Raw genomic sequence first — 56,406 nt, 5'->3', positions numbered from 1 at the left:
GCCAGAAGCGACGAAGTTCTTCAAAGCACCTCTTCAAAGCACTCGACTAAATACAAGCCAGCGTGCGCGATACGGTCAACATCGGCGCAAGATCGGGTAAAATGGGCGCTCCACGCGTTTTCCGGATAAATCTGACCTATGCCCGATCACTCCAAGCCCTCGCATGGCACTGCGCACCGCAAGACCGTACCACATCGTCGTTTACTTCTGAAGGGATTAGCCGCTCTCCCGCTGGCCTTGCCCTTCCGCTCAGCCAGCGCTGCCAGCGCCGGCACCGCCAAATACCAACTGAAGTTTCGCCACACGCACACCGACGAATTGCTCGACGTCGTTTTTCGCGACAACCGCGGCTACATCGCCCCCGCCATTCAGCGCATGAACTGGCTGCTGCGCGACCACCGCTCCGGCGAGATGATCCACATGGATCCGCAGTTGTTCGACATTCTGCATGCACTGCGCGCACGTTGCGGCGGCGAAACCTTCGAAATCATTTCAGGCTACCGCTCACCGCTCACTAACGCATCGCTGCGTAGCCACAGGCGCGGCGTCGCCAAGAATAGCCTGCACATGGACGGACGTGCCATCGATGTGCGCCTGGTCGGTTTCGATACTGCGCGCCTGAGCCAGGCGGCAGTGGACCTGGGAATTGGCGGCGTCGGCTATTACCCCAGAGCCGACTTCCTGCACGTCGACACCGGCGACTTTCGTACCTGGGGCGCGGCGCGGAGCTGAGCGGCAGCCAGCCATTGCCAGCACCGCCGTGCAGGACAAGGATAGCCGCTGGCAGGCAGCAGCGCCGAGCCCGCGTCGGCAAGGCCCGACCTCCGCCACGACCTCCACGACCGCCGCTCGAAAGTGCAGAAAATGATCGACGACCTGTTTTCCCGCCTTGACAGCGAAGATCAGCGCCGGGAAATCCTCGCCGATGGCGCCATGTTGCTGCATGGCTGCGCGCACGCACAAGCGCCGGCCTTGCTCGCCGCGGTGGACGAGATCGCCGCGGCAGCACCTTTCCGCCGCATGCAGACGCCCGGCGCCTTGCGCATGTCGGTGGCCATGAGCAACTGCGGTGCGCTCGGCTGGATCAGTGGCCGCCAGGGCTACCGCTATTCGCCGCTCGATCCGGACAGCGGGCGGCAGTGGCCGGCGATGCCCGCCGTTTTCTGCGAGCTTGCCCAGAAGGCAGCCGCCGCAGCCGGTTTTCCTGGCTTCACGCCGGATGCCTGCCTGATCAACCGCTATGAACCGGGCAGCAAGCTCTCGCTTCACCAGGACAAGGACGAGCCCGATCTCGGCGCGCCGATTGTCTCGGTGTCGCTCGGCTTGCCGGCTGTTTTTCTCTTCGGCGGACTGCAGCGCAAGGAGCCGACGACGCGGCTCCTGCTGGCGCACGGCGATGTCGTCGTCTGGGGCGGCCCTGCCCGCCTGCGTTACCACGGCGTACAAACACTCAAGCAGGGGCTCTTCCCGGAAACCGGGAATTGCCGCATCAACCTCACTTTTCGCAAAGCGGGCCCGCCGGGCCGCCAATGAGCACCCGCTTCAGCTGCTCAATACCCCTGCCCGCATCCTTTCGAGCCGGCGACATTCTGGCTTTCCACCGCCGTGATGCGCAGGAAATTGCCGAACGCGTCACCGCCAGCTCCCTGCAAAAGGGCCTGTTCTGGGCGGCAGCGCCAGCCTGTCTCAGCATTCATTTCGCGGCAGACATGGCCACCGCCAAACTCGACATCGACGACATCGACGACAGCGACGACAGCGACGACAGCGATGGCATCAGCAGCATCGCCGGCAACGCGGCCACGCGCAGCGAAGCCGCCTTCCAGGCCATGCTGCGCCGCATGCTCGGCCTGACGCAGGACATCGAGCAGTTCGCCAGCCATTATCACCAGCATCCACAGCTCGGCCCGCTGATTGCCGGCCATCCCGGTTTGCGCGTACCACTCACGGCCACGCCCTTCGAAGCCTTGACCTGGGCGATTACCGGCCAGCAAATCAGCGTCAGGGCCGCCGTCTCGGTGCGGCGGAAACTGATTGTCGCGACCGGCCGGCGGCATTCGAGCGGTCTGTTTTGCTATCCGGAGGCCAGGCAGATCGCTGCACTGAGCGAGGATGACTTGCGGCGGGCCGGTTTCTCAATGAGCAAGACGCGTTGCCTGCGCTCCCTTGCGCAAGGGGTGCTCAGCGGCAAGCTGCCGCTGGCCGCATGGCTGATGACGCTGCCAATCGACGAGATCCGCGAGCAGCTTCTCGGCGTGCCCGGGATCGGCCCGTGGACCGTCAACTACGCCCTGCTGCGCGGATTCGGCAACCTGGACGGATCGCTGCATGGCGACGTCGCCGTGCGCCGCAAACTGCAAGCGCTGCTCGCATCCCCGGAGAAAATCAGCGAAGCGCAAGCGCGCGACTGGCTGGCACCGTTCACACCCTGGCGAGCCCTGGTCGCCGCCCACCTCTGGGCCATGCCCACGCGCACCTAGCCCCTCGTGGGAGAGGGGCAAATGGTCACCAGCACAAGCCAAGCACTCGCCCCGTCGCGCCTCAAACAGCCACCGCAACCAATTCCGGCTTGAGCACCTCGACCAGTACCCGTGGCGCGATACCCACCAGATAACCGCGGCGGCCGCCGTTGATGTAGATCTTGTCGAGTTCGAGAATGCTGCGCTCGACATACACCGGCATCGCCTTGCGCGTACCAAAAGGGCTGGTGCCGCCAAGCAGGTAACCGGAGTGTCGATTGGCCACCGCCGGACTGCACGGCGAAATCGTCTTGACGCCGATATGACGCGCAAGCTGCCGGGTCGACACCTCACGATCGCCGTGCATGAGCACGATCAGCGGCCGCTTCCCGTCGTCTTCCATGACCAGCGTCTTGATCACCGCATGCTCAGCGATGCCCAACTCGCGGCAGCTGACGGCCGTGCCGCCCTGCTCTTCGTAGGCGTAAGGGTGATCAGTGAAAGCGACACGCGCCGCGCGCAAGACGCGCATGGCCTGCGTAACCGGGAGTTTTTCCTGCGACATGGCCGAATTCTAAGCCGAGAGCATCGCAGCGCACCAGACCACCGTCGCCTGGAGCGCTCGCTGCCGCAGTGGTCTTACTCGCCGAGTTCATCCACAATGGCCCAATGCAAAGCCAAGCCAAGCCAAGCAAACCAATGAAAGCAAGCATCCTGCACATCGACGCCGCCTACCGGGGTTTTTTTGAACTTCGTCGCCTCACCGTCGAGCACGATCTTTTTGACGGTGGCAGCAGCGGCCCGTTACTGCGGGAAGTCCTGCATCGAAGTGACGTCGCTGCTGCCCTCCTCTACGACGCCAGCACCGACAAGGTCGTGCTCGTGGAACAGTATCGTGCGGGCGCGCACCTGGCGGGAGAAAACCCGTGGCTGATCGACATTGTCGCCGGCCGCATCGAGGCCGGGCAGACGCCCCTCGACACAATCCGGCGCGAAATCACGGAGGAATCAGGGCTGACGCCGACCGTCATCGTGCCCATCGGCATCTATCTCACGGCGCCACACCTGTCCAGCGAACACGTGCATCTCTATTGCGCGGCGGTGGATGCTGGCAATGTTGCCGGATGCCATGGCCTGGCGCACGAAGCTGAGGATACCCGTCCGCTCGTGCTGGCTCGCAGCGAAGCACTGGCGGCGATGGCAACGCAGCCCTTGTCCCTGTGGGCTGGACTGGCGCTCGCTTGGCTTGGTAACGAGCAGCGGATCCCCCCTCTCCCGCAGCCCCTCCCCCGCGAGGGGGGAGGGGAGCTTGACCGTGCGCGCGGTGGCGTTGATGGCTAGGCCCTCACCCACGAGGGTTGAGGGGAGCAGGTCGCTGGCAGAACCGAGGCTTGCGATTACACGCTTGCGATTACATTACAGGTGGCCGTCCGGGTCGTTTGCCCGCGAAGACTTTGCTGCACGGCATGGCTGGCAGGGGAGACAGATCAGGGAGTGGCCAGCCGGCAGACATCGACCCACTCGCCCTTGGTCACCGCCGCCAACTGTGCGGGACTGATCCGGATGGCCGTGTGGAGCGCACCGGCAGCGGGCAAGACCTCGTCGAAGTCCTGCAGCGATCGATCCAGATAGATCGCTAGTGGCTGCGCCAGAGCGAAGGGACAGACGCCGCCCACCGGGTGCCCGGTCAGCTCGACAACCTCATCCGGCGGCGACATTTTGCCTTTCCCGAAGGCCGCCCTGAACTTGCGGTTATCAATACGGGCATCACCGCGTGCCACGAGAATGATGACCCGGCCATCCGCCAGGCGAAAAGCGAGCGTCTTGGCGATGCGACCAGGCTCGACGCCGTGCGCTTCGGCAGCCAGGGCAACCGTGGCGGTGCTGACTGCCAATTCGATGATCGGCAGATCCAGATCGCGGGCAGAAAAGAAATCACGTACGGATTGCAAGCTCATTGCGGGTCTCGTAAAGCACGCGCCAAGCCAGATGGGCGCGCGCCGGATATTAGCGGCGCAAGCTCCGCCCGGCAAGCCCTCGCCTTGTCCGCCCTGGAAGGCACGCATGCGATGCTTCAGATGCAAATCTCGACGGTGATGACCCTTGGCAACGATTTCAGTGCTTGGCGCCGCCCTCACCCCGATGCGAAAACACCTTGTCACCTTCTTCCATCCGCAAGATTGCCTTGACAGCGCCGATATTTCGCTGCTGAGGAGCCGCGCACTGCGACACCGGCGAGATCTTCCAACTGGCGGCGTGACTTTGTTGATCATCTCGGCAAGAATGACGGACAACGCCAGCCCAACGCTTCACTACGGGGGCACGTGGAAATCTCGCTGCCGCTATCGCCGACAATCGAGGTGCTGAATCGGGCCTGAGCCTCTCGATACGTGCTCCGCCTGCCAGCGCTGGTGGAGCGAGGATAGCAACGGGAGTTTTGTCCCACGTTTTTTGTCCCGGCTTCGGGCTCCCGGCGCCGGGATCGGCGAGGGACGAGCGGCAAGCGGCAGAAATCACAGCAATGAACCGTAATGGCGTGCCGCGCACGCCGCCTATTAACAACAGGAGTAAATATTCGTGGCCAAACAGTTATTGATCTATGAAACGGCAGTGCCGGTTTCCGCGACGCGTCATGCCGGCGTGTCCCTGGAAGGGAGCGACAGCTATGCCTTCAGCGCGGCTATCAATGCCGTGCCGCTGACGGCAGTCGAGTTTCCGCGAGCCACGGCCGAGTACGCTGTCGTCTTTGCCGCCGACGGCGAGGAACTCATGCCGGTGGTGATACTCGGCATACGCAACGAACAAAACCTCTACCTGGCGCCGGACGGGCACTGGACGGCCGACTACATTCCGGCCTTTATCCGCCGCTATCCCTTCGTTTTTGCATCCACGGCCGACGGCAAATCGCTCACCCTGTGCATCGACGAGTCGCACCCCGGCGTGAACCGCGAAGGCCGCGGCAACGCCCTCTTCGGCGACGACGGCAAGCCGACGCCCTACGTCGACAAGGTGCTCGAATTTCTCAAGGATTATCAGGCGCAATTCGAACGCACCCGGGTTTTCGGTCGCCGCCTCAAGGATCTCGGGCTGCTCGAACCGATGCAGGCGACCGTCAGCACGCCGAAGGGAGAGAAACTGAGCCTCGGCGGTTTCATGGTCGTCGGCCGCGACAAACTGCGCGCACTTTCCGGCGAGACCCTGCAGCAGCTCGTGAAGAGCGACGAGCTCGAGTTGCTGTACCTGCATCTGGCGTCCCTGCGCAACTTCAACACCGTCAAGGACCGCCTGGTCGGGACCCTCGCCGACGAGCAGCCAGCGACCGATGGCGCCTGATTCCGCCCTTCCCATTCGACCTTCCATATTGCCCCGTTAGCACGTTGCCCATTCCAAATTCCCGCGCCTCCTCGCAATGACGGTAATGACGGTGGCTGCGGGAGAATGATGTCGGCAAGCGGGACGCCCGGCTGCCGCTCGCCTCACTTCGCCTCCTGAACGGCGGCCTTCGGTTAATCGTTCTTTGCCTTGGGAACAAGCCCGCATGTTGATCACTGCCGCATTCATTGTCCTGGTCTTCGGCTACAGCCTGGTGTCGCGCCGGCTGGAAAGCACGCCGCTTACCGCTCCCCTCCTGTTCACCGCGGCCGGTGTGCTGATGTTGCTCTTCCCGGCAGCGTCCAGGGAACTGTTCCTCGACCGCAAGGCGCTGCTGCTGATCGCCGAAGTTGGCCTGGTGATGACCTTGTTCACCGACGCCTCGCACATCAGCCGCCGCGCCTTGCAGGACAATCACAGGTTGCCGGTGCGTTTGCTCAGCGTCGGCATGCTGCTCACCATACTGCTCGGGGCGGCGGCGGCGATGGTGTGCTTCGCCGGACTGTCGTGGTGGGAGGCCGGCATTCTCGCCGCGATTCTTGCGCCCACCGACGCCGGCCTCGGACAGATCATCGTCAACAGCCCGCGCGTGCCGGCACGCATACGGCAGGCGCTCAACGTCGAGGCAGGGCTCAACGACGGACTGGCGGTTCCCTTCCTGATGCTGTTCATTGCCCTTGCTGCCGCCATCGAGGAAGGCGTCGGCGCACGCAGCGTCCTGGCGCATTTTCTCCTCGAACAGATTGGCTACGGAACCGCGCTCGGACTGGCGATCGGGCTCGGCGGGGGTCTGCTGATGGGGCTGGCGCAGCGCCGGCAGTGGATGTCGCCCGAGCTTGGCCAGCTTGGCGTCGTGGCGATGCCGCTCCTGTGCATACTGGCCGCGGAGGAGTCCGGGGCGAGCATGTTCATCGCCGCCTTCGTGGCCGGCCTGGCGGCACAGGTCGGCTTCCCGAAAGTGGGGCGCCACAGTGTCGAGTTCACCGAAGGCTGGGGGCAGCTGTTCAATTGGTTCGTCTTCTTCCTGTTCGGATTGCTCTTCGCGCTCGACTGGCAGGATTTCACTCCGCTCATCGTCCTCTACGCAGTCCTCAGCCTGACGGTCGTGCGCATGCTGCCTGTCGCGCTGGCCGTCGCCGGCATTGGACTCAGTCGCGCAACGGTGCTTTTCCTCGGCTGGTTCGGCCCGCGCGGCCTGGCGTCGATCGTCCTCGGGCTGGTTTATCTGGAGCAGCAGGCGAATCTGCCCGGCGAGAACACCATTCGTCTGGCGGTGATGGCTACCGTGCTGCTCAGCGTTGTCGCGCATGGTTTGAGCGCCAAGCCGGGCATCGAGCGCTACGCCCGCAGTTGCAACGAACTGCCAGCGGACGCCCCGGAACACGCAGCCATCAATACGCCGGTAGAGAAATGAAATAGCGAAATAAGGAAATAGCAATCCGTCGAAGCCAGGCGGGCAGACGCAGCATTTGGCGCTCGCAGCCGGATCGGGACCAGGATCGGGATTGAATTCGGGTCGGCGAGCAGCCTCCTGGCGTCGCCCAAGCAGCGGCCAGCGGCTATAATACCCTCCGCTTCTGGCCGCCCTGTTTTCTGCGACCCCCAAATCACCTAGCAAGGAACCCACGTGAACAAACCTGCCCGACTCAAGCAGAACCTCGCCGCACTCTTTCTCGTCGCTTCACTTGGCGTGCTTTCCGCTTGCTCGAGCGTCGAGACGCAGCCCGAGTCACGCAATCTCGACAGCGCACAAATCAAGCAGGAGCGCAAAGAGACGCTGGCCATGGCGAAGACCGCGCTCGACAAGCTTTACGCAACGCAGCCCGACGCTCGTGCCGTCGTCACGGGCGCCGTCGGCTATGGCGTCTTCGACATCACCGTGGTCAACGCGCTCGTCGTCGTCGGCTCACGCGGCCCGGGCGTGATTTTCGACAATGCGACGGGCAAGCCAACCTATATGCAGGCGATTCGCGCCGGTACCGGTCCCGGTCTGGGCTACCAGACCATGTATCAAATCTTCGTCTTCAAGTCCGCGGCAGCACTCGATCAGTTCAAGATCGGCGGCAAGGCAGGCGGCGATGTCGGCGCGTCCGCGAGCGCCGGCTCGGCGGGAGGAACCATCTCCTTCAATCCCTACATCGACGTCTACCAGTTGACCGAGAAGGGCTTCGCGCTGCAGGCCAACTGGGGTGCCGCAGCCTATTACGTCGATCCGGACCTGAACTGACTCGGCGACAAAGTCGATTCCTGTCCAGTGCTTCCGGAGATGACGGCAAGTGAGTTCCCCTTCGTTCAATGATACTGATGTCGTGCTGCGCGATGGACGTGCGGTGCACCTGCGTGCGATGCACTGTTCGGACGAGGGTGAACTCCTGCAATTCTTCGAGCGACTGGACCCGGAAACCCGCTATATGCGCTTCATGCACGTGGTCCGCAAACCCGACGTGAAGCGCTTGCGCAGGGTGCTCGCATTCATTCCCGAGCGCGGCACCGGCATCGTCGCCACCATCCCGGCTGACGATGGGATTGACATCGTGGGCGGCAGCTCCCTGATGATTGGCCAGGATCCCGCGAACTGCGAATTCGCGGTCACCGTCACCGCCGCATACGCTCGAACCGGCCTTGGGCATACCCTGATGAGCGCGCTGATCGCTGCGGCGAAAGCGCGCGGACTGGTGGAAATGGAAGGTTTCGTGCTGCGCGCCAACACGGCGATGCTTCGGCTCGCCAACCGCCTCGGCTTCACGACCTCCGCCGATCCCGAAGATTTCTCGGTAGTCATCTGCCGACTACGGCTCGACGCGCCCGTCGATCGCCTCGCCCAAGCGTAAAAAGCGTACAGCAATTAGAGCGAAGCACGCGCCTGTGGAAGCCCACGCGGCTGAAGCGGGCAGCGCGGCTCGCTTTGCTGCTGGCAGTCGAGTCGCTAGCCGCGATCTTGCAACCCTGATTACAGCCCGAGCACTTGGCAGGTGTGGCGGGCGATCATCAGCTCCTCGTTGGTCGGCACCACCCACGCGGAAACCTTGCTGTCGACGCTGCTGATGCGCGGACCGCCCTGCTCGTTGGCTGCCGGGTCGAGGTCGATGCCCAGCCATTTCGCCTTTTCGCAGACCAGGCGGCGGATATAGGCGCTGTTTTCGCCGATGCCGGCGGTGAATACGAAAGCGTCGATGCCGCCGAGTACCGCGGTCAGCCCGCCGAGTTCACGGCTGATGCGATAGACGAAATGATCGATCGCCAGCCGCGCGCGTGGTGAGTCACTCTCCTGCAGTACGCGCATGTCGTTGCCGATGCCGGACAGGCCGAGCAGGCCGGAGCGCTTGTAGAGCATACTCTCGACGTCTCTGGCGCTCATCCCTTCCTGCTGCAGCAGATAGAGGATGATGCCCGGGTCCAGGTTGCCCGGTCGCGTACCCATCAGCAGTCCGTCGAGGGCGGTGAAGCCCATCGAACTGCCGACGCTGCGACCGTTGTGGATCGCGCACATGCTGGCGCCGCTGCCGAGGTGTGCCACGATCACACGTCCGCTGGCGATTTCCGGCGCCAGCTCCGGCAGAGTGGCCGCGATGTACTCATAGGACAGGCCATGGAAGCCATAACGCCGGATACCGCGCTCGTAATACTCATAGGGCAGACCATAGAGCTGTGCGACCGTCTCCTGCGTGCGGTGGAAAGCGGTATCGAAGCAGGCGACTTGCGGCAATTCGGGCCTGGCCTCTGCCACCGCCCGGATGGCCGCAAGATTGTGCGGCTGGTGCAACGGTGCCAGCGGCACGAAGGTAGCGAGCATCTCCATGGCCTGCGGCGTGAGCAGTAGCGGCGCCGAGTAATCCGGCCCGCCATGCACGACGCGGTGACCGACGCCGACCAGCTCCTGGCCTGAAAAGCGCGCGCGCAGCAGGGTGGCGATCGCCTGTAAAGCCTGTCCGTGGTTGGCGACTTCGCTCGTCGTCCACTGCTCATCGGCAATGACACTGCCGTCGGCACCCTTGGCTTTGAGTCGCGGTGCCGTGCCCAGCCCTTCGATCTGGCCGACGGCCATGGCACTGAGAAGACTCGCAGCGCCGACGTTAAAGATCGAGAATTTCAGGCTCGAGGAACCGGCGTTGAGGACCAGAATTCCGTTTCCCATTTCAGCCTCCCACTTTGCTTGCGTCGTGCGCCAGCACGGCACTGGCCATCAGGCAGGCAACGGCGCACGAGGCGAGCTTGGCACGCCGGTTATCGGCACGGCTGGTGAGGATGATCGGCACGCGCGCGCCGAGCACGATGCCCGCACCATCGGCATTGCTCATGAAAGTCAGCTGCTTGGCGAGAATGTTGCCGGCGGCGAGGTCGGGAACGACAAGAATGTCGGGATCGCCGGCGACGACCGAATCGATCTTCTTGATCCGCGCGGCTTCCTTGCTGATCGCGTTGTCAAGGGCCAGCGGGCCGTCGAGAATGGCACCCGTGATCTGACCACGGTCGGCCATCTTGCACAGCGAAGCGGCATCCGTCGTGCACACCATCCGCGAGTTGATGCCTTCGACGGCGCAAATGATCGCCACCTTCGGCTGCACGATACCCAGCACATGCGCCAGGTCGATGGCGTTCTGGCAAATGTCGCGTTTGCAGTCGAGATCCGGCGCGATGTTGATTGCCGCATCGGTCACGATCAAGGGCTTGTGGTAAGTCGGCACATCCATCAGGAAAGCATGCGTGATGCGCCGCTCGGTGCGCAAACCGGTTTGCCGATTGACCACCTCGGCCATCAGTTCGTCGGTGTGCAAGCTTCCTTTCATCAGCGCCGCGGCTTCTCCGAGGCGCACCAGCTCGACGGCGCGAAAGGCGGCGGCGTGGCTATGCGGCACGTCTTCGACGCGTACCGCGCCAAGGTCGAAGCCGAACTCCTCGGCCACCGCGCGCAACCTGTCCAGCGGACCAACCAGGATCGGTTCGATGAGGTTTTCGCGGGCGGCCTCGAGGGCGGCGCCGAGCGAGGATTCGTCACAGGGATGCACCACCGCCACCGCCACCGGCGGCAGTTTCCCGCAGCGTTGGACAAAGCTGTCAAAGCGGTCGTGGCTCTGAATCGAGACCTTGGCAGCGTCCGGACGGTCCATGATGATCCGGGTATGCGGCGCAATGACCCGGGCAATACCGCTCATGATCGTCTCGCCGCGGGCGTTGACGCCAAGGCAGTCGAAAGTCACTTTGCGCGTCTCGGCAAATTTTTCTCGTGCCGTGATGCTGATCGTGATCTCCTCGCCAATGCCCAGCGGTGCGTGGAACTCGAGATCCTGACCGGCGTACACGGTGCCCGGCCCGGGCAGCTCGTTGCCGAGCAATCCGGAGATCTGGGCGCCCAGCCACATGCTGTGCGCGCTCAACTCCTTGGTGCCGAGTTGCTTGACCAGCTCGAGGTCGAGATGGGTAGGATTAACGTCACCTGAAACGGTCGCGAAAAGCTGCACATCCCGCACCGTCAGCGTGCGCTTGATGCTCGCCGTATCGCCAATGTTGATCTCGTCGAAACAACGGTTCTCAAGGGTATCTTTGGTCATCATGTACTCGTCGTGGATAAGGATTTTATTGTCTCGCCGGCAAGGCGCCTCTGCTCGTCCCGCTCTTGCGCTGAGAACTCCCGCCAGTGCCTGATGGCTGGATGGCGGCCCGGAACGTCCATTCTAGCGTATCGCGCGAAAAGGCGAATGGCACGACCCGTCGCGGCATGAACCGCGCTCAGCACGGCCCGCTGCCATCCGGTCGGAACAGGGTGCGGGGATGAAAACCACTTGCCGAAGCGGGCGGCGAGACCGACTTTGGCTTATGATGATGCCTGGGCAAGCCAGGCAGGCTGGCTCTTCTCAACTACGCTTTTCCGGGAGTGGTGACATGAACCAGACATCTTTTTCGCAGGTTTCTCAATTTTCCCGGTGGCTGCTGATGGCCACCTTGAGCGCTCTGCTGGCGCCTGCTGCGGCCATCGCCGCAGACCGCGCGGCGCTCGAAAGAGACGCACGCAGCGCCTATCAGAAATTGATCGACAAAATCCCTGCGGCGAAAGTTTTGTCCAGGGACGCTGTCGCCATCCTCGTTTTTCCGACGATCATCAAGGCAGGTCTCGTCGTCGGTGCGCAATACGGAGACGGCGTCCTCTTCAAGGCCGGCAAAGCAAGCGGCTACTACAACACCTCGGGTGCTTCGTACGGACTTCAGGCCGGCGCTCAACAATACGGTTATGCGATGTTCTTCATGAAAGAACAAGCGCTCCAGACCTTGAATCAGGCCGAAGGATTCGAAGTCGGCGTTGGCCCATCGATTGTCGTGGTGGATGAGGGAATGGGCAAATCGATGACCTCGACGACCGTGCAGGACGACATCTACGCCTTTGTCTTCGGGCAAACAGGTCTGATGGCCGGTGTTGGCCTGCAGGGCAACAAGATCACCCGACTCAAGGACTGATTGTCGGCGCCCAAGTCGGCCCGGGCCAGCGCAGCGCTCCAGCCGACCGGCATGGCCCAGGATACGGCTTCGCGGTACACCAGCCACTATTACTCCCCGTAACGCTGCCAGCCACGCTGTTAACCACACTCCCAGACAGCCATTGACAATCGACGTGCTCCACCGCTCGCCAGCGGGCGATGGCTTTAATCAAAAAAAGAGATCCGGATGAACTCAGCTCCCCGCCAAAGCGGCATTCTTCTGCACCCGACCTCCTTGCCCGGACCGCATGGCTCGGGCGACCTCGGCACTGCCGCTTTCCACTTCGTCGACTGGCTGGTTGCCGGCGGCCAGTCGCTGTGGCAACTCCTGCCGCTGACCGGCCTTGGACCCGGTAACTCGCCCTACTCCAGTCCCTCCGCTTTCGCCGGCAACGAGTTGCTGATCGACCTGGTGCAACTGCAGGACGCCGGCTGGCTGACCCCCGCCGATCTCGCCGAAGCTCCGGCTTTCCCCGAACAGCGTATCGACTATGCAGCCGTGCGACCTTTCAGGATGGACCAGTTGCGGCGCGCCGCCGCGCGCTTCTTCGCCTGCGGGAAGACCCCGGAACAGGCGGCATTCGCTGCCTTCTGCGCCGATTCCCGCGCCTGGCTCGACGATTACGCGTTGTTCAAGGCGCTGGATATCGCCCATGGCGGTGACAACGGAACGATCTGGCAGCAGTGGCCGGCCGAGCTTGCGCACCGCCAGCCGGAGGCGCTGCGCGCGGCGGAACGCGCACACGCCGACGAAATGAACTTCTGGAAGTTCTCGCAGTGGTGCTTCTACACACAGTGGGCCAAGCTCAAAACCTACGCCAACGCCCATCGCGTCGAGATCGTCGGCGACCTGCCGATCTTTGTCGCCGAGCATAGCGCCGATGTGTGGGCAAACCCGGGGCTTTTCGACCTCGACAAGAGCGGTCGTCCGCGCGTCGTCGCCGGAGTCCCGCCGGACTACTTCAGCGAGACCGGACAGCGCTGGGGAAACCCGCTCTACCTGTGGTCGGCACACGCCGCCGAGCACTATCTCTGGTGGGTAGATCGCATGCGGCAAATGATGACCCTCTGCGACATCGTGCGCATTGATCATTTCCGCGGCTTCGAGTCGTACTGGGAAATTCCGGCCGCGGCCGAAACGGCCATCGACGGCCTCTGGCAACCGGGGCCGGGCGCCGCCGTGTTCGCCGCCATGCGTCGCGAGCTGGCCGACGAACATGGCCAGCTCAAGATCATCGCCGAAGACCTCGGCATCATCACCCCGCCGGTCAAGAAGCTGCGCGAGGATGTCGGGCTGCCGGGCATGCGCATCCTGCACTTCGCCTTCGGCGACGACGCCAGAAACCCCTATCTGCCGCACAACTACGATGCCAATACCGTCGTCTACACCGGCACGCACGACAACGACACCACCTGCGGCTGGTGGGAATCGCTCGAACAGAGCGAAAAGGACCGCGTGCACACCTACCTGGGCGTCGGCAGCGAGAACAGCGAGGAACTGTGCTGGTATCTGATCCGTCTCGCGTTTTCCTCGGTGGCCCGCTATTGCGTCATACCGATGCAGGATGCACTGGCCCTCGATAGCACGCACCGCATGAACCAGCCAGGTGTCGGCGGGGGATCGTGGGAATGGCGTTACCGCTGGGATCAGGTCGCAGCCTGGCACTCCGAACGCCTGTTCGATCTGACCTGCCTCTACGGCCGCGACTACGCGAGCCAGCACCCCGATGAAGCCGACGCAAGCTGATCATCACCTGCAGGCCGTCGTCTCAAGCTCGTCACGACCAGTACCCGTCAGCAGATGATGCTCGCTTCGACCGAGCTAAACGCGATCCACACTGGCCTGAACAAGGGCGAGTTCTTCGTTGAGTACCTGCCCATGGTTTCCCTCGGCGATCACAGCTGCCTGGGGGCAGAAGCGCTCATTCGCTGGCGGCGACCTGACGGCGCCGTCGTTCTTCCCGACGAATTCATCCCGCTGGCGGATAACACCCCGCTCTCCGGGCTGATTACCTACTGGCTGATCGACACGCTGGCTGTCGAAGTCAGCGGCTGGCTGCGCGCGCACCCGCAGGCCCATCTCAGCCTCAACGTGCCGCCCGAAATCCTCGGTCGCGGCGGCCTGGAGTACGCCGCCGTCAAGTCCGGTCTCGGCGAGTTTCGCGCGCAGCTGATTCTCGAAGTGACCGAGCGCGGAATTCCCGACCAGCTCGGTTTGATGGCCCTCAACAGCATGTTTCATGGCGGCATCAAGCTCGCCCTCGACGACGTGATGATGAGCGGCACCAATCTGGCGCTCATTTCGCGTTGCAACTTCCAGGTCATCAAGCTCGACCGCCTGCTGACTGCCGAGATCACCCCGGAGTGCCCACATCCGGACTGGTTGCGTAGCCTGGCCGGACTCCTGCAGGCGAGCGAACTTACCGTCGTCGCTGAAGGCATCGAAACCGACACCCAGTTGCAGGCCCTGCGCGCCGCCGGCGTGCAGTGGGGACAGGGCTACCACTTCTCGCCGCCGCTGGCCATCGCCGAGTTCATCGCCTGGTACGAGAAATGGGGGAAAACCAGCTCCTGCCCCGAGACAAACCGCTTCACTGCCAAGCCGGTCTAGGTTCCGGCACGTCGGCACAGCGTGTCGCCGGCCGGGCGAAGCGCGTGTCGCTGCAGTTCCTGGTGCTTTTTTCGCGCTCGCGTGCCTGAGCACGCGCAGACTCACTCCCCGAGAGCCTGCTCGCAGTACTGAAGCATGGCGTCGAGGTCCTCGATATCGAGGCCGGCTGACTGCAGGCCGCGCAGGATCGCCAGCGCTTCCTGCAGTGCAGCCACCGACCTCTCGGGTTCCCAATGCCATGCGAGTGCTTGGGCCCTGGCTCAACTGCGCAGTTCGTCCCGATCCCGGAAATACGCCAGCGCCTCGGGGTTGGCCAGTGCCTCGACGTTCTTCACCGCCCGGCCGTGGACGATGTGGCGCACCGCCAACTCGACGATCTTGCCGCTCTTGGTGCGCGGAATATCGGCGACCTGCAGCACCTTTGCTGGCACATGCCGTGGCGTGGTGTTCTGGTGGACCTGCTGCTTGATGCGCTCGATCAGCGCGTCGTCGAGCGTCATTCCTTCGCGCAGCTTGACGAACAGCACGACGCGCACATCGTGCTGCCACTCCTGGCCGATGACCAGCGACTCGACGACTTCCGGCAATTGCTCGACCTGGCGATAGATCTCGGCAGTGCCGATGCGCACACCGCCTGGGTTGAGAACGGCATCCGAGCGGCCGTAGATGATCATTCCTTCGTGGGCAGTGAGTTCGACAAAATCGCCGTGGCACCAGATGTTCGCAAAGCGATCGAAGTAAGCGGCGTGATACTTGGCGCCGTCGGGGTCATTCCAGAAACCGACCGGCATGGCCGGGAACGGCGCAGTGCAGACCAGCTCGCCGCGCTCGCCACGAGCGGCGGGAATCGGCTGGCCATCGTCGTCGAAGACGTCGACCGCCATGCCCAGGCCGCGGCACTGCAGTTCGCCGCGGTATACGGGAAGAATCGGGCTGCCGAGCGCGAAGCACGAGAGGATGTCTGTGCCGCCAGAAATCGACGCCAGCAGCAGCTCGCCTTTGATGTCTTGATAAACGTAGTCGAAGCTTTCCGGCGCCAGCGGGCTGCCCGTCGAGAACATTGCCCGCAGTGGCCGCAGACGGTGGGTTTCGCGTGGTTTGAGGCCGGTCTTGGCGAGCGCGTCGATGAACTTGGCCGAGGTGCCGAAGTGCGTCATGCGCTCGGCGTCGGCGTAATCGAAAAGGATCGTTCCGGCTTTTCCCGAGGCGCCGGCGATGAACGGCGAACCGTCGTAGAGCAGTAGTGTCGCCTGCGAAGCGAGCCCGGACACCAGCCAGTTCCACATCATCCAGCCGCAAGTGGTGAAGTAGAACAAGCGGTCGCCGGGCTGCACGTCGCTGTGTAGCTGATGCTCCTTGAGATGCTGCAGCAGCGCGCCGCCATGGCAGTGCACGATGCATTTGGGAACGCCGGTGGTTCCCGAGGAAAACATGATGAACAGCGGGTGCTCGAAAGGCAGCGGCACGAAATCGATCCGGCCGGCGGTGAACGGCGCAATGAAGTCGGCGTAGCGCTGGCCTTTGCGCAGCGCGGCAACGTCCGGGCTTGGGTCGAGGTAGGAAACCACGACACAGCGCTCGACGGTCGACATCTGGGCGGCAATCTGCAGATTCTTGGCCGTGCAGTCGATGCGCTTGCCGTTGTACCAGTAGCCATCGACGCAGAGCAGCACCTTGGCTTCGATCTGCCCGAAACGATCGAGCACACCCTGGACACCAAAGTCGGGCGACGCCGACGACCAGATGGCGCCGAGCGAAGCCGTGGCCAGCATGGCGATCAGGGCTTCCGGCATGTTCGGCAGGTAGGCGGCGACGCGATCGCCGCGACCGACGCCGGTCGCCTGCAGGGCCTGCGCACAGCGTGAGACTTGCGCGTACAGCTCGGCCCTGGAGAGACGTCGTTTGACCTGGTCTTCGCCCCAGAAGACCAGGGCGTCGGTGTCGGCCTGGTCTACTTCTTCGCCGCCGCTGCACAGCAGATTCTGCGCGTAATTGAGCTGCGCTTGCGGGAACCAGCGCGCGCCAGGCATGCGCTTGCCGTCTTCGAGAATGCGCTCGCCGCGTTCGCCGAGCACTCCGCACTCGTCCCAGACCGACGTCCAGAACGCCTCCGGCTCGGCCACCGACCAGCGCCAGAGGCTGGGATAGTCGCTGCAAGCGGCATTCCAGCGGCTATTGACGGCAGCCATGAAAGCGCTGAGCCGGGCGCCGGCGATACGTTCGGCGCTTGGGCGCCAGAGAGCCTGCTGGTCCATGTCCCCTCCTCCTTGCTGCGATGTAAAAAGCATTTAGGCGATTGCCGGAAAAGAACCTACCAGATTGCGCCGGATTTTCGGTCGTCTTCAAGGCGCGACAACAGGCGCATAGTCGAACTACGTAACTGTTGTCGTAACACAGAAGACGGGCGAAAAGACAAGCAAGATGGTAGGTTCTTTGACAGAAATCGCCTTACGACAACTGTGCTCGCCACTCCTCGGGAATCGGCACCGACTTGCCGCTGGCCACGTCCATCCAGACGATCTTGGAATCGCCGGTGGCGTAGAGGGTCTCCTTGTCTTGCAGGCGAATCTCGTAATGCGTCTGCACGCTGCTGCGGCCGGGATGAGCGCAGAACATACGTACTTCGACGAGGCCCGGGTAGTTGAGCGGCACCAGGAAGGTGCACGCGGCGTTGATGATCACCGGTGCCGTGCCGCGCGGCAGCACCTTGAAACCCAGTGTTTCGAGGTACTCGACGCGACACTGCTCCATGTAGCGAAAATAGACGGTGTTATTGACGTGTCCGTAGGCGTCCATGTCGCCCCAGCGGATGGACATCAGGCTGGTCTGGACGAGCTTGCGTTGGCTTGTTGGCATGGTGCTTCCTGTACTTGATGCACGGCGACTGCTGAAAAGGTACGCCGACGATTGGCGATCGCCGGCGCGGGTGCACGAAAACGGCCAAACCGCCGGCGGGCCGCCTTCCTCGCTGACGGTCATGACATTTCGGATGAAAGCCATGACCGTCCCCCCCTGACCCTTCTCCCGCGAGGAGAGAAGGGAGTTTCGTGAGTCGCTTACGCGACTTTCACATTACAGCTGCCTAGAACATGTCTTCCGGCAAAGCCATCACGCCGACGGCACCGTCGGTGACGCTACTCGCCAGCCCGGCTGCCCGCGACAGGATGTGGTCGGCGTAGAAACGCGCGGTGACCACTTTTGCCGCGTAGAAGGGATCGGCGTCGCCGGCGTCGATTTTGCTCTGCGCGATCACTGCCGCGCGCGCCATTTGCCAACCGCCGGCGACGATGCCGAGCAAGGTCAGGAAGGGAACCGAACCTGCCGATGCCGCACGAACATCGTTGCGATAAGTGGCCACCACCCAGTCGCCGGCTTCTGCCAGCGCCTCGACGCCAGCCGTCAAGCGCTTGCGAATGGCGACGAAATGACTGCCCGCCTGCCCGGCCAGTTCAGCCAGTTCGGCGTCAAAGGCACGCATGCTGGCGATCAGTGCCTGCAGCGTGGCGCCGCCTTCGCGGGCGATCTTGCGACCGATCACGTCGTTGGCCTGAATGGCCGTGGTGCCCTCGTAGATCGTCGAGATCTGCGCGTCGCGCAGGTGCTGCGCAGCACCGGTTTCTTCGATGTAACCCATGCCGCCATGCACCTGAATTCCCATCGACGCCATGCTCACCCCGCTCTCGGTGCTCCAGCCCTTGACCACGCCGATCATCAGATCGACGAAAGCCTGGTTGCGCTTGCGCTCGGCGGCGTCGGGATGGTGAATGGCGGCGTCGTGGGCGGCGGCAACCACATAAGCCAGCGCCCGTGTCGCCTCGGCGTGGGCGCGCATGGTCATCAACATGCGGCGCACGTCGGGATGCGCGATGATCGCCACTTTCGGCCCGCCACGCTCGCCGATATCGGTGCACTGGATACGGTCGCGGGCGTAGTCGCGCGCCCGCTGATACGAGCGCTCGCAAGCGGCAACGCCTTCCAGGCCGACGCCGAAGCGCGCGGCGTTCATCATGATGAACATGTACTCGAGACCACGATTCTCTTCGCCGACGAGGTAGCCGACAGCGCCGCCATGGTCGCCGAAAGCCATGATCGCCGTTGGGCTGGCGTGAATGCCCAGCTTGTGCTCGATCGATACGCAATAGGCGTCGTTGCGCTCGCCAAGGCTGCCGTCGTCATTGACCATGAACTTCGGTACGACGAACAGTGAAATGCCCTTGACGCCTTCGGGAGCCGTCGGTGTCCGCGCCAGTACCAAATGGACGATGTTCGCGGCCATGTCGTGGTCGCCATAGGTGATGAAAATCTTCTGCCCGAAAATCTTGTAGCTGCCGTCGGCCTGCGGCTCGGCACGGGTGCGCACGGCGGCCAGGTCGGAGCCGGCATTCGGCTCGGTGAGGTTCATGGTCCCGGTCCACACGCCGCTGACCATCTTTTCCAGATAGTCCTTCTTGAGCTTCTCGGAACCGGTGAGCACCAACGCCTCGATGGCGCCGTTGGTCAGCAAGGGGCACAGAGAAAAGGAGTGATTGGCCGACTTCCACATCTCGGCAACCGCCGCCGCAAGCACCTTCGGCAGGCCCTGACCGCCCCACTCCGGCTCGCACGCCAGCGCCGTCCAGCCACTGTCGGCGAACAGCTTGTAGGCCTCCTTGAAGCCGGCGGGCATGGTCACCGCCTTGTCGTGCCACTTGGCGCCTTCGAGGTCACCCGGAATGTTGAGCGGCGACAGCACTTCCTCGGCAAACTTGGCGGCCTCTTCGAGAACCGCGTCAACGAGATCGGGCGTGGCCTCTTCGCAACCGGGAAGCTGCGCCACCTGTTCGAGCCCGGCGAGTTCATTGAGCACGAACTGCATATCGCGGATTGGGGCAAAGTATTCACTCATTTCATTCTCCTTCAAATTCGCCAGGGGAAACGGTCATCAGCGGCAAGACCGTTGGGGATGGATTGTAGGTACTTGTCGGTACTATTCGCGGCGCTATTTTGGGTGCAATTGCGGGTGCTATTGCGGGTGCTATTGCGGGTGCAATCGATCTCGCAATAGCCGTCGCCTTCGCCTGCGCTCATCACTTTTTTCCGAGGAACTGCACATCGTCAAAGTCGGCGAGAAGATCCGGTCGATAAACAGCAAACAGGGTCGCCATCATTCCCGACAGCCAGGCCTCGGAAAAACCGAGCAGCAGAAAATAGGGTAGATATTCGGCAGCCAGGTAATCACCGTCGTAGGTCCCCGCCAGCACCAACAGCGTGCACGCCGCCAGGCCGACCGCAATCACTGCCAGCGCCGCGGCAAAGAAGCCCTTGCAGAAGATGTACACGAACATGTGGCGCGGCAGCAAGTGATCGACCAGGCGATGTAGCGTATGACTGACGGCAACGCCAACGCCGGCCATCAGCAAGGCGTTTATGGCAAAGCTTTGCCAGCCGGCAAAACCATTCAGGCCGACCCCGAGCAGCACCAGACAGAGGCCGATAAAAGCCAGCGCCCAGCCGAAGCACAGGGTAAACACCGTTGCCCCGAGCAGGTGCAGCGAAAGGCCGGGTTTGACCCCGGCCTGCAGGTGCCAGAGTACGATCAGGGCAACGATGGTCGCCAGGAAGGCATTCAGGCGTGCGCCGTCGGCCAGCACAGGCCACGGCGCCCGCCGCAGGGCAAGCAGCGCGACCCCGACGAAGGCCATCCAGGACAGCAGTAGCCACCCACTCCCGAGGAGGCCGTCCGGCAGGTTCACGCTGCCCGTTGCCCGACTGTGTTCAGCCGAGCTCGGCGAGCAATGCCGGCAGGACCTCGAAGAGGTCGCCGACCAGGCCGTAATCGGCAACCTGGAAGATCGGTGCCTCGGCATCCTTGTTGATGGCGACGATCACCTTGCTGTCCTTCATTCCCGCCAGATGCTGAATCGCACCCGAGATGCCGACGGCGATGTACAACTGCGGCGCAACGATCTTGCCGGTCTGGCCCACCTGGTAGTCGTTGGGAGCGTAGCCGGCATCGACTGCCGCCCGCGAGGCACCCACCGCAGCGCCCAGCTTGTCGGCCAGCGGCTCGAGCAGTTTGTGAAAATTGTCGCCGTTAGCCATGCCGCGACCGCCGGAGACGATGATTTTGGCGGCCGAGAGTTCGGGACGCTCGGACTTGGTCAGTTCGCGATTGATGAGCTTGCTCTGCGCGAGATCGGGACCGGCAGCCAGGCTTTCGACGGCGGCGCTGCCCCCCTCGCCCGCCGCTTCGAAAGCGGTCGTACGCACGGTCAGCACCTTGACGGCATCGCTCGACTGCACGGTGGCCAGGACGTTGCCCGCGTAGATCGGGCGAACAAAGGTGTCCGGCGCTTCGACGGCGACGATCTCCGAGATCTGCGCGACGTCGAGCAGCGCCGCGACGCGGGGCATGAAGTTCTTGCCGATCGTTGTTGCCGCGCTGACGATGTGGCCATACGCAGCCGCATTGGCCACGACCAGTGCGGCAAGGTTTTCGGGCGACTGGTCAGCGTATTGAGGGGCATCGGCGAGCAGGACCTTGCCGACGCCGGCGATTTTCGCCGCCGCTTCGGCGGCAGCCGCGCAGCCGCTGCCGGCAACCAGCAGATGAAGCTCGGCGCCGATCCGGGTCGCCGCAGTCACGGCATTGAGCGTCGCCGCCTTGATCGAAGAATTGTCGTGTTCAGCAATGACGAGTATGGCCATGATCAGATCACCTTCGCTTCAGTCTTGAGTTTCATCACCAGGTCGGCGGCGTCGGCCACCTTGATGCCGGCGCTACGCTTCGGCGGCTCGGCGACCTTCAGGGTTTTCAGGCGCGGCGTCACGTCAACACCCAAGGCTTCCGGGTTGGTCGTCTCGAGCGGCTTGCGCTTGGCTTTCATGATGTTCGGCAGGGTCGCGTAGCGCGGTTCGTTGAGACGCAGGTCGGTAGTCAGTACCGCCGGCAGTCCGATTTCGATGCTTTCCAAACCGCCGTCGATCTCGCGGGTGACCGTCGCCTGCTGACCGGCAACGACAATTTTGGAGGCAAAGGTCGCCTGCGGCCAGCCCATCAGGCCAGCCAGCATCTGTCCGGTCTGGTTGGCGTCGTCGTCGATCGCCTGCTTGCCACAGATGACGATCTGCGGCTGCTCCTTCTCGCACACCGCCTTGAGCAGCTTGGCGACCGCGAGCGGCTGCAGGTCGACATCGCTCTGGATCAGGATGCCGCGGTCGGCGCCAATGGCCATCGCCGTGCGCAGGGTTTCCTGACAGTTGGCCACGCCGGCCGAAACGGCCACCACTTCGCTGGCGATCCCGGCTTCCTTGAGACGTACCGCTTCTTCAACAGCGATCTCGTCGAAAGGGTTCATCGACATCTTGACGTTGGCCAGATCAACGTTGCTGGCGTCCGCCTTGACGCGCACTTTGACGTTGTAATCCACCACTCGTTTGATTGGCACGAGAATCTTCAAAACTTTCTCCTTTATCACTGCAAGGTAATCGACATTGATCGCGACCAAGGCAACAGCCCGCGGATAACAGCGCTGACCGTTGACCGGAAAACAGGCCATACTCTGTCGTATGGATGGCGTACGGTACCGTATGGAAAAACAGCTGTCAACACCGTCGGCGAGGACAGTGCGACGCTAGCCAGCAATATTGCCTCAGTTACGCGATTCAGGAAAGCCCCGCTCGTCAGCATGGTCACGACGCATGGAGCCGACAACCAGCGTTTGACATTGCCGAACGCGCACCGGACAATAGCCCATACTATGTCGTATGGATGGTGTGTGCCAAGCGACCGCTACTGTTACCGTTTGCCCGACGCGCGAGACCAATTAAGGAAGCAGCCAAGGATGAAAACCGAGAAGACCAGCGCCCGCGTAAGGCTCGACCGTGACGAATGGATCGAAGCGGCCATTGATGTTCTCGCCGAGCAAGGGCTGCAGGGGATGCGCATCGAAGTCCTGGCCAAGAACTTCGGCGTCACCAAAGGCAGCTTCTACTGGCATTTCAAGGACCGCCAGGATCTGGTCGACGGCGTCCTCGAAACCTGGCGCGACGGCCGCATCCGCGATATCAACAAGCAGACGGGCGCCAGTACTGGCCACGAGCGCGAACAGCTACTGCATCTGATCGATGTCTATGGCGCAACGCGCAACCGCAAGGGGATCTCGATCGAACTGGCGGTGCGCGAATGGGCCCGACGCGACGCCCAGGCGGCGGCCATCGTCGAGGAAGTCGACACCTGGCGCCTGGAATGCACACGCCAACTCTTCGTCCGCCGCGGCCTCTCCGACGACGAAGCCAAGAGCCGCAGCCTGCTGCTCTACGCCTATGTCTTCGGGCAAAGCCTGATGGCCTGCGAGCGCTACGATCCGGCGGTTGGCGAGCTCAAGCACTGGATTGCCGAACTGATCGTCAAGGAGTAGAGCCCATGAAAGCTTCACCAATCCCGTCCGGGAGCGAACCCTCGCGCATCGAGATCGATGCCCTCGAAGTACCCGCGATCGTCGAGTTCGGCGCCTCGTGGTGCGGCTACTGCCGTGCCGCCGAGCCATTGATCGCCCAGGTCCTGGCCAATCATCCGCAGCTCGCGCACATCAAGATCGAAGACGGCCCTGGCCGCTCCCTGGGACGATCATTTCGCGTAAAGCTCTGGCCGACCCTGGTCTTCATGCACCGTGGCAAGGAAGTCGCGCGCCTCGTCCGGCCTGGCGATGCGCGCGAAATCGAGCGTACGCTCGCACAGTTTCCAGCCACCGTGTAAGTGCCCGCGGCCGGCAAGCGCGTGTGCAGCACGCCACAAGTGGCCGTTCGAAGTCGTGCCGCAAGCGTATCAATGCCGGCAGACGGCGACCGCTTTCAGCTTGGCCGCGACCGCCTATCAGGGGCTTGCCGGGCCAACTGCGAGAAGTCAACTGCGCTTGGTGGGCGCTCATACGCGGCCCTCGCCGGCGCTTGATTTCCTGTCCATCGGCGATGCTGGCGACCTAGCTTTCACCAGGGAGGTGCGACCCCACATGAAGATCGTCCTGGCACCAAATGCCTTCAAGGGCAGCCTCGCCGCCATGGCTGCCGCTGTGGCCATGGAGCGCGGAGTGCGCGCGGCTTTCCCCGCGGCAGAGGTTATCAAAGTCCCCGTGGCGGACGGGGGCGACGGGTTGACGGAAGTGCTGATCGATGCGCTGGATGGCCAGGCGCGGGTGGTCACGGTGCGCGGCCCCCTCTGCGAGCCGATTCAGGCGACCCTGTGTCATGTCCCGGCCTTGGGGCTGGTGGCGGTGGAGATGGCGGTGGCCAGCGGCCTGGCCCTGCTCACCCCGCAGCAGCGCAACCCAAGCCTGACTACGACCTATGGAACCGGCGAGCTAATTCGTGCAGCACTGGATATGGGAGTTCGCCACGTCGTCGTGGGTATCGGCGGCAGTGCCACCAACGACGGCGGCGTTGGCATGGCGACCGCCCTGGGCATGCGCTTTCTTGACGTCGCTGGTAAGCCGGTGCCGCCGGTCGGCGGTGCCCTGCGACAAATCCACCGCATCGATGCTGGCGGACTGGATCCCCGCCTGGCCAGGCTGCGCTGTGAAGCCATCTGCGACGTCGATAACCCACTGCTCGGAGCGCGTGGTGCGGCCCATGTCTATGGCCCGCAGAAGGGCGCCTCGCCGGCACAGGTGGAGGAACTCGACGCAGGTCTGGCCCATTTGGCCGATGTCATCGCCTCTGACCTGGGACGGGACGTCCGTGACCTCCCGGGAGCCGGCGCCGCTGGCGGGCTGGGGGCCGGGCTGCATGCTTTTCTGGGCGCCGAACTGCGCCGTGGCGTGGACCTGGTGTTGGACCTGGTAGGGCTTGATGCCCATCTCAGCGGAGCCGATCTGGTCATCACGGCTGAGGGCCAGATCGACTTCCAGACCGCCTTCGGTAAGGCCCCGGCCGGGGTCGCCCAGCGGGCCAAGGAGCGGGGCATTCCGTGCATGGCCATCGCCGGCGGCATCGGCGATCGCCTCACCGATTTGCACCACATCGGCATCGACGCCGTCTTTAGCCTTTGTCACGGCCCAATGACCCTCAAACAGGCCATGCAGGGGGGGGCTTCGCTCCTGCAAGCGGCGACGGAACAAGTGGTGCGCTGTTTCTTCAGCGCCTCCCGCCCAGTGCGCTAGTGTCGTGCCGCACTCCGTGTCGCATTTCCTCAAGCGCCGGCGACGAAAGGAGTTCTGGTTTCTCCAACCTCACGGTGATGCCACTGCCCTTTCCTGCAATGCTGAAACTTTCGGAGCTCAGGTCGTAGCCGACAGAATACTGCACTGCTCTCGGCAAACTTCAGGATGACGGTAGCTTCCGACTTGCTGCCCAGGTTGACCTTCTGATGAGCTCGCATAGACATAAACCCAGCGTTTGTATTCCACTTCGACCACCTAAAAAACCTCCAATATTTCCACAACCTCCCTCCTCAATTGCCTTGCAAACTGGCTCCATGTTGAGTGACGTGAGGAGAATCAAGTGACTAAATATTGGCTGGCTTTGCTCGGAACAGTGGTCGTCTGGCCGACGGTAGTCATAGCACAGGAAAGGCTGCCCCATCCCGTTGTCAGTACCGGCCAACGACTCTGTTATGACGATTACCGAGAAAATGCTTTCCTCCCGGCTGGACGATGGTTTCATGGTGAGGATGCTAAAAACATTACTCGGTCGATGCGTTATGCCCTGGGTACAGATGGGCTGTGTCTTCTTGACCTGAGTCGCCAATCCGAGGCAAATCGATCACCAATCGCGCCTTTCCTCAATACGAAGTATTTTGCATTTGCTTACGGCTTTCCCGAAGAAGGGGAGCGTTCGACTGATTCGCAATCTTCCTCTGCGACGCTTTATGCAGATCACGGCAGCAAGCTTATCGGGTAAATTTTGCTGACGGCAGGATCAAGGCTTACGACCCAAGTAAGGGCTGATTAACACGTTTTTCCCGTCGAGCCAGAAACGCAAGGAATTGACTGCATTGAAGCAGCAGTTTCGCGAATCGATTAAATCAGCGTTTCCTTGGAGCCCTCGCGCATCTCCCCGAGCGGGGGCGCACGGGCGGCCATCAGGCGCGGCGGCGATGTCGGCTCCCACGGAAGTGTCAGGATGTTGCGCGCGGCGCACGCGGTGACCATGTGCTTGGTAGCGATCGAGCGACTTGCGCTCCAGCTGCAAAGCAGCGCCCTGGCGGCACCCAGGGCGCGCCTCGGCACGACAGTTTCAGCACGACAATCGCGGGGGGGGGGGATTTCAACATGCATTTCTCATGCCGCAGCGATAGCGCAAGCACTCGCTCGCCGGGTCACTCGGCGCGCCAGGAAGGCAGGTAGTCAACGGCCCAAGGGCTTGCTGCGTTACGTGGGATTGCCACACAACTACAAGGCCAGCATGAAACGTCTCCTCTTCGCCGCCGTACTGCTCGTCGCCACCTCGGCGGCGCTTTCCACCGACATTGGCGTCTCGGTAAGTATTGGCCAACCCGGCTTCTATGGTCGCATCGACCTTGGCGGCTATCCAACACCGCAACTGATGTACCCGCAGCCGATCATCATCGAGCGGGTACCGGTCGTGCGCCCGCCGATCTACCTGAACGTTCCCCCCGGCCACGCAAAGCACTGGAGCAGGAATTGTCACAAGTACCGTGCCTGCGGGGAGCGGGTCTACTTTGTTCAGAACAACTGGTACCAGCGCGAATACATTCCCTACTATCAGGGTCAGCAGCGCTATCGCCGTGAGGAATACCGTGACGAATACCGCCGCGACTACCGACGCGACGCCCACCAATACCAAGAGGATGAACGCCGGGATGACCATCATGGCAAACAGCAGAAAGACAAGGGCTACGGCAACTACGGCAAGCATGGTGGAGATCGCCGGGATTAGCGATTGCGGGCGCGCGCAGCGGCTTTCGGTGTTACGGCTGGATGCGTACAATCGGCCAGAAATGGCCGCCGGCTGCGCAAAGCATTTCCAGCAATGTGAAGTGGTTGGCGCGAGCGATGGACAGAGCCGGGGCCGAAGACTTCGATTTCCGGTGGCAGCAGACTGCCGCCTGATGACTGCCTGCGCGGATGCGCGTGCTTAGGCGATTTCTGTCAAAGAACATACCATCTTGCTTGTCTTTTCGCCCGTCGTGTGTGTTACGACAACAGTTGCATAGTTCGACTATGCGCCAGTTGTCGCGTCTTGAAGCCGACCGAAAATCCGGCGCAATCTGGTACGTTCTTTTCCGGCAATCGTCTAAGCTGACACCAGGCGCTTGGTAACGCAGGAATTATCACCCGCGCCACGGAAAAAAAAAAGCGCGAAACGGTAACGCCATTCAAGAAGGATAGGTACATGTGAAGCACGCGACAAGATGATGTATGCCGCCACGCTTGCCGGAATCGCTTTCGGCAACACGGGCGTGCATGTGCCACATGGCATGGCTTACTCCGTGGCGGGACTGGTTCGCGACTATCGCGCCGCGGGTTCTCCGCAGGACGAGCCGATGGTGCCGCACGGCATGAGCGTCATCGTCAATGCGCCCGCGGTGTTTCGGTTCACGGCGAGCGCCGCCACATCCACGCGGGGCACTGCCTCGGTGCAGAGGTAAAGGGGCCACCGACGAAGACGCCGCAGAAATCCTCGCCAGCCAGTTGATCAAGATGATGAAGTCTACCGGCATTGCCAACGACATCGGCGGGGTGGGTTATGGCGAAGCTGACTCGAGGCGCGGACCACGGGTGTCTGGGCGCAACAGCGCCTGCTGACCAACCCGCCGCGAGAAATCGTTCCGGACGACCTGCGCAAACTTTTTCGCGGCGGGGTGAGTTGTAATCGTTCACGCCCCCCATGCCGCGGTCGGGATGGTAGGAAGCGCGGGAAGCTGTAACCCTTTGCGAGCGGCAGCAATGACGGTGCCGAGGTACTGCCAGGCGGAGGCACCGCGGCGGCGACAGGTCTCGATGACGCTGGCCAGGAGAGCAAAGGCGCGGGATCCTTCTTCGGAACGGGTGCCGTGACTGATGCGGCGTGAAATGACCCAGTGTCGCAACGCCTGTTCGGCGGCGTTGTTGGAGAGCGGCAGCAGGGGCTCCGCGAGCGGTCGCAGGATGACTTTCCAGTCATAGAGGAACTCGCGCACAACACTGCGCAGGGCCGGATGTTCATCCGTCTGATGCCGCTCGCACAGGTGCCTTAGCCGTTTGACCTCGGCGGCGTAGCGCTCAGGCAGCGCTTGCGGCGGCGGATCGAGCCGCGCCGCGTAGATGGCCGCCATCAGCGCTGTCAGGATAGCTTCCATCTCCTGCCCAACCCGGGACACCCGGCCATCGCTCGATTCGGCCAGCCCCCGCAGCTTGCGCATCAGGTGCGGCCAGCAGCGCAGGCGGTTTTCCCAGTTTCTGTAGACCCCGTAACCATCGCTGATGAGAATGCCGGTATAGCCGTCTTGCAGGGCGTTCTCAAGCATCTCCCGGGTGCGTGGGCCGATGAGGTACAGCACCGTAGAGGTGCTGACCAGTGCCCACAACCACAGCAGCACGCCGGATTCCGGCCACGACGTTTCATCGATGTGCAACTGCGCCACCTGCACGACGTCGGCCACCAGCGCGTCCTCCAGTGGGAAGCTGGCACGGCCCGCCTCCCGGATCGTCTCATCGATCACGCCGGTGCTCAGCGTCAGGTCGAAGACTTCCCGCAGGAGCTCGCGAATGCTCGCTCGTGACAGACGCATCCGCAGCGCGAGCAGAACGATCACGCCGGCCAGACGAGGACCCACCAAGCGCCATTCGCCCAGCTCAACCTTTTCCCACTGGGCGTCGGGCGGCGCCCGCCAAGGCATGGCACGGCTGACGTGCCCGCAAGCGCAGCGCACTTCAAGCAGCGTGTGACGCGTCACGCTGAACATCAGCCCGATGCTGCCCTCGACTGGCGGCGCGATGTCGATCTCGTCCCAGGCCGTGTAAGCCTGCGACTCGGCATCCTCCGCCAGGGCTTCACCACAAGCCGCGCAGTTCTCGGGTCGGTGCACGCAACGGTCAGTAACCGCCAGTTTTTGCGTGCGACCATGGCCCGGACTACCCGTTTGTTTGCCCGGTCGCTTCCCCGAGCCCTTTCCGGACGATGGGCCCTTGGTTACCGGCGGCACAGTCTCTTGTGCCGGCGCCGGGCCCTCTGCCGTGGCGCCAGCACCATCGGCAGCGCCAGCCTGGGCTGGCGCGCCTTTCTCCACGCCTGGGGCGCGCGCCTTCTCCCACGGGGCCTTTGTGCTCGGCGGCCGCGAGCTGTTGCCCGGGTTTTGATTCAGCTGATCCTGCAACGCCTTGACGTCGTGCAGCAGTCGCTTCGATACTTCCAGCAATAGCTCCGCCGGCAGCTTCTTCAGCCACTCGTCGTCCATCTGGAAGAGATCATGCTTGCTCAGGCGCATCCCGTCGCGGCTATCGTGTCGTCGTCATGGTCATGAATTATGCCGCAAAACATGGTGTTGGCGGCGTTTCTTAAGGGGAAGTGAACGGTTACGGTGAGTTGGAATGGGTTTATTCTCATGCTCTGCAAGAAATCCAGAAACGGAATTTTTGCTGACGGAAGGAGATTTGATGGGTCGATTACTATTTGGTTTGCTGGCTGCTTTTTTGATCGGACACGTTGGAGAGGTGAGTGCTGCTGACACTGCACAGTCGATCGAAGCGCATCAACAAGCATCGTTTCGCGCCATGGAGCGTAACGACTTTGTTAGCGCAGAAGCCGAGGCCCAACGCGCCCTGGAAACTGCCGAGCGCGTGCTCGGGCCTGAACACTCTCGTACTGTCGAATCGCTTAGTTTGCTAGCAATCGTATATCGCGGAAAAGGACGGAACGAAGAAGCAAAACCATTTGCCGAGCGTGCTCTTGCTATCTCTGAAAAGACCATTGGCCCTGAGCACCTAGAAACCGCGGCGTTAATGTCAATAATGGCATCTATCTATTTGAATACAGGCGATGTTGCCAAGGCGGAATCCCTGCTGCGCCGTTCTGTTTCCATTAAGGAAAAGGGGTTTGGGCCGAATCATCCGTTTGCCGCAATTTCGTCGTCGACTCTGGCAGATCTGCTGACAGCAAAGGGGGAGTATGTCGAAGCCGAGCGGCTCAACAAGCGCGCCCTGGTGGCTGTTGAAAAGGCGTGGCCTGCTGACGACCCATCTATCCCGGTCGGACTTCGTGCGAATATTCCGATAATTATGGAGGGATTGGCTCAAGTTCACCTCGGGCAACTACGACTTGAAGAAGCTGAGAAACTCGTTGCGCGTGCCTTCAGTCTCAGGATGTCGATCGTTGGAGCTGATCATGTCTCCATGGTAGGCAATCGAAAGATTCTTGGGGATATATACCTGGCGTGGGGAAGAAATGCTGAAGCCGAGAATTCTTATCGCGAGGCGCTACGCATTATGGAGAAGGCGATCGGCAGTGAAAATGAGGTCGTCTCGAATTTACTATCAGCTATCGCCGATTCCTGCGAGATGCAAGGGAAATATGATGTGGCAGCACAGATTTATACTCGTTGTGTTGCAATTGACGAGAAGATTTTTCCTCTTGGGCACCCCGTTCGTACGGAGCATTCGAAGCGTTACGCAAATATTCTGAAAGTTACAGGAAGAGCCAAGGAGGCTGATCAAGTTCAGCAGCGGTCTCAAGGAAAGTGATGATCCGGGTAAGGCTTAGGCGGCCACAAACAGCGACAATCGGGCGGAGACCACGATACTCGTCGGTCTCTGTGCGGAGCGGCCGGCGAGCACGCTGCGCTATTGGGCGGCCGACCGCCGTCGGCTCGATCGGCCATTGGCGCCCTACGGTCGCGGCTTGCCGGCTAGTGATAGCGTGCTCGCTTCCTGGCTGGCAGCGACACTCTTGTAGTGCGCTCCCGTACCCGCTTCGACGGCCGGCATTCCCCATTCGTGGAGAACTCTCGTCGCGCCACGTTTTCTCTGCTTACTGCGCGTGTTTTTCGCTCCGCTGTTGGAACGTCCAGTCAATCGTTCTCGTGACCAGCGCCTCGCACCACACAGCGTCGACGACTGGCGACGGATCATCAATGACATCTTCGTAGCGCAGGACTACACCAAAGAGCGTCAGGCTGCCGAAGGCCTCGACGTCCGGTGGCAACGAGCAAAGCACGTTGCGTAGCAATTCCGACAGCATTACCAGGTTGTGGGTAAGCGGCTACGCTAGCTCGCAACCGGACAGCACAACCTTGATGGCTTTTTCAACTGCCTGCTGAGCATGCAAGCCGAGTACCCAGGCGGGAGCATCCGGATCATCGCGCAGTCGACGCAGGACCTAGAGATCACCCTTGGCGCGAGCCAACAGCGCCAGAGCGTGCTCAATGTTCACGCAGCGCATTCATGAACCAGCCCTTCCCGTGACGCGCGCCATGCCGTGTCGGGAACAGCCTGCACTGGTGCATGGATGTGGTCTTTGGCGACGATCAGATGCGGGCTTGCACCGATCATGCCGCGCACAACTTGGCTGTCCTGCGCCAGTTCGTCTTGAATCTCCTCCGCCTTCCCCCGGTGAAGCGCAAGGGTGGCCTCAAGACTCAGCGCCTGATCGCCGCTACTTCCGATTCCTTCCGTGCCGAGCTCCTGGGTCTTGTATAAGATTCATGCGATTGTCCTGTCCTGCCTGTAGGCGGTTTGTTGAGCTGAGGAATCTCGCCAGCGGAGTCCGAGGCCATTTCTCTCGTCGTAAAGCACAGGCCCGCCTGAAGGTCGGGGGCCACTCTTGCTGATCTGAGATGCGACAAGATGCCACACGACGATTGGTCGCTGGCCGGGCATACTTGGGATAGCCGATAGTCGTGATTACCGACGATCGAATGTTTCACCCGCTTTCCACGGAGGTAGGTATGCAGTTCTTCAAGACTGTCTTGTTGGCCCTGGCGCTGATCGTTTCCGGTTTGTCGAACCCAGTCTTCGCCGGGGATAAGGATCCCTTGTTCATCGCTTTATCGAGCGATGCGACACGGCGGGTTGGCCACGTTCTGCATTTTGCCGAGCTTCAACGCGCCAGAGGACACTCGTTGACGATTTGGCTGAACGAGAGCGGCATCCTTCTCGCGTCCAGGAAGTACGCGGAGAAGCATGCCGATCATCAAAAGGCGCTCGCCGAACTGATGAGCAAGGGTGCGACGGTATTGATATGCCACTACTGCATGCAGCAATTCGACGTCGAAGCGTCGGACTTGTTGCCGGGATTCAAAATCGGCAGCCCGGAGCTGCTTGGTAACGCCTTGTTCAAGGACGACACCAAGACCTTGTCGTGGTGAGCGCCTGACCACGAGGCGTTGATTCTGGCGCTGCGTCAACCGGCACCGGTGAAAAAGGAGCGAAGAAAGGGGTAGGACCGGGTGCAAATGACAGGCGCTGTCTGAAACCTTCCGCCATGCCTGTCGAAGCTCCGGCCGCGACGAGGCGGCATTCAGCCAGCACGGCCGGCTCACTATCGGCAAGGTACGCGATGAGAACACGACTCACCGGCTTGCTTCGGGTCTTGCGCCTGATCTGCCTGCTCACTGTCGTCGCTGTCTATTGCTCGCCAGTCGCTGCCGATGCGTCGCTGTGGATCGACCACGACACCGCTGGCGAACGGCAGGTGCATTTGTACTTCTTCTGGACTCGGAGCTGCCCGCATTGCCAGGCGGCGACTCCGTTCGTCGAGGCGCTGTCGGCCCGCTATCCATGGTTGCTGGTGCACAGTGGCGACGTCAGCAGCGACGCGGAAGCGGCCAAGGCGTATGTCGCCATGGCGGAGGCTCTGAGTCAAGAAGCGAGTAACGTTCCAGCCTTTATCTTCTGTGGCCGCATGACCGTCGGTTTCGATCGGCCGGAAGGAACCGGGCACGCGCTGGAGGAAGGACTGCGCTTGTGTCGCGAAACGGGCATGCCGGCAACGTTTGAGCCCGCTGCGGCAATGGCGCGGGTGCCGAGTGTCGATCTCCCGTTGCTCGGCAGGGTGACGGCCGAGCAGCTGTCGTTGCCAGTTTTCACCCTGATCATCGCCGGACTCGATGCTTTTAATCCCTGCGCCTTCTTTGTGCTCCTATTCCTGCTTTCGCTGCTCGTCCATGCGGGCAGCCGCCGACGCATGCTCTTTATCGGCGCCGTCTTCCTCTCCTTCTCGGGCCTGATCTACTTCGTGTTCATGGCCGCCTGGCTGAACGCTTTCCGCTGGCTGGGCGAGATCGCGATGGTTACGACGGTGGCAGGGATGCTGGCGATAATCATCGCGCTGATCAACATCAAGGACTATTTCTGGTTCAAGAAGGGGATCTCGCTGAGCATCTCCGACACGGCCAAGCCCAGGCTCTACCGGCACGTGCGCGGGCTGCTGCGGGCGGACAGCATGCCGGCGCTGACGCTCGGCACGGTTACCCTGGCGGTGGCGGCAAATTCGTATGAGCTGCTGTGTACCGCCGGATTCCCGATGGTCTATACGCGGCTGCTGACCCTGTCTGACTTGTCCCCCTGGCAGCACTATGCCTATCTGGGACTCTACAGTTTGGTCTATGTGATGCCGCTGATGATCATCACACTGGTGTTCACCTGGACCCTCGGCTCGCGCAAGATGTCCGAGAGCGAAGGGCGGTTCCTCAAACTGCTTTCCGGCAGCATGATGCTGGGACTGGGCGTTCTGCTGCTTGTTGCACCGGCGGCGCTCAACGATCTGCGCGTGGCACTGGCCTTGCTGGCCGGCGCGCTTGGTGGTTCATGGCTGGTGCACCGGCTGATGTGTTCTCGAAAATCGTTCTCGATCTAGTCGCCGCCAAAGGGCGCGTTTCGAGAACGTCTGCCTTAGCGTGCCTTGTTGTCCGTTTTCCGAGCGGAAAGAGCGGTTGCCAGGGGCAGGAACAGCGTCAGCGGAGAGTCGGGCAAAGCGATAAATCCATGATGCCGGTAGAAGGCCACTGCCGCCTCGTCTTTACCGTCTACCATCAGGGCATAAGCCGCGATCTCCGAGCGAGCGGCACGGTCGAGCGCATCGGCCAGTAGCGCACCGCCTAGACCTTGCCCCCTGAATCCCTGATCGACGGCCAGGCGGCCCATGCGTACCGCTGGCACGGTCGGGTAGCGCGGTAGCTTCTTGCCGGTGCTGGCCGGAAGATCGGCGAGCAACAGGCTTGCCGACGCCAAGGTGTAGTAGCCCGCGATGCGGTGCCCCTCAGCCAACGCGACAAAACAGGCGACAACGCGTCGGCGCACATCCTGAGTGACGTGTTCCCGCAAGTAGCGGTCTAGCGGCTCGGAAGTACTGTTGAACTTCGTTCGGTCATGTGTCGCATCGAGCGGCGCGCTATTCACTCAGCGCGCAGCAACTTGCTACGGCGAGCGAAAGCACGTTCCAGGGCCGGCGACGGCTGAGGTGGCGACAGCAGCGCCTGAGCAAAGCACTCCTGATCGGCCATGGACAGGCGGATAACTTCGGCTTGCTCGATGGCGCGTTGTGCTGCGTCTTGAACGGCGGTGATCACGAAGTCGGTCATGGTCCGCCCCTGAAGTTCAGCAGCGCGCTTGAGCATCGAATGCAGATCGGTGCTGATCCTGGCTTCGAGGCGGACGGTAGAAATGGCTGCGGGCATAGTCTTGTCCTCCTGACGATGAGAGTACGGCAGCCTGCCGTACTCGTCAATTTCACCTTATCGTACGATTTTTCCCGTTTCGTGAGCAGATCCGTTGTTGAGCCCGTTAAAGCCGTCAGTTCAGCGAAGAACGTCGCGGTGTTCATGGCCGCCAGCTTCTCGGCGACAGCGGTCGCCACGAACTGGTGTTAGCATGAGTCAGCAACACGCAATTTATGGATTCCGGGTCGAATGCGAACGGCTTTCGGTTGCGCGCCGGTGCCTCGCGCCTGCCCTGCACCATGCGGCAGTTCACCAGGGCGCGTGTCTGCGGTCTCGGCCAAGTAGCACGAACCGGTTACTTCGCAGGGCTGCGCCGCGCCGAGAAAGGTGATGTTCATCTTGTTTCTCCACCCGCTGGAGCGATCCGTTCCGGGCTGTTTGTCGCCAGCCTGTCGAGCATATACGAGGGGGTATGAAACCGGCTGCCCTTCCGAAACCTGTGCCACGGAGGAGATGATGAGTTGTCCATTCCCGCCATCGCTCTGGTAGCTCTGGACGAATTTCTTTTCGAGTGTCGTCATCTCGACCACCACCACGGCGTCTTCCCAGCCCGCGACGGCCACTCGCTGCTGCAGTCCGCCGCTGGCGGAAACGCTGGCGCCGCGAAAATCGTTGAAGAGGCGCTGACGTCAATCGCTCTCGTCGGCGATCAGCAGCCTCGGATCCTGATGGATGACCTCGAGACCCTGCTCGGCGAGCCACACCCCCGAGTTCGACACTTTTCGCGTGCCGATCGCGTAAATTGCACCTCAATGCTTGCAAAAACAAGGCGTTAGTATTTTGGCCGAAACCGTCGTGTAGTGACACGTTATTTCGTTGAGGCTATTGCCTGTGGTCGATCTGGGCGCTACAGTAGCGACATGTTTGTGAAGATCACCACGTCGGGGCCGCGGCGCTACGTGAAGCTCGTCGAGGCCTACCGCGACACCGGCGGCGCCTCCCGCCAACGGGTCATCGCCACCCTCGGACGGATCGAAGCAGTGCGCGCCGGCGAAGCCGACTCGCTGGTCAATGGTCTGCTGCGCGCAGCGGGCAAGCCGTCCCTTGAAGAGGGCACCGGTGACGTGTCCTTCGCACCCGCCCTGTCGGTCGGCGATACCTGGCTGCTCACCGCCCTGTGGCAGGAACTGGGCTTCGCCGATGCCTTCCGCCGGGTATTGCGCAACCGCCGCCAGTTCGACGCCGAGCGCTTGTTGCGGGTGATGGTCTTCAACCGCCTCTGCGATCCCGAATCGAAGCTGGGCATCCTGCGCTGGCTGGAAGGCACCCGCGTTCCCGAAGTCGCCAGCGAAACGGTCACCCATCAGCATTTGTTGCGCACCATGGATACGCTGGCGGACTGCGCCGAGACGATGGATAAGGTCGTGGCCGGTCTTCTGCGCCCCTTGATCGACCAGGAGTTGTCGATCGTCTTCTACGATCTCACGACGATCCGTACCGAAGGCAGCACCGAACTCTCTGGCGAGGTCCGGCGCTTTGGCCTGTCGAAGGATGGCGGGATCGTCCGGCAGGTGATGCTGGGAGTGGTACAGACCGCCGAAGGCCTGCCGATTCATCACGAGGTCTTCGCCGGCAACAGCGGCGAGACGACGACGCTGGTGTCGACGATCGAGAAGGTCCTGGCGCGCTATCCGATCAAGCGGGTGGTGCTGGTTGCCGATCGGGGCTTGCTCAGTCTGGATAATCTGGAAGCCATCCGAGCGATTCGGGTGGGCGGTCAGCCACTGGAATTCATTCTGGCTGTTCCGGCCCGCGCGCTATGCCGACTTCGATACCTTGCTGGCCGAATTCCATGAGCAGCGTTGCCTGTCGGCAACCGAAGAGGTCGTCGGTGAATTGGAATGGCAGGGCTTTCGTCTGATCGTGGCGCATCGCCCCGACACCGCCAGCGAACAGGGTCAGGCGCGGGATGCACGCATCGCGGCGCTCGAGGCCGATGCGGCAAGGTGGGCGGGCAAGCTCGATGGTCAGGATTCCGGCCAGACCCACCGTGGCCGGAAGTTGTCGGATGCCGGCACGACGGCCCGCTTCTACCGCGCTGTCACAGAGGCCCACCTGGCGAACATCATCAAGGTCAATCTGGCGGCGGACGTATTCACCTACGAGATCGACCCGCGGGCCTTGAGCCGTGCGCACATGATGGACGGCAAGCTGATCCTGGTCTCGAACATGCCGGATCACACGCCGGCCGAGATTGTGGCGCGCTACAAGGCGCTGGCCGACATCGAGAGGGGCTTTCGTGTGCTGAAGTCAGAGATCGAGATCGCGCCAGTCTTCCATCGCCTGCCGAACCGGATTCGCGCGCATGCCTTGATCTGTTTCCTGGCGCTGGTGTTGTATCGGGTGCTACGCATGCGCCTGAAGGCCAGGGATAGCCAGTTCTCGCCGGAGCGTGCGCTGGAAATCGCGCGGCGCATTCAGTTTCACCAGATCACCTTGCATCAACGTCAGTCGGCGTCAGGCCTGTCGGCCATGACGCCACAACAGAAGGAGCTGTTCGAGACCGTCGCCCTGCCAGAACCGTCCGCCAAGCGTTTGTAGTGCCAATTTCACTTACGTGAATTGCGCATATTCAATGGCTTACGGGTTTTGCTGTCGAACTCGGGCACACCGAGTTCCTGCCTTCGCCATCGGCGAGCGACAGCGCCCTTTGTCCGTCCTGCAGCAGTCTTGCTCGGTGTACCAGGAAGCGGTTCTGTGCCAAACAAATATTGTTCGCCAGCTTCGTGGTAACGATTGCGCCACATCGCTTCCGGACTCATTGAACGAATATTCCCGGTCATCGATCGTTGTGCTGAAACCCACAGCGCAGCATCCCAGAATGGTTTCTGCAGCCATCCGTGGCAGCAGCGAGCACGCCGCGTCTTCGCGCTTGCCGCGCTGGAAATTACCTCTCCGGCACTTCGATATAGTGCGCGGCGAGCCACTCACGATCAAGTTCCCAGCGCGCGTCCTTGATCCCGGGCTGCGCGAGGACGATCGCGCGCGCTTCAGCCTGTACTTCGCCGAGCAGCGTTTGCGCGGCAATGAACGTCGGATCGTTGGCATCCTTGGTATTGATTTCCGGATAGAGAACGGCCAGCGCCTTGAACGCCGGTACCTGGACGTTGCGCGGCGTACTGATGAACGCCGTTTCGCCAGTGACTTTCAGGATCCGGAACTGGTAGGGGTAGCTCTTCAGCTTCGCGCTGCCCTGCGCAGCAATGACTGCCGTCAACTGGCGAGAACGCGAATCGGGGGCGCGGATTACCCAGTCGAGGCCAACGAGCAACAGCAGGATGATGATTATCCAGTAGCGCCTCTTCACCTTACATCTCCTATTGTTGGTTACGAGAGTTCTTTGCCGTGTCGGTCGGCAAGTGGTCTTGTGGCACCGTCCAGAAAGTCAATCACCGTTTCGAAGTGGCGCTCCATTTCCGCGTACTGATCGTGGCTGCCAGCGATCAGCAGCAAGCGTACCCGCTCATCACGGCGCCTGGCGAAAATTTCCTGCGCTTCGCTGACCGGTACCGTTTCGTCGTTTGTGCCGTGTACGAGCAGCACCGGGCAGCTTGCCGCGCGGATGGTGTGGCAGGGTGCGATGTCCGCAAAACGCTGGCCGATGACGTGCTGGACGTAGTACAGAATGTAGGCCCCCAGCGGCCAATAGGGAATCCGCCGCGCTTTCAGCCAGCGCCGCATGATCGCTGCCGGATCGGCGAAAGCGGCCAGCGTCACGGCGGCAACCAGGTCCTGTCGTTGGCTGGCGAGCAGCAAGGCCGCCGCCGCCCCTACGGAATGCCCGATGACACCAACTCGGTGTGCATCGACTTCCGCCTGGGCGCGCAGCCAATCCACCGCGTGCGCCAGATCTTCGGCAAAGCGCGGCAGTGAAGCAAAGCTGTCGCCATCGCTGCGGCCGTGGCTGCGTGCGTCGAAGAAGAGCAGTGCGTAGCCTGCCCCGTGCAGGGGTTTGGCCAGCGGCAACATCATTTCGGCGTTGCCACCCCAGCCATGCAGGATTGCCAGTGCCGGTGCGCATTTGCCGGCCGGGATGAACCATCCGAACAGAGTCTTTCCGCGCACGCTGGAGATCGCCACCTGGCGCCACGGCAGTCCGTCGGGAACCCCGCTTTCGGCAACGCGCGGCGCGGCCAGGCTGCGGCGAATTAGGTGATTGATGGTGAGCAGGGCGACGACCGCGACCGACAGCAGGGCGAGCGCCGTAGAGATGCCTTCCCAGGTGCTCGCATCACGCATACTGGACGGCGTTCCCCGATTGCCAGACCGCATTGCCGCCGACGGCCGGGCTAGCCGACTTCAATCGCTTCGTCAGGGTTGGCAAATTGCGCCTGCCGCAAAACGTAGGACGGGGACAGGGGGAGTTCTCGCCTAAAGTTCCGGAATTAAACATATCGTATATCAGATGTTGCTAATAGTGCACCAACGCCGCGCCATCTGACAAAGTAGAATTTGAGCTCCCCCCGAAATTTAGTCTGCCAAGGGTGAGAGGTAGAAGTCAATCACTTTTGCAATGAAAGATGAAGATACCGGCACCCGCATACACGCCGGAGTTCAATGATGGTCTGCAATGCAGGGTGGCGGAGAGGCAACGATGCGCGTTCGCTGGGAGACGAGTACCAGGTACTACGAGGTCCGCTTGGTGCGTGACCTGCTTCAGGATTGGGTGCTGATCGTCGCCAGGGGCGGCAAGACCAATCGTCTTGGTGCGCTCCGGACTCTCTTCGTATCGAGCGAAGCGGAAGGCATGAAGATAATCGAGACCATGGAGAAGGTCAGAATTCGTCGCGGGTACGTTCGGGTGCCTGTTTAGCCGTCCGGAACCTTCGCGTGAGCGCAAGCCTTGCCACTGTGTTTTTCACACCGGCGGTCGTGCGATGCCGGTTGCCCACACAAATCGAGGAGATCATCCCGACCTTCCGGCGGATTTATCACATCCGCGACGGGCGCACTTACCAGGGGTAGAACAAGCAGTTGTGTCACCAGCGTCCACCTTGGAGCAAGCGGGAGCTTCATTTGCTCATCCACTTGCGCAGCAGGCGCTTTTTTAGGGAGGCGCGTTCCTGCGGATTGCGTCCCTTGTGGTTGGCGATGCGATCCGCCGTTGTGACCGGACGCTTGATGGGCCAGAGTAGGGGCGGCCAGCCATCATTCGCCGCCGTCCAGGCCTCCATCGCACAAGCTGTCTGGGGACAGCGCCGTCAATTGCGATAGCGTTGCCTGTACCTCTTCCAGACTGGCCATCATGTGGGAAACCTGCTCATCCAGATCGCTGGCCAGCTCGAATAGATAGTGCGTGACCGAAAACCCCTTGATCTGAACAGCAGCAAGGGATTGGGCGGATCTCCAAGCGATGAGCCGAAGAGTACAAACCGACGAGTTTTTGGAGGCAAGCGATGCGAGTTGTCGAGAATACCCAAATGCACATTGGCGAAGTCGATGTTTCCCATATTGTTCTTGACGCCAAGTCGCGCGACGACATCCCGCAGATTCTGCGAGGTTTGCAGTACCTCTACCAAGATCCAGACAAGCGGGCAAAGCTCTTCCAGTTGCTTGAATCAGGCATGGCCCCGAAGGTCAACAAACGGACGGGGCGTCCCGGGATGACGCTCTGGTCGATCTTCGTCTGCGGAGTGATCCGGCTTGACTTGAACATCGACTACGACCGTCTGCATGAGTTGGTCAATCAGCACAACACCATTCGGCAGATGCTCGGGCATGGGTTGTTCGACCCGACGTCGTACCACTACCAAACACTGAAGGACAACGTCACCTTATTCACGCCGGAACTGCTGAACAAGATCAACCAGATCGTCGTGGATCGAGGCCATCGATCGCCTGCGCCGGTCACAGAGCAAGGCGGGTCGGCATGTCGCCGCTTTCAACCCGGTCACCGCGGAGAACGTCGCTCTGTTCACCTCGCTGCTCGCCGGCGAGTTCGCCACCAATGGCTTCCGCAACCGCGATCTTCAGGGCAAACTTTACTCCGCCCCTGCCAACAACCCCGCCGAAATCAAGCGGCGCACGCATCGAACCAGCCGCCTGATCGCTAAACTGCGCGGCCATGGCTTGATCGCCAAGGTCACCAACTCTCGTCTCTACCGGGTCACGCAAAACGGCGTGAAAGCAATGTGGGCCGCCGTCCGCTGCCGCCGTATCGACTTTCCAGCCGCCTTCAACATGTCAGAATCATTCGCGCAATAGAGACAAGTCCTGCGGGGGAATTTCACAGGAACTACCCAGTAGCGCGACGCCCTTCTTGATCTCGTCATCCCAGCAGCGGAGGAAGATCGCGCCGTCAGCGCGCACGGCGCCCCAGCTCCACATGCGGTTGCAGAGAGGGGCCTTCAGAACCTTTGCGAAGTGCTCGGTAATGGGACGAGGCATCGTGCGACTCCGATCACACCCACCAGTAGCGCACAATGTGAAAGAAGATCGGCGCCGAGAAGCTGATCGAATCGACACGGTCGAGCATGCCGCCGTGCCCTTCGATGAGGGTGCCCCAGTCCTTCACACCACGGTCGCGCTTGATGGCCGAGAGCACGAAGCCACCGAAGAAGCCGACGATGTTGATGGTCAGCGCCACCAGTGCCGCCTGCCAGACGTTGAAAGGCGTCAACCAGTACAGGGCGGCACCCAGGACGGTCGAGGTGAGTAGGCCACCGACCAGCCCTTCGAGCGTCTTCGACGGGGAGATCGCCGGTGCCAGCTTGCGCTTGCCAAAGAGCTTGCCGCAAACGTACTGGAACACGTCGCTCGACTGCACGGTGAGCACCAGGAAGATGATCAGCTGCGCGTTGCGGCCATCGAACCCGGGAATCTCCAGCGTCAGCAGCGCCGGCACGTGCGAAATGCAATACACGCAGATCATCAGCCCCCATTGCACCTTGGCGGCACGCTCGAGAAAGCGCTCGGCGTCGCTGCACAGCGTCGCCGAGATCGGCAGCAGCAGGAAGGCATAGACCGGGATCAGGATACTGAACAGTCCGTACCAGTCGATGGCGATGAGCACGTACTGGGCGGGCAGGAAAAAGAAGAAACACCACATCAGGGCGTGGTGGTCGCCGCGCCGGGTATGGGTGAGCGAGATGTACTCGCGCAGCGCCTGGAAGGAGATCAGCCCGAAGAGGACGATGATGCCGCCCTCGCCGATCCAGAAGGCCACCGCCAGTACGCCCACCATCCACCACCAGGCGTTGATGCGCGCGTTGAGGTTGTCGATGACCGCGCCCGAGGCATCGGGCGCCAGCCGCCACTTGAGTACGGCGGCAATGCCGCTGGCGACAGCCAGGGCGGCGAAAACCGCAGCAAAGACATTGAACACGGTGTGATCGGGGCTCATCGCGGGTCCTGGGTCAGTTCGCCGGCGGGGCGAGGTCGAGCAGCGCGTGGCGGGCGCGGTCAAGGAATTCGCCCTTGCTTTCGCCCGGTGTCAGCGTCAGAGGTGCGCCAAAAGTCAGCGTGCAGAGAAGCGGCACCGGCACTAGCGCCCCCTTGGGCATCACCCGGCCGAGGTTCTCGATCCACACCGGCACAAACTCCACCGGCGGCATCGCTTGCGCGAGATGGAAAATCCCGCTCTTGAAGGGGAGCAGCGCCTCGCCAAGATTGCGCGTGCCCTCGGGGAACAAAATCAGGGAGTTGCCGGCCTGTAGCGCAGCGGCCATCTGCGCGACCGGATCCGGGCCCTCCCGCCCAGGCCGGCGGTCCACCAGCACGGCCTGGAAGACCTTGTTGATCAGCCAGCTCTTGAAGCGGCTATCAAGCCAGTAGTCCGCCCCGGCGACCGGGCGCGTCTGACGGCGCAACGCGGCCGGCAACGCCGCCCAGATCAAGACGAAATCGCCATGGCTGCGGTGGTTGGCAAAATACACGCGCAGCTTCGCTTCGGGCTCGCAGTTCTGCCACAGCGGGCGCACGCCGGTGAGCAGCTTGGCAAAGTTGCACAACAGCAGGCCAAACAGTTTTTCGATCATCGCTCGTCGCTTCGCAAAAAAGTGCAGTCAGGCAGTCAGGGCCAGAGGGCAATGACGGTGAAGCCCAGTTGCAGGGTCGCGCAGGCACCCTGCCAGATCAGCAGCCGGATGGCGCCGCGTCGCCGTTCGGCAAGATCCGCTGCGACTGAAGCGGCCGCGGGCTTTTGTCGACCGACACACGCATCGAACGCTGCCAGATCGGCAGCCGCTGCCAGCGGATGATGCCAGCGCGAGGCCCAGAAGTGGAAGATGCCGGCGTCGAAACGCACGCGCTGTGCAAAAAACGCCTGCGCCGCGGCCATCACAACCGCGCCGACGAGCGCCGGCGAATGCACGGCATGCCCCAGCAGCCAGACAAGCGCGGTGATCAGCAGCGTCATGCCGCTCACCCAGGCCAGGGTCCGGCCGCTGTCGAGCAGACCGGCGGTGACGGCCGCATCGGCGGCGAGGCGGGGCATGAGTTCATCGTCATCATTGCCCATCGGACAACTCCTTGAGCAGCGTCAAGTGTGCCTCGGAAAACACGACCTGCGGTCGCGCCGCCCTGATCCGGGCGATCGCCGCATCGACCGAGTCGCAGCGGCCGCTTTGCAGCAGCCAGGCGGCGACGCTGAGCGCGCTGCGCGAATAGCCCAGCGCGCAGCACACCAGGACCCGGTCGCCGTTGGCCACGGCGGTGTCCAGTGTCGCTGCGGCATGACGCAAGGTCGCCAGTGACGGCAAGGCCAGATCGAGCATCGGCACGCTGTACGAGCGCGCCGCCCCGCGTGGCGTATTGAATTCGGCGGTGACATCGACGACGGCATCGAAGCGCTCCCGGGCCAGTTCGGCGGCGGTCGGCAGGCGACCCAGCCAGAGCGTATCGGCGACCCGATCGGGCTCGGGTTTTCGCCAGGTCCATAGCCGGCTGTTAATCCATGCCCCCAGCCGGTACGGCGCCAGCAGCCAGCGTACGGCGACGCTCTGACGGCCGTCGTGCTTCTGAAAGCCGCCGGCACCGGCCCAGGCATAGTTGGCCGCCACCAGTGCCAGGGCCGTCGCCGGCCACGCGGCCAGCAGCGCCCAGCCGCCCTGCATCGCCATCAGCAGGCAGATCATAGCGCCGCCAAAATAGCCCAGGCTCAGGCGCGCTCGCCTGCCCTCCCCCTTGCCAGGCGGCAACAGCGGCGGCGTACCCAGGTCGGGCCACAGCCACAGGCACAGCAGCCCCGCCAGCAGGCCGGTGGGCAGGTCAATGAAATGGTGTTGCCAGGTGGTCAGCACCGAGGCCGCCACCAGCAGCGCCCAGGCATTCCAGACCATGCAGCGGCCGGGCGAAGCGCGGCGCACGAGCACCCACCAAATGATCACCAGCAGACTGATGTGCAGCGACGGCGCCTGGTTGTAGGGCAGATCGAAGCCGGCAAGGGCATCGAAAAGCGTGCCGAAGACACCGTCGGCGGCGGGCTTTTCGCCCGAAAAGCGCAAGGGGAAGAGCACGAAACAGGTCACCGAGATGAGTTGCGCGCTGAGCAGGCGCAGGCCGTGGTGATTGACTTCGCGCGGCGTGCGACAGGCCAGGAAGGACAAGCCGTACATCAGGTCGATGGACCAGTAGGGCACGATGGTCCAGGGCAGGAAGGGGATCGCCTGCTCCCAGCCGAAGACGATGCTCGCGCTCACTCCGCGGCTGGCTGCCAGCTGGTTGGTCCAGCCGTAGCTCAGGAAGAACAGCGGCGCCAGCAGCAGCAACCAGGCGACGCTGTGCTGCCAGCGGATCGGCCCGAGCGGAGCGGAGCCGATGCTGTTCATGCCGCCTTGCGACGCGCGATCGAGACGGTGAAGATGCCCCATTCATCGATGCGTTGCCCGATTTTCTCGAAGCCCGCTTCGCGCACCAGCTGGTCCATTTCCGCTTGCGTGCGCCGGCGCATCACCCAGGCCTCACCCTGGCGATGGCTGGTCAGCGCGCGGGCGATCATCTCCAGTTGCGGATGCCAGGGCTGGCCGGTGTAGATGAGATAACCCCCCGCCTCGACCGCCCTCGCCATGCCGCCCAGAGAAGCACGGACCAGGTCGTTGGACGGGAACAGCTCGTACAGGCCGGAGACGATGCCAATCGTGGTCCCTGGCTGCGCGCCGGCCACCGACCCGCTGTCGAAGGCGTCGCCCTCTTCAAAGCGAGCGATGCCGGCCAGGTTCTTCTCCGCGATCAGGCGGCGACCGTCGCGCACGTTGATGGTCGAGTAGTCGCGCAGCAGCGCGTTTTCCGGAGCTGTGCCTTCGGCCATCAGGGCGTCGAGCACATAGCGGCCGTGGCCGGCGGCAATGTCGAGCACGCGCACCGCTGCGCCGTCAGCACGCAAGCGGGCCATGGCGTCGCGGATCAGCTCCTCGAGATGCAGCTTGCGCTGGCGAATGCCGCGCCAGCCGATCGCGTCGAGGTAGTTGCGGTCCACCATGCGGCCGATGAAGCCCGCGCCCCTGGCCTCGTTGCGATACACGTAGTCGAGCGTGCTGCCCGAATCGAAACCGGTGCGATGCCCCAAGGACACCCCATCCGACACCATGCCGGCCCAGCGCAGGCTCTTGCGGTACATCTTCCACCACCAGCCCTTGAAGCTTCCTTCGGGCAGCGGAGCGGCCAGCGTCTGCGCCTCGTCGAAAGTGGTCCCGGCCTTGTCGGCATCGTTCAGGTCCAGCGTCGGCGCGGGGCTGTCGAACTGGCGCAGAATGAAGCCGCGCACCAGCGCGATCGCCCGCTCCCGATCGGCTTCGCCCAGGGTGTCGTGGAAGAAACCCTCAAGCACATGCTTTTCCTTCACCGTGCTGCCGAGGCGATCAAAGAAATCGTGCTGGGGCTGATCATGCACCACCCAGTCCGCGCCCGAGATCAGCATCTGCGTCGGGATGGTGATCGCGGCCGCATCGGCCACCACGCGCTCTGCAGCCTCGTACAGGGCGAGCAGGATATTGACCGAAATGGCGCGCGTGATCAGCGGATCGGCAGCAAAGCTGGCCTGCCGCGCCGGATCGTGAGTCAGAAACTTCGCCTTCACATAACTGTTGACGAAGAAATTGCCGCGCAGCCTCTGCAGCAGACGCAGCCCCGGCCGCGCGAAAGGCACGTAGAGTTTCACCTTGAAAGCCGGCGAGGCGAGCACCAGCGCGCGGACCTGCGGCGCGTAGTCGTGCGCCCAGGTTGCGATCGTCACCGCCCCCACGCTCTGGGCCAGCACCACCATCTCCTGCGGCGCCACGCCATGGGCGTTGTGAAGGTGGTCGACAAAAGTCTGCACATCACGCACCGAGGTGGCAAAGCTCGGCGAGAAACCGCGCTCGCCAGGCGAGCGGCCATGCCCGCGGGCATCCCAGGCAAAGACCTCAAAATCCGGAAGATCCAGTTCATCCACCAGATGTGCCATGCGCCCGGAATGCTCATGGCCGCGATGGAACATCACCACCGCGCCCCGGCGCGTGCCGCTGGCCGGCCAGTGGCGGTAGAACAGCTCGACCCCGTCGTCGGTCGCAAAATGGCTTTCGATTACCGCACGTTCGTTCAGTCGATGCATGGAATTCATCCCCATCCCCATCACCATCCTCATCCTTGTTGTTGCGTACGGATCTCGGACAGGCCGGCGCGCACGCGATTGATGATGTTCACCACCATGAGCAGCGCGATGGCCGGCATCAGCCAGGCCAGCCAGGCCGGCAACTGCCCCGCCAGCCCCAGCCACAGGCCGAGCGCGCCAAACACGAAAGCCCGGTCGCTTTTCCCCATCGGCCCTTCGTAGCGGCGCGACGCCCCGACCATCGGTCCCAGCGCGCCGGCCATCTCCGATACCGCCGCCAGCCAGATCACCAGCCCCACGCTCAAAGCGCCAAAAGGCGCCACGAAAGCAAAAGGCAGGTAGAGCGCCGCATCCGAGATGACATCAGTCAACTCATTGAGATACGCCCCGAGCGTCGACCTCTGCCCATGCTCGCGCGCCAGCATGCCGTCGATGGCATTGAGTGCCATGCGTAGAAACAACCAGATCGGCAAGGCCAGATACGCCGCCCCCCCGGGCTGAAAAATTGCCAGCAGCAGGCCAAGGGCCAGCGAAAGCGCCATCGCCAACAGCGTCACCGCATTGGCCGTCACACCGGCGGCGGCCAAACGTGTGGCCAGCGGCCGGAGCAGGCTCTGGAAACGGGGTTTGATGTCGTAGATGGAAAGCATAAGGTCCGTTCTGGCAAAAAGGCAGGCGTATCATAGCCAATTGCCTGGCAGCAAGCGATACCACCGGCATCAAGGTTGGCCGGGCATCACGGATCCGCGCCGCCACCCGAACGCCCCCGCCGACCCGCACGCCCTTAGTTGACGGGACCGTCCAGCTTCGCGGACAAACGCTGCAACTGATGTACGAAGCGGATGGTGGATGGAAAGCGAGACGCCAGTAGACGATATATTTCGGCCGCTTCGGCGCCTGCCGCAGGATCGCCGCCGGGTCGTCCGGCGAGATTTAGCAGGGACACTGCCAGATCATCCAGCGACTCCGGCGTCCCGCCGAGGCGTTCGACCAGCTGGCGGCTGAGCGCCAGGCTTTCGCGATAGACGCTCTCGGCCTGGGTCCAGTCGCCCTGCGCCTGGGCCACGCCGCCGACCTTGTCGAGCGAGAGCGACAGGTCGCGCAGCGACTCCGGCGTCCCGCCGAGGCGTTCGACCAGCTGGCGGCTGAGCGCCAGGCTTTCGCGATAGACGCTCTCGGCCTGGGTCCAGTCGCCCTGCGCCTGGGCCACGCCGCCGAGGTTATTGAGCGAGAGCGACAGGTCGCGCAGCGACTCCGGCGTCCCGCCGAGGCGTTCGACCAGTTGGCGTCTGAGCGCCAGGCTTTCGCGATAGACGCTCTCGGCCTGGGTCCAGTCGCCCTGCGCCTGGGCCACGCCGCCGACCTTGTCGAGCGAGAGCGACAGGTCGCGCAGCGACTCCGGCGTCCCGCCGAGGCGTTCGACCAGTTGGCGTCTGAGCGCCAGGCCTTCGCGATAGACGCTCTCGGCCTGGGTCCAGTCGCCCTGCGCCTGGGCCACGCCGCCGACCTTGTCGAGCGAGATCGACAGGTCGCGCAGCGACTCCGGCGTCCCGCCGAGGCGTTCGACCAGTTGGCGTCTGAGCGCCAGGCTTTCGCGATAGACGCTCTCGGCCTGGGTCCAGTCGCCCTGCGCCTGGGCCACGCCGCCGACCTTGTCGAGCGAGATCGACAGGTCGCGCAGCGACTCCGGCGTCCCGCCGAGGCGTTCGACCAGCTGGCGGCTGAGCGCCAGGCTTTCGCGATAGACGCTCTCGGCCTGGGTCCAGTCGCCCTGCGCCTGGGCCACGCCGCCGAGGTTATTGAGCGAGATCGACAGGTCGCGCAGCGACTCCGGCGTCCCGCCGAGGCGTTCGACCAGCTGGCGGCTGAGCGCCAGGCTTTCGCGATAGACGCTCTCGGCCTGGGTCCAGTCGCCCTGCGCCTGGGCCACGCCGCCGACCTTGTCGAGCGAGACCGAGAGGTCGCGCAACGACTCCGGCGTCCCGCCCAGCCGTTCGACCAGCTGGCGGCCGAGCGCCAGGCTTTCGCGATAGACGCTCTCGGCCTCAGTCCAGTCGCCCTGCGCCTGTGCCACGCCGCCGACGTAGTCGAGCGAGACCGACAGGTCGCGCAGCGACTCCGCCGTCCCGCCCAGCCGTTCGACCAGTTGGTGGCTGAGCGCCAGGCTTTCGCGATAGACGCTCTCGGCCTGGGTCCAGTCGCCCTGCGCCTGTGCCACGCGGCCGAACTTGTTGAGCGAGACCAACAGGTCGCGCTGAGTTGCATCATTCGGTGTTTCTTTCGCGTGCCGCCTGGCCAGAGACAAGGCGTCTTCGGCGACCTGCTCGGCATCGGCCGGCCGCCCTGCCGCGAGAAGCTCCTCACACGCACGCCATGCTGTCGGCAGATACGCCAGGTCGCCAGAGAAGGTCGACGCCATCCGCTGCCACTCGATGAATGCCGGCAGAGAGCCCGTCTGATCGACCTCTCGCCAGCCCGGCTCGACCGCCACTTGAAACTGCGCCGTGGCACCTGGCGTAGGCGATCGCAGTTCTTCGCTCAGGTCGCGCTTGTGCCAGATATCGGGCGCTATCGCGCGCGTAGCGGCGCGGAAAGCCGCCGGCAGTACCAGCACCAGAGGGCGCTTCAGATCGCGTTCAAGCAGGAAGCGGCGTTCGTTCAGACGCGCAAGAAACATCGTACGCGCACGGTTCCATTGGGCGTCGCCGGGATGACGCTGGACGGCATACCAGACGCCGCCGGCTTGTGCAGAGAGTTCTGAGAGCTCGGCCATCAACTCGTCGACGGCCATCTCCGGGCTGCGCACGAAGCGGTCTTTAGCGTCTTGACGCTGCAAGGGTCGTCCCTGCATGGCCAGGCGCTGATCCAGCCAGTCAGCGAGTTGAAGCGAAGGGCCCAAGTCGGCGAACAGAAAAAGCAGCGAAAAACCCTCGTGCTGCCACTCCAGGTGGCGCAGCAGATTGACGGCGATGCGCTCGGTCGGCGCGTCAAGAAGCAGTGCGGACGAAATGGGCATCGACAAGTTCGCGCAACAGCGGATGCACGTCGTACCAGTCGCGGCCGTTTCGGTAGTTCAGCACCAGCCGGTTATCAAGAAAGTGCGCCAACGTCGGCAGGTCCGCGTCATTTTCGAGACAGGTAGCGTGCGTCTTGGCGATGCGTTGCAGCCACGCGAGGTGCTCTCCGGGAATCGGCAGCATCTCGCTGCGCGCCGCATTTTCGGATTGCTCGACGGCAGCCGGAGATAGTGGCAATTGCGAATCGTCACGGACAGACGGCAGGCACAGGCGGATCAGGCGGAAGAACTCGCGCAGGTCGCCGCCGGAACTGACCGCCAGCTGATCGAGCGCCGCCTGTTGAAAGAGCTTTTCCCAGTCCGGGTAGCGTCTTGCGATCACGGTGCGCAGGACTTCGAGCCCGGCCGGATCGGGATCGGGACTATGATCCTGGAAGATATGCGTGCTAACTAGCCGGCGCGGAACCGCTCCGCCCATCAGCGCACCGGCACCGGGGCCAAGCACCGAGAGATAGGGCGGAATGGTATAAACGATGTGCAGTAAAGGCACGCGCAAGAGCTCTGCGTGACCGAAGAACAGGTTGCGCACGCTCTCATAGACCCTCATTGCCTCGCTACCGACGCCACGGATTCGCTCGACCGAATCGATGAGCAGCACGACCTTGCACGCGGAATCGCCCTCTTTCTCACGCACGAAGCCAACCGCTTCTGCAAGGAAATCATGCGCCTCTCTTGCCAACTGCGCGACGTGGCCGCGCGATGCCTCCTGCACGCGTAGCTTGAAATCGGGGTCGCTCTTCAGCGCCGCCTTGATGTCCATGCCGGGCAGCTTGGCACCGAATTCCTTGATCTCGACCTTGGTCTGCATGAACTCCGTAAAGCGCTGCCAGTAGCTGCGATTAGCGGGCGAGGCGCCGTAGCGAGCCTCGATCTGCTCGGACATGGCTCCAGCCACCGAGACCAGGAAGTCGCTGATTTCCACCTCCTTGGTGAGCAGCATGTACTCCGACAAGTCGGCGTAGAAGACCACGGCCTGCATGGCCTCAAGCCTCTGTTGCAGGCGTTTGAGCTCCGTGCTCTTGCCGGTGCCGCGCTGGCCGGTGAACAGGCAGACGCCGCCACCGGCCTGCCATCTGATCTCGGCGGCGATCTCCGCGATGGCGTCGTTATGGCCTTGACAGTTAACCTGCGCCACGTAGACCGGGTCACCGGGTTCCAGCACACGGTCGGCAAGCGCGTTGTACAGCTTTCCAAGCTGTTCATCTTGGGTCAATGCCATGATTCAGTCTCCGGGGTGCCTGGCAGGTAGGTGAGCAAAATCGTCGCGGCCTTTAGTTCAGCTCCACCTCGACATGCTCGAAGAATAGTGCGGCAAGGCTCTGCCGGTGCACTATTCATGGGCCTCTCCACGCTGTCAACCGTATTGAGTATTGAGTCACAAGCCATGGCGGCCATTGCGAATTCCAAATCAAACGCCCCGGCCACTCAGATTTCACTGAGCCGACCGGGGCGTTTTCCTTTTAAGCGACAGAGACGCTTACACCGTCACCGTATCCGCCACCTCACTGAACTCCTTGATCTGGTCGAAGTTCATGTAGCGATAGACATCGGCGGCCTTGGCGTTCACCACTTTCACCTGCTCCATGTACTCGGCGACGGTCGGGATGCGGCCCAGCAGGGCGCAGATCGAGGCCAGTTCGGCGGAGCCGAGGTAAACGAAGGTGTCGATGCCGAGGCGGTTGGGGAAGTTGCGGGTCGAGGTCGACATCGCCGTGCTGCCCTTCCGGATCTGCGCCTGGTTACCCATGCACAGCGAGCAGCCGGGCATTTCCATGCGTGCGCCGGACTTGCCGAGGATGGCGTAGTAGCCTTCCTCGTTGAGGATTGCGGCGTCCATCTTGGTGGGCGGCGCAACCCACAGCCGGGTCGGGATGTCGGTCTTGCCTTCGAGGACCTTGCCGGCGGCACGGAAGTGGCCGATGTTGGTCATGCACGAGCCGATGAAGACTTCGTCGATCTTGGCGCCGGCAACTTCGGACAGCAGCTTGGCGTCGTCCGGGTCGTTCGGACAGGCGACGATCGGCTCCTTGACGTCGGCGAGGTCGATCTCGATCACCGCGGCGTACTCGGCGCCGGCATCGGCCTTGAGCAGTTCGGGCTTGGCGATCCACGCTTCCATGGCCTTGATGCGGCGGCCGAGGGTGCGCTTGTCTTCGTAGCCGGTGGCGATCATCCACTTCATCAGCGTGATGTTCGAGCGCATGTACTCGATGATCGGCGCCTTGTCGAGCTGGATGGCGCAGGCGGCAGCGGAACGCTCGGCAGCAGCGTCGGAGAGCTCGAACGCCTGTTCGATTTTCAGATCCGGCAGGCCTTCGATTTCGAGGATGCGGCCGGAGAAGATGTTCTTCTTGCCTTTCTTCTCGACGGTCAGCAGGCCGGCCTTGATGGCGTAGTAGGGAATGGCGTTGACCAGGTCACGCAGGGTGACGCCGTCCTGCAGCTTGCCCTTGAAGCGCACCAGCACCGATTCCGGCATGTCCAGCGGCATCACGCCCGTGGCGGCGGCGAAGGCGACCAGGCCGGAGCCGGCCGGGAAGGAAATGCCGATCGGGAAACGGGTGTGCGAGTCGCCGCCGGTGCCGACCGTATCGGGCAGCAGCAGGCGGTTCAGCCAGGAGTGGATGATGCCGTCGCCGGGGCGCAGCGAAACGCCGCCACGGGTGCTGATGAAAGTCGGCAGTTCGCGGTGCGTGCGCACATCGACCAGCTTCGGATAGGCGGCGGTATGGCAGAAGGACTGCATCACCATGTCGGCCGAGAAGCCGAGGCAGGCGAGATCCTTGAGTTCGTCGCGGGTCATCGGGCCGGTGGTGTCCTGCGAGCCGACGGTAGTCATGCGTGGTTCGCAATAGGTACCCGGTAGAACGCCCTTGCCTTCCGGCAGGCCGCAGGCACGACCGACCATTTTCTGCGCCAGCGTGTAGCCCGTGCCCGGGTCGGCAGGGTTGTGCGGCACACGGAACAGGGTCGAAACCGGCAGGCCAAGCGCTTCGCGCGCCCGGGTGGTGAGGCCGCGGCCGATGATCAGCGGGATGCGGCCGCCGGCACGCACTTCGTCGAGGATCACGGGTGTTTTCAGTTGCGATTCGGCGATCACGGTACCGTTCTTCAGTGCGGTGACTTTGGTCGTCGCGGTATCGATCTGCAATTCGATCTCGTCGCCCATTTCCATCTGCTCGACGTCGAGTTCGATCGGCAGCGCGCCGGCGTCTTCCATGGTGTTGAAGAAGATCGGAGCGATCTTCGAACCCAGGCAGAAACCGCCGAAACGCTTGTTGGGAACGAAGGGAATGTCCTCGCCGGTGAACCAGAGCACGGAATTGGTCGCCGACTTGCGCGAGGAACCGGTACCGACAACGTCGCCAACGTAGGCGATCAGATTGCCTTTCGCGGCCAGCGCTTCGAGTTGCTTGATCGGGCCGCGCTCGCCGGCGACATCGGCTTCGATGCCCGCACGCGGGTTCTTGAGCATGGCCAGCGCGTGCAGCGGGATGTCCGGACGCGACCAGGCGTCGGGTGCCGGCGACAGGTCGTCGGTGTTGGTTTCGCCGGTGACCTTGAACACGGTCAGCTTCTGTGAGGTCGGCACTTCCGGACGCGAGGTGAACCACTCGCCGTCGGCCCAGCTCTGCAGGACGGACTTGGCGTTGGCGTCACCCTTGTCGGCGAGTTCCTTGACGTCGTGGAAGAAGTCGAAGACCAGCAGTGTCTTCTTGAGTGCTGCCGCGGCGATGGCGCCGGTCGGACCAGCGAGCAGGTCGATCAGCGGTTTGACGTTGTAACCGCCAAGCATGGTGCCGAGCAGTTCGGTGGCCATCTCTCCGGAAACCAGCGCGCAGCTCTCCTCTCCCTTGGCGACTTTGGCCAGGAACTCCGCCTTGACCTTGGCCGCATCATCGACACCGGCTGGCACACGATAAGTGAGCAGCTCAACCAGGTTCTCCCCTTCACCCTGCGGCGGATTCTTCAGCAGTTCGACGAGTTCCCTGGTCTGCTGAGCGGTCAGCGGCAGCGGCGGGATACCAAGCGCAGCACGCTCGGCAACATGGGCACGATAGGATTCCAGCACGGCAACGTCCTTTCTCAAAGTTTAGGCAGCAAGAGTGCAATTGTACTGCAAGGCCGCAGCGGCGGCAGCCCACGAGCTCGTGGCGGGTAGGCATTTACGCCCGACGGCAGAAACTTCAGCAGCCGACAGCGCCGCTTGATTGGTGTGTATTATATAAGACATACGACTTGCTGTGAAGCACGCGAGCCAGTGCCCCGCTCTCAAGTCAAACGGGTGACCGTACGAAACAGGCCATGGCCGGAATCCAGGTACTTGCGTTCGAAGGGCGTCATCGGCAGATCCGGGACGAAAGGCTCGCAAACTGCCGCTTGGCCAGTGAGTTGCTGCACCGCCAGACAGTGCTCGGCGATGTAGATCGGCCAGTTGCTGCGGCATTCGAGCACTCCGCCGAGAGCCAGCAGCGCCGGAAAAACCGGGTGTCCATGCCAGCGTCGGCGCAGGTGGCCGATTTTTGGCCAGGGGTTGGGATAGAGCAGGTAGTGGCGATCGAGGCGCAGGCCGGCGTCGAGCAGCAGACGCCAGTAGTCGACCAGATCGGCGCGCACCAGGTCGAGGTTGGCAGGCCAGGCACCCTGTTCCTCTGGTGACTCGCGTGACTCGCGCCGCGCTTGCTGACGCTGCTGGCCGCGGCGCAAGCGCGTGGCAGACTGGTCAACGCCAATCACGTAGTGGGTCGGGAAGGCTCGGGCCAGCGCGACGCTGCTCTCCCCTACCCCGCAGCAGGCGTCGAGGATCAAGGGCACGCCCGGCGCCAGGCGCTGGTAGCGTTCGAAACTTGCCGCGAAGGCAGCGCGATTGTAGTCGGCGTAGGGCTTGCGAAAAGCGGTGCTCACGTGGCAAGCGACAACCGCGGCCAGATGCGCGTGGACGTCGCTCTGGGCGCTGCCCGGGACGCGCGAGTTGCCTTGCATCTAGGCCGGGTGCTTGTGCGCGGAGATCCCGTGCAAGGCAAGCACGCGGCTGATTTCTTCCACACCAGCAAGTGTCCTGATGGCCATGAACAAGGCTTCGGCTTCGACGAAGTTGCGCCGCAGCGATCCCAGCCACAGCTTGAGCCGCCCGGGCGCATGCCGGGCCGCGACCTTGGCGCAGACCTGCTGCCAATAGGATGCCAAGAGCGGCTGCAACTGCCGCCAGTCATCCGCGCGGTCGACGGCGACGACCTCGCCCGCCGCCTGGGCGCGAATGCGCTGGGCGAGAAAAGGATCGGCAACCGCGCCGCGCCCGATCATCACGTCGTCGCTGCCACTCACCGCACAGCAGCGCGCGTGGTCGGCAACGGTCCACACCTCGCCGTTGGCGACCACCGGCATTTCTACGACCGCGCGGATACGCGCTATCCATTCCCAGTGCGCCGGCGGTCGATAGCCGTCGGTGCGGGTGCGGGCATGTACGACCAGCGCCACGATACCGCCGGCAGCCAGGGCCCGCGCGCAATCGAGCGTTTTCGCCGTATCGCGTACACCGAGCCGCATCTTGGCGGTAAACGGAATTTCCGCTGGCACCACGCGGCGCACCGCCGCAGCGATACGCAGCAACTGCTCGGGGTCGGCGAGCAGCATCGCGCCACCTCCGTGGCGATTGACCGTCGGTGCCGGACAACCAAAGTTGAGGTCGATACCTGCCGGCGCGAGCGCAACCAGTTGAGCAGCATTTTCTGCCATGCAGGCCGGATCGCTGCCGAGAAGCTGCACCACCAGCGGCGTACCAGCGCGCGTTCGGCTACCGTTATCAAGCTCGGGGCAGAGCCGTCGGAAGGATCGCGGCGGCAGCAAATTCCCCGACACGCGGATGAACTCGCTGACCGCCAGGTCATAAGCGCCGACACGCGTCAACACGTCGCGCAGCACGTCGTCGACCAGACCTTCCATCGGTGCCAGCAGCAGTTTTCCCATCTTCTTCCAGAATCCTGATCGTCAGACCCGGCAATCGTCAATCGTCGCCGGGCCGGAGTAGCAACCAGCATTGCGACCAGCGTTCCAGCGCGCGTGCCTACCGCCAAAGCAGGCGATGCACCTGGCGCGCATTCTGGCACTTCGCGCTCATCCAAAACGGCGCCCAAAAAAAGGCCGGACAAGCCGGCCCTCTTCAGGAAGCGCTGTCGCTAGGGCTTCTTGCTCTTTTTCTTGGGAGCCTGTGCTCCTTCGGCACCCTGCACGCCCAGATTGCCACCAGTCCCGAGACCGCCTGTGACCTCCTGCGCCTGGTAGTTCTTGACCGCACGCACAAGGTTATTGTACGAGTCAGTGAAAGCGGCGACGATCACCTTGCCCTGCGCGGTGTTCGCGTAACCGCCAGCGGCCCCACCCAGGCCGCGGCCAAACAGGCTACCGACCGCGCCAAAGTCGATATTGCTGGCGCTGCCTTCGGCGGCCGCCAGCTGCACGCCGGAACGGTTGTCGATCAGGGTCAGCAAGGTACTGGCCTCCTTGACGTTCATGCTGCTGGCAATGGCACCGATAACGCCCAGCGCACCGCTCACGCCGCCAAGCGAACCCCCTCCACCGCCCGCATTGCTGTTGCTGAAGGTAATCGACGGACTCATCGAGTAATCTGCCGAGACCATCTGCCCCTTGTGGAACTTGGAGCCCTTGCGCAGTTCCCCCGAGTCTTCCAGGGCACGCTCCTGCATCATGTTGTTCATCGCGCGGCCGCGTTCGACGACCACGAAACAGTTCGATTGCTGGACCATCAGCTTGAGCACCGGCGTCGTCGATCCCAGGCCCCACTGGCCGGTGAGAATGCCATACCACGGTGCTTGCGTGTCCTCGACCACGGCAAGCGTGCCGAGCGAGCTATCGCATCTCTCGAGTTGGTTGTTGGCATTCTGGGCGTTTGCACCGCCGGCCGCCCCGGTGGCCGTGGTCTTGGCATCCTGTGACCCCATTTGCATGTTGGAGCAAGCGGCGAGCAAGGCAGTTGCAGCGGAGGCGGCAACCAGGCGTGCCGCATTACGAGAACTCAATATAGACATGTGCATCCCCCCCTCTGAATTGGCAATTGGCTGAATGAGGCGTGCCCGAATAACGCCAGCGGTGCCCTCCTCACCGGCTGCCACTATAGCAGCATGGCTACCGCCTGCGCAGCACCTTCCGACGCTTGACCTCTGCGCTTGGCTGCTTACAATCGCCACAGGCAATCACCAGGCTGCAACACAATGACCACTTTGCTGCATGCGCTGCGCGCCGA

General features: G+C 62.8%; 52 protein-coding genes and 5 pseudogenes (1 of these 57 only partly in view). 25 read left to right on the top strand and 32 right to left on the bottom strand.

Annotated features, from left to right (window positions below; translation table 11 throughout):
• The first annotated feature begins 138 nt into the window (after nucleotides 1-138).
• The 3 genes from QZ648_RS02095 to QZ648_RS02085 all read left to right on the top strand — a co-directional run bounded on the left by QZ648_RS02095 (nucleotide 139) and on the right by QZ648_RS02085 (nucleotide 2,480).
• On the top strand, nucleotides 139-732 hold the full coding sequence (locus QZ648_RS02095; protein ID WP_291995955.1) for a DUF882 domain-containing protein: 594 nt from the start codon (nucleotides 139-141) through the stop codon (nucleotides 730-732).
• A 132-nt stretch (nucleotides 733-864) separates the two neighbouring features.
• Entirely contained in the window at nucleotides 865-1,533 is a 669-nt protein-coding gene (alkB, locus tag QZ648_RS02090; RefSeq protein ID WP_291995954.1) for a DNA oxidative demethylase AlkB, read from the top strand.
• Entirely contained in the window at nucleotides 1,530-2,480 is a 951-nt protein-coding gene (locus tag QZ648_RS02085; RefSeq protein WP_291995953.1) for a 3-methyladenine DNA glycosylase 2, read from the top strand. The genes alkB and QZ648_RS02085 overlap by 4 nt, the downstream gene beginning before the upstream one ends.
• A 61-nt stretch (nucleotides 2,481-2,541) precedes the next feature.
• On the opposite strand, the gene ybaK is transcribed toward QZ648_RS02085, so the two are convergent.
• The gene (ybaK, locus tag QZ648_RS02080; protein WP_169066741.1) at nucleotides 2,542-3,024 is read right to left on the bottom strand and encodes a Cys-tRNA(Pro) deacylase; all 483 of its coding nucleotides are present in this window, start codon (nucleotides 3,022-3,024) and stop codon (nucleotides 2,542-2,544) included.
• A gap of 134 nt (nucleotides 3,025-3,158) precedes the next feature.
• On the opposite strand from ybaK, the gene QZ648_RS02075 reads away from it, so the two are divergent.
• Complete coding sequence (locus tag QZ648_RS02075) at nucleotides 3,159-3,800, top strand: NUDIX domain-containing protein (RefSeq protein ID WP_291995952.1); 642 nt, start codon at nucleotides 3,159-3,161, stop codon at nucleotides 3,798-3,800.
• A 146-nt stretch (nucleotides 3,801-3,946) separates the two neighbouring features.
• On the opposite strand, the gene QZ648_RS02070 is transcribed toward QZ648_RS02075, so the two are convergent.
• Complete coding sequence (locus tag QZ648_RS02070; RefSeq protein WP_169066716.1) at nucleotides 3,947-4,417, bottom strand: YbaK/EbsC family protein; 471 nt, start codon at nucleotides 4,415-4,417, stop codon at nucleotides 3,947-3,949.
• Between the two features lie 619 nt (nucleotides 4,418-5,036).
• Between QZ648_RS02070 and QZ648_RS02065 the strand changes: the two genes are divergently transcribed.
• From QZ648_RS02065 to QZ648_RS02050, 4 genes are all read left to right on the top strand, one after another.
• A complete protein-coding gene (locus tag QZ648_RS02065) occupies nucleotides 5,037-5,792 on the top strand; it encodes a SapC family protein (protein ID WP_169066717.1) in 756 nt (251 codons plus the stop codon).
• 205 nt (nucleotides 5,793-5,997) lie between these two features.
• Nucleotides 5,998-7,245, top strand: coding sequence for a cation:proton antiporter (locus tag QZ648_RS02060; protein WP_291995951.1), 1,248 nt, complete (start codon nucleotides 5,998-6,000; stop codon nucleotides 7,243-7,245).
• 213 nt (nucleotides 7,246-7,458) lie between these two features.
• The gene (locus tag QZ648_RS02055; RefSeq protein WP_169066719.1) at nucleotides 7,459-8,058 is read left to right on the top strand and encodes a hypothetical protein; all 600 of its coding nucleotides are present in this window, start codon (nucleotides 7,459-7,461) and stop codon (nucleotides 8,056-8,058) included.
• A gap of 49 nt (nucleotides 8,059-8,107) precedes the next feature.
• Entirely contained in the window at nucleotides 8,108-8,662 is a 555-nt protein-coding gene (locus tag QZ648_RS02050) for a GNAT family N-acetyltransferase (protein ID WP_291995950.1), read from the top strand.
• A 119-nt stretch (nucleotides 8,663-8,781) separates the two neighbouring features.
• Here QZ648_RS02050 and QZ648_RS02045 read toward each other — a convergent pair whose 3' ends face one another.
• Nucleotides 8,782-9,966, bottom strand: coding sequence for an acetate kinase (locus QZ648_RS02045; RefSeq protein WP_291995949.1), 1,185 nt, complete (start codon nucleotides 9,964-9,966; stop codon nucleotides 8,782-8,784).
• Between the two features lies 1 nt (nucleotide 9,967).
• Nucleotides 9,968-11,383, bottom strand: coding sequence for a bifunctional enoyl-CoA hydratase/phosphate acetyltransferase (locus tag QZ648_RS02040; protein WP_366144041.1), 1,416 nt, complete (start codon nucleotides 11,381-11,383; stop codon nucleotides 9,968-9,970).
• Between the two features lie 328 nt (nucleotides 11,384-11,711).
• Between QZ648_RS02040 and QZ648_RS02035 the strand changes: the two genes are divergently transcribed.
• The 3 genes from QZ648_RS02035 to QZ648_RS02025 all read left to right on the top strand — a co-directional run bounded on the left by QZ648_RS02035 (nucleotide 11,712) and on the right by QZ648_RS02025 (nucleotide 14,912).
• Nucleotides 11,712-12,281 carry a lipid-binding SYLF domain-containing protein gene (locus QZ648_RS02035; RefSeq protein WP_291995948.1) on the top strand — a complete coding sequence of 190 codons (570 nt, stop codon included), beginning with the start codon at nucleotides 11,712-11,714 and terminating at the stop codon, nucleotides 12,279-12,281.
• 207 nt (nucleotides 12,282-12,488) lie between these two features.
• On the top strand, nucleotides 12,489-14,048 hold the full coding sequence (gene malQ / locus QZ648_RS02030; RefSeq protein ID WP_291995947.1) for a 4-alpha-glucanotransferase: 1,560 nt from the start codon (nucleotides 12,489-12,491) through the stop codon (nucleotides 14,046-14,048).
• 54 nt (nucleotides 14,049-14,102) lie between these two features.
• On the top strand, nucleotides 14,103-14,912 hold the full coding sequence (locus QZ648_RS02025) for an EAL domain-containing protein (protein WP_291995946.1): 810 nt from the start codon (nucleotides 14,103-14,105) through the stop codon (nucleotides 14,910-14,912).
• A gap of 260 nt (nucleotides 14,913-15,172) precedes the next feature.
• Here QZ648_RS02025 and QZ648_RS02020 read toward each other — a convergent pair whose 3' ends face one another.
• The 6 genes from QZ648_RS02020 to QZ648_RS01995 all read right to left on the bottom strand — a co-directional run bounded on the left by QZ648_RS02020 (nucleotide 15,173) and on the right by QZ648_RS01995 (nucleotide 22,351).
• Nucleotides 15,173-17,167 carry an acetoacetate--CoA ligase gene (locus tag QZ648_RS02020; RefSeq protein WP_291995945.1) on the bottom strand — a complete coding sequence of 665 codons (1,995 nt, stop codon included), beginning with the start codon at nucleotides 17,165-17,167 and terminating at the stop codon, nucleotides 15,173-15,175.
• Nucleotides 17,168-17,360: 193 nt separating this feature from the next.
• A complete protein-coding gene (locus QZ648_RS02015) occupies nucleotides 17,361-17,768 on the bottom strand; it encodes a thioesterase family protein (protein ID WP_169066727.1) in 408 nt (135 codons plus the stop codon).
• Between the two features lie 226 nt (nucleotides 17,769-17,994).
• A complete protein-coding gene (locus tag QZ648_RS02010) occupies nucleotides 17,995-19,797 on the bottom strand; it encodes an acyl-CoA dehydrogenase C-terminal domain-containing protein (protein WP_291995944.1) in 1,803 nt (600 codons plus the stop codon).
• 181 nt (nucleotides 19,798-19,978) lie between these two features.
• Entirely contained in the window at nucleotides 19,979-20,644 is a 666-nt protein-coding gene (locus QZ648_RS02005) for an energy-coupling factor ABC transporter permease (RefSeq protein WP_291995943.1), read from the bottom strand.
• A gap of 22 nt (nucleotides 20,645-20,666) precedes the next feature.
• Complete coding sequence (locus QZ648_RS02000) at nucleotides 20,667-21,599, bottom strand: FAD-binding protein (protein ID WP_291995942.1); 933 nt, start codon at nucleotides 21,597-21,599, stop codon at nucleotides 20,667-20,669.
• Nucleotides 21,600-21,601: 2 nt separating this feature from the next.
• Nucleotides 21,602-22,351, bottom strand: coding sequence for an electron transfer flavoprotein subunit beta/FixA family protein (locus QZ648_RS01995; protein ID WP_169066730.1), 750 nt, complete (start codon nucleotides 22,349-22,351; stop codon nucleotides 21,602-21,604).
• Between the two features lie 384 nt (nucleotides 22,352-22,735).
• On the opposite strand from QZ648_RS01995, the gene QZ648_RS01990 reads away from it, so the two are divergent.
• The 4 genes from QZ648_RS01990 to QZ648_RS01975 all read left to right on the top strand — a co-directional run bounded on the left by QZ648_RS01990 (nucleotide 22,736) and on the right by QZ648_RS01975 (nucleotide 25,787).
• Nucleotides 22,736-23,311, top strand: a complete 576-nt coding sequence (locus QZ648_RS01990; protein ID WP_291995941.1) for a TetR/AcrR family transcriptional regulator — start codon at nucleotides 22,736-22,738, stop codon at nucleotides 23,309-23,311.
• A gap of 5 nt (nucleotides 23,312-23,316) precedes the next feature.
• Nucleotides 23,317-23,649: a thioredoxin family protein gene (locus QZ648_RS01985; protein ID WP_291995940.1), complete on the top strand. Its 333-nt coding sequence runs from the start codon at nucleotides 23,317-23,319 to the stop codon at nucleotides 23,647-23,649.
• 253 nt (nucleotides 23,650-23,902) lie between these two features.
• Nucleotides 23,903-25,048 carry a glycerate kinase gene (locus QZ648_RS01980; RefSeq protein ID WP_291995939.1) on the top strand — a complete coding sequence of 382 codons (1,146 nt, stop codon included), beginning with the start codon at nucleotides 23,903-23,905 and terminating at the stop codon, nucleotides 25,046-25,048.
• Nucleotides 25,049-25,388: 340 nt separating this feature from the next.
• The gene (locus QZ648_RS01975; RefSeq protein ID WP_291995938.1) at nucleotides 25,389-25,787 is read left to right on the top strand and encodes a hypothetical protein; all 399 of its coding nucleotides are present in this window, start codon (nucleotides 25,389-25,391) and stop codon (nucleotides 25,785-25,787) included.
• 119 nt (nucleotides 25,788-25,906) lie between these two features.
• On the opposite strand, the gene QZ648_RS01970 is transcribed toward QZ648_RS01975, so the two are convergent.
• Nucleotides 25,907-26,116 (bottom strand): hypothetical protein, encoded by a 210-nt coding sequence (locus QZ648_RS01970; RefSeq protein ID WP_291995937.1) that lies wholly within the window; start codon nucleotides 26,114-26,116, stop codon nucleotides 25,907-25,909.
• A 175-nt stretch (nucleotides 26,117-26,291) separates the two neighbouring features.
• On the opposite strand from QZ648_RS01970, the gene QZ648_RS01965 reads away from it, so the two are divergent.
• Entirely contained in the window at nucleotides 26,292-26,786 is a 495-nt protein-coding gene (locus tag QZ648_RS01965; RefSeq protein WP_291995936.1) for a hypothetical protein, read from the top strand.
• 448 nt (nucleotides 26,787-27,234) lie between these two features.
• A complete protein-coding gene (locus QZ648_RS01960) occupies nucleotides 27,235-27,498 on the top strand; it encodes an iron-containing alcohol dehydrogenase (protein ID WP_291996127.1) in 264 nt (87 codons plus the stop codon).
• 228 nt (nucleotides 27,499-27,726) lie between these two features.
• On the opposite strand, the gene QZ648_RS01955 is transcribed toward QZ648_RS01960, so the two are convergent.
• Entirely contained in the window at nucleotides 27,727-29,316 is a 1,590-nt protein-coding gene (locus QZ648_RS01955) for an IS66 family transposase (protein ID WP_291995935.1), read from the bottom strand.
• Between the two features lie 103 nt (nucleotides 29,317-29,419).
• Here QZ648_RS01955 and QZ648_RS01950 point away from each other — a divergent pair, with 103 nt between their 5' ends.
• Nucleotides 29,420-30,568: a tetratricopeptide repeat protein gene (locus tag QZ648_RS01950; protein ID WP_291995934.1), complete on the top strand. Its 1,149-nt coding sequence runs from the start codon at nucleotides 29,420-29,422 to the stop codon at nucleotides 30,566-30,568.
• 286 nt (nucleotides 30,569-30,854) lie between these two features.
• Here the strand turns inward: QZ648_RS01950 and QZ648_RS01945 are convergent, their stop codons facing one another.
• On the bottom strand, nucleotides 30,855-31,064 hold the full coding sequence (locus QZ648_RS01945; RefSeq protein ID WP_291995933.1) for a hypothetical protein: 210 nt from the start codon (nucleotides 31,062-31,064) through the stop codon (nucleotides 30,855-30,857).
• A gap of 239 nt (nucleotides 31,065-31,303) precedes the next feature.
• On the opposite strand from QZ648_RS01945, the pseudogene QZ648_RS01940 reads away from it, so the two are divergent.
• The 3 genes and pseudogenes from QZ648_RS01940 to QZ648_RS01930 form a co-directional block, all read left to right on the top strand.
• Nucleotides 31,304-31,522, top strand: a pseudogene (locus QZ648_RS01940) (ISAs1 family transposase); the annotation flags it as partial.
• Nucleotides 31,523-31,770: 248 nt separating this feature from the next.
• On the top strand, nucleotides 31,771-32,190 hold the full coding sequence (locus tag QZ648_RS01935; RefSeq protein WP_291995932.1) for a DsrE family protein: 420 nt from the start codon (nucleotides 31,771-31,773) through the stop codon (nucleotides 32,188-32,190).
• Nucleotides 32,191-32,381: 191 nt separating this feature from the next.
• On the top strand, nucleotides 32,382-33,680 hold the full coding sequence (locus QZ648_RS01930; protein ID WP_291995931.1) for a thioredoxin family protein: 1,299 nt from the start codon (nucleotides 32,382-32,384) through the stop codon (nucleotides 33,678-33,680).
• A 35-nt stretch (nucleotides 33,681-33,715) separates the two neighbouring features.
• Here QZ648_RS01930 and QZ648_RS01925 read toward each other — a convergent pair whose 3' ends face one another.
• The 3 genes and pseudogenes from QZ648_RS01925 to QZ648_RS01915 all read right to left on the bottom strand — a co-directional run.
• Entirely contained in the window at nucleotides 33,716-34,222 is a 507-nt protein-coding gene (locus tag QZ648_RS01925) for a GNAT family N-acetyltransferase (protein ID WP_291995930.1), read from the bottom strand.
• On the bottom strand, nucleotides 34,219-34,500 hold the full coding sequence (locus QZ648_RS01920) for a DUF1778 domain-containing protein (protein ID WP_291995929.1): 282 nt from the start codon (nucleotides 34,498-34,500) through the stop codon (nucleotides 34,219-34,221). The genes QZ648_RS01925 and QZ648_RS01920 overlap by 4 nt, the downstream gene beginning before the upstream one ends.
• A gap of 187 nt (nucleotides 34,501-34,687) precedes the next feature.
• Nucleotides 34,688-34,880, bottom strand: a pseudogene (locus QZ648_RS01915) (MBL fold metallo-hydrolase); the annotation flags it as partial.
• A gap of 522 nt (nucleotides 34,881-35,402) precedes the next feature.
• On the opposite strand from QZ648_RS01915, the pseudogene QZ648_RS01910 reads away from it, so the two are divergent.
• A pseudogene (locus QZ648_RS01910) lies at nucleotides 35,403-37,083 on the top strand (IS1634 family transposase).
• Between the two features lie 67 nt (nucleotides 37,084-37,150).
• On the opposite strand, the pseudogene QZ648_RS01905 reads toward QZ648_RS01910, so the two are convergent.
• The 3 genes and pseudogenes from QZ648_RS01905 to QZ648_RS01895 form a co-directional block, all read right to left on the bottom strand.
• Nucleotides 37,151-37,289, bottom strand: a pseudogene (locus QZ648_RS01905) (SAM-dependent methyltransferase); the annotation flags it as partial.
• A 140-nt stretch (nucleotides 37,290-37,429) separates the two neighbouring features.
• Nucleotides 37,430-37,849, bottom strand: a complete 420-nt coding sequence (locus QZ648_RS01900) for a hypothetical protein (RefSeq protein WP_169067491.1) — start codon at nucleotides 37,847-37,849, stop codon at nucleotides 37,430-37,432.
• A gap of 20 nt (nucleotides 37,850-37,869) precedes the next feature.
• Entirely contained in the window at nucleotides 37,870-38,781 is a 912-nt protein-coding gene (locus QZ648_RS01895; protein ID WP_291995928.1) for an alpha/beta fold hydrolase, read from the bottom strand.
• A gap of 355 nt (nucleotides 38,782-39,136) precedes the next feature.
• Here QZ648_RS01895 and QZ648_RS01890 point away from each other — a divergent pair, with 355 nt between their 5' ends.
• A complete protein-coding gene (locus tag QZ648_RS01890; protein WP_042333599.1) occupies nucleotides 39,137-39,355 on the top strand; it encodes a hypothetical protein in 219 nt (72 codons plus the stop codon).
• Between the two features lie 583 nt (nucleotides 39,356-39,938).
• Nucleotides 39,939-40,373 (top strand): annotated as a pseudogene (locus tag QZ648_RS01885) (ISNCY family transposase); the annotation flags it as partial.
• A 358-nt stretch (nucleotides 40,374-40,731) separates the two neighbouring features.
• Here QZ648_RS01885 and QZ648_RS01880 read toward each other — a convergent pair.
• The 13 genes from QZ648_RS01880 to QZ648_RS01820 form a co-directional block, all read right to left on the bottom strand.
• A complete protein-coding gene (locus QZ648_RS01880) occupies nucleotides 40,732-40,929 on the bottom strand; it encodes a hypothetical protein (protein ID WP_291995927.1) in 198 nt (65 codons plus the stop codon).
• A gap of 13 nt (nucleotides 40,930-40,942) precedes the next feature.
• Entirely contained in the window at nucleotides 40,943-41,884 is a 942-nt protein-coding gene (locus QZ648_RS01875) for a phosphatidate cytidylyltransferase (protein ID WP_169067493.1), read from the bottom strand.
• A gap of 13 nt (nucleotides 41,885-41,897) precedes the next feature.
• On the bottom strand, nucleotides 41,898-42,518 hold the full coding sequence (locus QZ648_RS01870) for a lysophospholipid acyltransferase family protein (protein ID WP_169067494.1): 621 nt from the start codon (nucleotides 42,516-42,518) through the stop codon (nucleotides 41,898-41,900).
• A 35-nt stretch (nucleotides 42,519-42,553) separates the two neighbouring features.
• Complete coding sequence (locus QZ648_RS01865) at nucleotides 42,554-43,000, bottom strand: hypothetical protein (RefSeq protein ID WP_291995926.1); 447 nt, start codon at nucleotides 42,998-43,000, stop codon at nucleotides 42,554-42,556.
• Nucleotides 42,990-44,309, bottom strand: coding sequence for a dual specificity protein phosphatase family protein (locus tag QZ648_RS01860; RefSeq protein WP_291995925.1), 1,320 nt, complete (start codon nucleotides 44,307-44,309; stop codon nucleotides 42,990-42,992). The genes QZ648_RS01865 and QZ648_RS01860 overlap by 11 nt, the downstream gene beginning before the upstream one ends.
• On the bottom strand, nucleotides 44,306-46,090 hold the full coding sequence (locus QZ648_RS01855; RefSeq protein WP_291996126.1) for a bifunctional alpha/beta hydrolase/class I SAM-dependent methyltransferase: 1,785 nt from the start codon (nucleotides 46,088-46,090) through the stop codon (nucleotides 44,306-44,308). The genes QZ648_RS01860 and QZ648_RS01855 overlap by 4 nt, the downstream gene beginning before the upstream one ends.
• Nucleotides 46,091-46,098: 8 nt before the next feature.
• The gene (locus tag QZ648_RS01850; protein WP_291995924.1) at nucleotides 46,099-46,719 is read right to left on the bottom strand and encodes a CDP-alcohol phosphatidyltransferase family protein; all 621 of its coding nucleotides are present in this window, start codon (nucleotides 46,717-46,719) and stop codon (nucleotides 46,099-46,101) included.
• A gap of 134 nt (nucleotides 46,720-46,853) precedes the next feature.
• Nucleotides 46,854-49,085 carry a tetratricopeptide repeat protein gene (locus tag QZ648_RS01845; protein ID WP_291995923.1) on the bottom strand — a complete coding sequence of 744 codons (2,232 nt, stop codon included), beginning with the start codon at nucleotides 49,083-49,085 and terminating at the stop codon, nucleotides 46,854-46,856.
• Complete coding sequence (locus QZ648_RS01840; RefSeq protein WP_291995922.1) at nucleotides 49,057-50,364, bottom strand: hypothetical protein; 1,308 nt, start codon at nucleotides 50,362-50,364, stop codon at nucleotides 49,057-49,059. The genes QZ648_RS01845 and QZ648_RS01840 overlap by 29 nt, the downstream gene beginning before the upstream one ends.
• A 258-nt stretch (nucleotides 50,365-50,622) precedes the next feature.
• Nucleotides 50,623-53,217, bottom strand: coding sequence for a bifunctional aconitate hydratase 2/2-methylisocitrate dehydratase (locus QZ648_RS01835; RefSeq protein WP_291995921.1), 2,595 nt, complete (start codon nucleotides 53,215-53,217; stop codon nucleotides 50,623-50,625).
• Nucleotides 53,218-53,417: 200 nt separating this feature from the next.
• Nucleotides 53,418-54,128 (bottom strand): methyltransferase domain-containing protein, encoded by a 711-nt coding sequence (locus QZ648_RS01830; RefSeq protein WP_291995920.1) that lies wholly within the window; start codon nucleotides 54,126-54,128, stop codon nucleotides 53,418-53,420.
• Entirely contained in the window at nucleotides 54,129-55,112 is a 984-nt protein-coding gene (locus QZ648_RS01825; RefSeq protein WP_291995919.1) for a tRNA-dihydrouridine synthase, read from the bottom strand.
• A gap of 209 nt (nucleotides 55,113-55,321) precedes the next feature.
• Nucleotides 55,322-56,191 carry a CsgG/HfaB family protein gene (locus QZ648_RS01820; RefSeq protein ID WP_291995918.1) on the bottom strand — a complete coding sequence of 290 codons (870 nt, stop codon included), beginning with the start codon at nucleotides 56,189-56,191 and terminating at the stop codon, nucleotides 55,322-55,324.
• A 183-nt stretch (nucleotides 56,192-56,374) separates the two neighbouring features.
• On the opposite strand from QZ648_RS01820, the gene QZ648_RS01815 reads away from it, so the two are divergent.
• Nucleotides 56,375-56,406, top strand: the start of a protein-coding gene (locus tag QZ648_RS01815; protein WP_169067512.1) for an O-acetyl-ADP-ribose deacetylase. Its footprint extends 499 nt past the window's final position; 32 of the gene's 531 nt are visible here — the first part of the coding sequence; it begins with the start codon at nucleotides 56,375-56,377; its stop codon lies off the right edge, out of view.

The sequence above is a fragment of the Candidatus Accumulibacter sp. ACC012 genome, assembly GCF_907163155.1.
GTDB classification, from domain to species: Bacteria; Pseudomonadota; Gammaproteobacteria; order Burkholderiales; family Rhodocyclaceae; genus Accumulibacter; species Accumulibacter delftensis.
The sequence above is the reverse complement of the archived record's forward strand: the minus strand, read 5'-3'. Positions and strand labels throughout refer to the sequence as shown.

Bases quoted from the DNA above. Each gene is read 5' to 3' on its own strand.
- QZ648_RS01840 (WP_291995922.1), bottom strand. From the start codon at position 50,364: ATGGCATTGACCCAAGATGAACAGCTTGGAAAGCTGTACAACGCGCTT.
- QZ648_RS02035 (WP_291995948.1), top strand. From the start codon at position 11,712: ATGAACCAGACATCTTTTTCGCAGGTTTCTCAATTTTCCCGGTGGCTG.
- QZ648_RS01930 (WP_291995931.1), top strand. From the start codon at position 32,382: ATGAGAACACGACTCACCGGCTTGCTTCGGGTCTTGCGCCTGATCTGC.
- QZ648_RS01865 (WP_291995926.1), bottom strand. From the start codon at position 43,000: ATGGGCAATGATGACGATGAACTCATGCCCCGCCTCGCCGCCGATGCG.
- QZ648_RS02025 (WP_291995946.1), top strand. From the start codon at position 14,103: ATGATGCTCGCTTCGACCGAGCTAAACGCGATCCACACTGGCCTGAAC.
- QZ648_RS01985 (WP_291995940.1), top strand. From the start codon at position 23,317: ATGAAAGCTTCACCAATCCCGTCCGGGAGCGAACCCTCGCGCATCGAG.
- QZ648_RS02000 (WP_291995942.1), bottom strand. From the start codon at position 21,599: ATGGCCATACTCGTCATTGCTGAACACGACAATTCTTCGATCAAGGCG.
- QZ648_RS01875 (WP_169067493.1), bottom strand. From the start codon at position 41,884: ATGAGCCCCGATCACACCGTGTTCAATGTCTTTGCTGCGGTTTTCGCC.
- QZ648_RS01860 (WP_291995925.1), bottom strand. From the start codon at position 44,309: ATGAACAGCATCGGCTCCGCTCCGCTCGGGCCGATCCGCTGGCAGCAC.
- QZ648_RS02085 (WP_291995953.1), top strand. From the start codon at position 1,530: ATGAGCACCCGCTTCAGCTGCTCAATACCCCTGCCCGCATCCTTTCGA.
- ybaK (WP_169066741.1), bottom strand. From the start codon at position 3,024: ATGTCGCAGGAAAAACTCCCGGTTACGCAGGCCATGCGCGTCTTGCGC.
- QZ648_RS01820 (WP_291995918.1), bottom strand. From the start codon at position 56,191: ATGTCTATATTGAGTTCTCGTAATGCGGCACGCCTGGTTGCCGCCTCC.
- QZ648_RS02075 (WP_291995952.1), top strand. From the start codon at position 3,159: ATGAAAGCAAGCATCCTGCACATCGACGCCGCCTACCGGGGTTTTTTT.
- QZ648_RS01890 (WP_042333599.1), top strand. From the start codon at position 39,137: ATGCGCGTTCGCTGGGAGACGAGTACCAGGTACTACGAGGTCCGCTTG.
- QZ648_RS01895 (WP_291995928.1), bottom strand. From the start codon at position 38,781: ATGCGTGATGCGAGCACCTGGGAAGGCATCTCTACGGCGCTCGCCCTG.
- QZ648_RS01935 (WP_291995932.1), top strand. From the start codon at position 31,771: ATGCAGTTCTTCAAGACTGTCTTGTTGGCCCTGGCGCTGATCGTTTCC.
- alkB (WP_291995954.1), top strand. From the start codon at position 865: ATGATCGACGACCTGTTTTCCCGCCTTGACAGCGAAGATCAGCGCCGG.
- QZ648_RS02060 (WP_291995951.1), top strand. From the start codon at position 5,998: ATGTTGATCACTGCCGCATTCATTGTCCTGGTCTTCGGCTACAGCCTG.
- QZ648_RS02095 (WP_291995955.1), top strand. From the start codon at position 139: ATGCCCGATCACTCCAAGCCCTCGCATGGCACTGCGCACCGCAAGACC.
- QZ648_RS01825 (WP_291995919.1), bottom strand. From the start codon at position 55,112: ATGGGAAAACTGCTGCTGGCACCGATGGAAGGTCTGGTCGACGACGTG.
- QZ648_RS01950 (WP_291995934.1), top strand. From the start codon at position 29,420: ATGGGTTTATTCTCATGCTCTGCAAGAAATCCAGAAACGGAATTTTTG.
- QZ648_RS01855 (WP_291996126.1), bottom strand. From the start codon at position 46,090: ATGGGGATGGGGATGAATTCCATGCATCGACTGAACGAACGTGCGGTA.
- QZ648_RS02015 (WP_169066727.1), bottom strand. From the start codon at position 17,768: ATGCCAACAAGCCAACGCAAGCTCGTCCAGACCAGCCTGATGTCCATC.
- QZ648_RS01850 (WP_291995924.1), bottom strand. From the start codon at position 46,719: ATGCTTTCCATCTACGACATCAAACCCCGTTTCCAGAGCCTGCTCCGG.
- QZ648_RS01870 (WP_169067494.1), bottom strand. From the start codon at position 42,518: ATGATCGAAAAACTGTTTGGCCTGCTGTTGTGCAACTTTGCCAAGCTG.
- QZ648_RS02040 (WP_366144041.1), bottom strand. From the start codon at position 11,383: ATGATGACCAAAGATACCCTTGAGAACCGTTGTTTCGACGAGATCAAC.
- malQ (WP_291995947.1), top strand. From the start codon at position 12,489: ATGAACTCAGCTCCCCGCCAAAGCGGCATTCTTCTGCACCCGACCTCC.
- QZ648_RS02070 (WP_169066716.1), bottom strand. From the start codon at position 4,417: ATGAGCTTGCAATCCGTACGTGATTTCTTTTCTGCCCGCGATCTGGAT.
- QZ648_RS01845 (WP_291995923.1), bottom strand. From the start codon at position 49,085: ATGCCCATTTCGTCCGCACTGCTTCTTGACGCGCCGACCGAGCGCATC.
- QZ648_RS02010 (WP_291995944.1), bottom strand. From the start codon at position 19,797: ATGAGTGAATACTTTGCCCCAATCCGCGATATGCAGTTCGTGCTCAAT.
- QZ648_RS01880 (WP_291995927.1), bottom strand. From the start codon at position 40,929: ATGCCTCGTCCCATTACCGAGCACTTCGCAAAGGTTCTGAAGGCCCCT.
- QZ648_RS01990 (WP_291995941.1), top strand. From the start codon at position 22,736: ATGAAAACCGAGAAGACCAGCGCCCGCGTAAGGCTCGACCGTGACGAA.
- QZ648_RS02020 (WP_291995945.1), bottom strand. From the start codon at position 17,167: ATGGACCAGCAGGCTCTCTGGCGCCCAAGCGCCGAACGTATCGCCGGC.
- QZ648_RS01830 (WP_291995920.1), bottom strand. From the start codon at position 54,128: ATGCAAGGCAACTCGCGCGTCCCGGGCAGCGCCCAGAGCGACGTCCAC.
- QZ648_RS01980 (WP_291995939.1), top strand. From the start codon at position 23,903: ATGAAGATCGTCCTGGCACCAAATGCCTTCAAGGGCAGCCTCGCCGCC.
- QZ648_RS01945 (WP_291995933.1), bottom strand. From the start codon at position 31,064: ATGCTGTCGGAATTGCTACGCAACGTGCTTTGCTCGTTGCCACCGGAC.
- QZ648_RS01965 (WP_291995936.1), top strand. From the start codon at position 26,292: ATGAAACGTCTCCTCTTCGCCGCCGTACTGCTCGTCGCCACCTCGGCG.
- QZ648_RS01920 (WP_291995929.1), bottom strand. From the start codon at position 34,500: ATGCCCGCAGCCATTTCTACCGTCCGCCTCGAAGCCAGGATCAGCACC.
- QZ648_RS01955 (WP_291995935.1), bottom strand. From the start codon at position 29,316: ATGCGCCTGAGCAAGCATGATCTCTTCCAGATGGACGACGAGTGGCTG.
- QZ648_RS02045 (WP_291995949.1), bottom strand. From the start codon at position 9,966: ATGGGAAACGGAATTCTGGTCCTCAACGCCGGTTCCTCGAGCCTGAAA.